The sequence below is a fragment of the Crossiella sp. S99.2 genome (assembly GCF_023094165.1).
In the GTDB taxonomy this organism is placed as follows: domain Bacteria; phylum Actinomycetota; class Actinomycetes; order Mycobacteriales; family Pseudonocardiaceae; genus Crossiella.
Genome location: NZ_JALMDK010000007.1, coordinates 404,527 through 462,197, shown reverse-complemented (window position 1 = coordinate 462,197; position 57,671 = coordinate 404,527). Strand labels below are relative to the sequence as shown.

Here is a 57,671-nt window from a genome sequence, read left to right as displayed (position 1 = left end):
TGGTCATGCAGTTGGTCGATGAGGGCAAGGTGGTGCTGGACGCGCCGATCGAGCGTTACCTGCCCGGTTTGGTGCAGGGCAACGGTTATGACGGGAATCGGATCACTGTTCGGCAGATTTTGCAGCATACGGCGGGGATTCCGGATCTGAACGTGCTGGACTTCGCGCCGAAGGTGGCGGGGCTGCTCAAGCCGGATGGCAGTGTGGAGCCGCGCAGTCTGGTCAAGCTCGCGTTGCAGACCTATCCGCCGGCGTCCGCGCCCGGGGCCCAGGTGCTCTACAGCAATCTGGGGTACATGGTGAATGGGTTGCTGGTCGAGCAGGTGACCGGGGTTTCCATGCGGGAGGCGGTCACCAGCCGGATCATCAACCGGCTGGGGCTGACCCGGACCGTCTACTCGGCGGCGGGCGATCGGACGTTGCCCGCGCCGTTCATCCCCGGCTACCGGGGAGTGCGGTTCGGGCCGGTGCAGTTCTGGACCGAGACCACCACGATGCCGGTGGGGGCCGAGCCTTCGCTGTCCAGTTCCGCGGGCGCGATGGTGTCCAGCTTGGCGGACATGACCAGGTTCTTCCGGGCGTTGCTGGCCGGGCAGGTCGTCTCGCCTGCCGCGCTGACCGAGATGCGCAAGATCGCGACCATCGCCAACCCCGCTGATCCGCGCTGGCTGGGGGTGGGGCTCGGGTTGCAGCTGATCTCGTTGTCCTGCGGCGGACAGGCGTGGTTCCACAACGGGTACGGCTTCTCCGGCTACACCTCGATCACCGCGGCGACCGAGGACGGGCGGTACGCCTCGATGATGACCAACGCCTGGGAGTTCACCTCGATCAAGCCCACGCCGGTGGACGTGATCGAGTCCGCGCTCTGCGGCAGCAGGTAACGCCGCAGGTGGTGGCGGGGTCCTCGCGCTGCTCTGCCACCACGCCGCGGTGCACCGCCGCCCGGATCCGGTGCAGCTCCGGCCCTGGGCGGGCGTCCAGGTCGGTGGCGAGCCGGACGTGGAACCGGTCGAAGACGGACAGGGCGTCGGCGGGGCGGCCGCTGGCCGCGAGGGCCTGCATGAGCAGGGCGGCCAGGGGTTCGTGGTGGGGGTGCACCGCGGTCAGGGACCACAGGTCGTCGAGTACCTCGTGGCCGAGGTGGAGTTGGCAGCGGGCTTTGGCCATGGACAGGGTGAGGCGGCGGTCGGTGAGGCGGAGGCGTTCGGTTTCGGCGAAGGGGCCGGGCAGGCCGGGCAAGGGGTTGCCGCGGAACAGGTTCAGGGCTCGTTGGTACGCGCGGGCCGCGGTGGGCAGGTCGCCGGTGTGCTCGGCGGACTCGGCCTGGGTGGTCAGCTCGGTGAGGGTAGTCAGGTCGAGGTCTGCTTCGGAGCTGGGCAGGCGGTAGCCGCGGCGGTTGTGTTCGATGACGGGGTTTGCGTTGTGGCGCAGGGCTTTGCGGAGTTTGTAGACATAGACCTGGATCACGTTGGCTAGGGGTGGTTCCAGGCCCCAGACCCGGTCGCGCAGCTCGGACTGGCTGACGGTGGTGTCGGGGCGCAGGACCAGGGCGGCGAGCAGGCTTTGCTGGCGGATTGGGCCCAGGTCAAGGGATTGGGCGCCGCGCCAGGCGCGCAGGGGGCCGAGGACGGAGATCCGCAGGCGGGCTTCGGGGGCCGGGGTGGGTTGGGGGGTGGTGATGCCGTGGTCGAAGGCGTAGACGATGAGGGCGGCTCGGTCGCGGAGGTGGAGTTTGGTCTGGAGGTGCTGGATGTGGCCGGCCACCGCGTCCTCGGTGAGGGCCAGCTCGGTGCCGATCTCGGCGTTGGTCCGGCCGCGGCCGACCGCGTGCAGCAGCCGGTGTTCGGTGCCGGTGAGCTGGTCTGTTGTGGTGGCTGGCACTGCGGCTCCTCGGTTCCTGGGCGGACCCGCTGAGCGTGCTGGCCGGGGCGAGGGGCGGACCAGGGCGGCAATCGGCCATTTGTGGCCGGTTACTTCGCCAGGGTGGCCAGCTGCTGCCGGATGCGGTCGGCGTCGGGGCTGCGGCCCTGTTGCCGGTACAGCCGCAGGGCCTGCCGCCAGCAGTCACCGGCCTGGTCGTCCGCGCCGAGGGAGTGCTGGGCGGCGGCCAGTTTGGCCAGGGTGTTGGCCTCCTCGTAGGTGTTGCCGAGGTCGCGGAAGACAGTGAGGGCCTGCTGGTAGTAGTCGCGGGCGTCGGGGTGCCTGCCGGTGTGGTGGGCGATGTAGCCGAGGCTGTCCAGGGTGTAGCCCAGGGCGTCCAGGGTCGCGGTGCCGTCCTGGTGGCCGCGGTGCAGGGTCAGCGCGGTCTCGCAGTGCACGCGGGCCTGCTCGTACTCGCCGAGCAGGGCGTGGTACCAGCCGACCGCGTTGAGCGCCTGGGCTTCCCGCCGGGTCAGGGTGAGTTTCCGGTACAGGTGCAGGGCTTGGGTGGCGTGGTCGAGCGCGACCTGGTTGTCCCCTTGGCGTTCGCTGGCCCAGGCGAGGGTGTGCTGGGTGTGGGCCTGGGCGAGCAGGTCGCCGGTGTGTTCGGCCAGGTCCAGGGCTTGGCGGAGGTGCCGCACGGCTTCGTCGTGGTGGCCGAGGCGGGCGTGGGCGTGGCCGAGCAGCCGGTGGGCCCGCGATCGGGCGGCGGGCTCGTTGAGGGCTTCGGCGGCGGTCAGGCCCGCTTGCCACACCGTGAGTGCGCCGTGCAGCTGGCCGCGCCGCCGGTGGAAGACGTCCAGGGCGCAGGCCAGTTGCCAGACCTGGCGGTGCAGGCCGTGGGTGCTGGCCAGCTGGTGGATCGCGGCCAGGTTGGCCTGTTCGGCGTCGAACCAGGCGGCGGGGTTGACGGGCGAGCGGCCGGTGGCGGTGGGTTCGAGGGGGAACGGTTCGCGGTGGGGTTCCAGGAGGCGGTCGGCGGCGTGCGCGGTGTGCAGGTAGTACTCGACCAGGCGGGTCAGCGCGGGCTGCCGGTCCGGGTCGGTGGCCACGGCGGTGGCGGCGTAGCTGCGGACCAGGTCGTGGAAGCGGTAGCGGCCGGACACGCACTGCTGCAACAAATGCGCGTCGACAAGGTCCTCCAGCAGCCGTTCGGTGGCGTGCGAGGCGCGGCAGGCGAGTGCGGCGGCGGCCTGCGCGTCGAAGTCCGGTCCGGGATGCAGGCCCAGCAATCGGAACAAGCGCTGCTGTTCGGGCGTGAGGTGTTGGTAGGACAGGGAAAACGCGGCGGCCACGCTGCGATCGCCGGTGCTCAGGTCGGTCAGGCCGTCGCGCAGCCGCCCGGCCAGATAGGCCACTGTCCACACTGGACGGCTGCGCAACCGGGCGGCGGCAATGCGGATGGCCAGTGGCAGATAGCCGCACAGCCGGACCAGTTCGGCGACGGATTCCTGTTGTCCGGCAACCCGTTCCGCCCCGGCAACACTGGCGAACAACTCGATCGCCTCCGCCTCGGGCAGCACGTCCAGGGACAGCACCTGCGCGCCGTCCAGATCGGCCAGGCTGCCGCGGCTGGTCACCAGGGCCAGACAGCCGGCCGAGCCCGGTAGCAGCGGGCGGACCTGGGCCGCACCGGCGGCGTTGTCCAGTAGCACCAGCACTTTCCGCTCGGCCAGCTCGGCCCGCCACAGTGCGGACCGCTCAGCGAGCCCGGCCGGAATCCGGTCCCCTGGCACGCCCAGCGCCCGCAGCAACACCTCCAGCGCCGCAACGGGATCAGTGGCCTGCTCGGCGCTGGCGTGTCCGTGCAGGTCGAGGAACAATCGGCCGTCGGGATAGCGGTCGGCCAGCCGGTGCGCGAGGTGCACGGCGAGGGTGGTCTTGCCCACGCCCGCCATCCCGTCGATGGCCTCGATCACCACCGCCCTGCCGTCGCCCACGGCCAGCAGCCGGTCGATTTCCGCGGTCCGGCCGGTGAAATCGGCGAGGTCGCCGGGCAGGTCGTCCCGACCGACCGGTTGGGCCGGGTCGTCCACGGCGGCGGCCAGCAACCGGCCGCGTTCCTGCGGATCCAGTTCGAGGGCGTCGGCCAGTCGCCGGGCGGTGGACGGGCGTGGGTCGCCGCGGGTGCCGGTCTCCAGGCCGCCGATGGTGCGCACGCCGACGCCGGACCGTTCCGCCAGCTGTTCCTGGGTCAGCCCGGCCAGCGTCCTGGCCTGCCGCAACGCCAAGCCGAACCGACCGATCACCGGTCGAGGTTAGCGCGCCCGGATCCGCCGCCACAGCACTGCCAGCACCAGCACTGCCACCGGCAGGACCAGCAGCAGATCGGGCACCCGGGCGCTGATTCCGCTGAGCCAGACCTGCAGCGAGAACTGGCTGTCCACGTCGGCGAGTCCGCCCAGGTTGGCGGTGCCGTCGGTGAGCAGGAACAGCACGCCGATGCCGATGAACAGCGCTCCGGACAGCAGGCTGGTGCTGTGCGTTGACCAGGATCCGATGGTGATCGTCCGGCCGCGCAGCCAGCCGCGGTTGCCCAGGTCGAACCGGTCCCACAGCAGTGCGAGCAGGAACAGCGGCGCGGCCATGCCGAAGGCGTAGACGGCCATCAGCAGGCCGCCGTAGACCGGGTCGCCGCCGGCCGCGGACACGGTGAGCACCGCGCCGAGCAGCGGTCCGGCGCAGAACCCGGCCAGCCCGTACACCGCGCCGAGCGCGAACACCGAGGCGGTGGAGGAGATCCGGATCCGGGCCGCCGCGCGTTGCGCCGCGCCGACGGCGAAACCCTTGCCCAGGATGGTGATCACGCCCAACACCACCAGCACGATCCCGCCGACCAGGGTGACGGTGTCGCGGTAGCGGGTGACCAGCGAGCCGATCGCGCCGACCCCGGCACCCAGGGGCACCAGCACCAGCGCGAGCCCGGCGTAGAACACCGCGGTGCGGCCGAGCAACGCGGCGGTGCGGTCGAAGGCGTAGGCGAAAAACGACGGCAGCAGCAACGCCGAACAGGGGCTGACCAGCGACAACACCCCGCCAAACAGCGCGCCGAGCAGGCCGATGTCGGTCACGACCGGGACTTCGCCGCGTCGATGATCTCCTGGAACCGCTGCACCGGCTGGGCGCCGACGATCGGGCGGCCGTTGATCATGAACGCGGGGGTGCCGGTGAAGCCGAGGGACTGGGCCTCGGCAGCGTCCCGGCCGATCTGCTCGTCAAAGGCGGTGCCACCCAGGTCCGTGGCGAAACGGCCCAGATCGGGCACGCCCGCCTTGCGCGCGAACTCGCGCAGCACCTCCGGGGTCAGGTCGGGATGGCCCTTGGCCGGGGCCTCGGCGTACACCGCGTGGTTGAACGCCCAGAACTTGCCCTGTGCCGCGGCCGCCCGCCCGGCCCTGGCCGCCAGCATGGATGGTTCGCCGAAGATCGGCAGATCCCGCCACTCGATGCGCAGCGTCCCGTCCCCGACGTACTGCTTGACCAGCGCGGGCTCGTGCTCGCGGCTGAACTTGGCGCAGAACGGGCAGCGGTAGTCGGAGTAGATGACCAGCACCACCGGCGCGCCGACCTCGCCCTGGGCGAGTGGATCACCCGAGGTCCGGCGGGCGAGGTTGGCGAGTGGGCTGGTCGTGCTCTGACCCGCCGTGGAGGTGGCGGCCGGGCTTGAGGTCTCCCCCGCCGGGCGCACGATGAGGTACACCACCAGGCCGATCGCGGCCACCGCGACCACGATGGCCAGCCAGCCATCCCGTCCTACCGGGTTCCGCCGCATGCTCGTCCGCACCGTCCTTCCGGGACACATACTACTAACCTACTTAGTAGCTTAGTAGTTCGTCCGCGGTCAGTAACCGGCGGCCCCGAAGCAGTAGGCCAGCACGGCGCAGGCGACGAGTGCGCCGGCGGCCACGGCCGGGGCCAGCGCGAACAGCATGGCCACCGGGTAGTCCCAGCGCACCGGCAACCAGCGCAGCCCACCGCTCTGCTGGTCCAGCCAGCACAACCGGGCGTCCACGGCGTCCCTGGACATGGCCAGCGCCGCGGCCGGCGTGCCGTGCTCGCGCACCGCCAGCAACGCGGCCCGCACCGGCCCCGGCCCGTGTTCCCGGGCGGCGGCGGCATCCGCGGCCAGCTCCACCAGCACCGGGATCGCGCCCGCGGCCTTGCGGCACAACGGGATGAACGGCAGCGCCGCGCCCATGATCCCGGCGAGCAGCACCAGCAGGTGGTGCCGACCGCGCAGGTGCGCGTACTCGTGGGCCAGCACCGCGTCCCGCTGCGGCGCGCTCAACGCGGCCACCCCACGCGTGGCGACCACGCAACCGGACCGGCCGCCAACGCTGTAGGCGACCGGCTGGTCCTCCTCCAGCCACAGCACCCGGTCCCGCCCGGCCCGGCACACCGACCGCAGCAGCGACACGTGCTCGTCCCGCCACCGGCGTTGCGCCCGCACCATCCGCGTCGCGACCAGTCCGACCCAGCCGAGCAGCCCGAACAACCCCAGCGCGGCGCCGAGCCGGACTAGGTCCAGCCAGTCCACCGCACCCTCGGCGCGCACCAGGTTGACGCAGCTGTCCGCCATCCCGATCACCCCGTCCACCTCGCCGCCCCAGGGCAGCAGGAGCAGGGTCGCCGAGGTCACCGCGCACAACGGCACCAGCACCAGCGAACTGATCCACCCGGCCAGCGCCAGCCCCGGCCGCACACTCGGCCGCACCGCGCCGAGCAGGTACACCGGCCCGACCGTAGCGACCAGCACCGCCGCCAGCAGCAGTCCGAGCGCCAGGGTCATGACGGGTCCCGCCGCTTGCGTAGCGCCCGCCGCAGGATGTCGGTCTCGGCGGGTGAGGCCGAGCGGGCGAAGTGCAGCAGCACGCTTTCGGCGTGGCCACTGGAGTCGAGCACATCCCGCAGCAACCGCGCGCCGACCTCGGCCCGGGTCTGGGCGGGGAGGTACTCGTAGGCCCGGCCGGCGCGCTCGCGGCGGACGAGGCCCTTGCCGTGCAGGTTGTCCAGGATGGTCATGATGGTGGTGTAGGCGAGTGGCCGGGGGTCGGCGAGGCGGTCGAGGACCTGACGGACGCGCAGGGGTTCGGTGGCGGCCCAGAGGACGTCCATGACCTTGCTTTCCAGCTCACCCAGACCGCGCATCACACCTCCCAAGTACTAACCGACTTAGTATATGGGGTATGCGTCCGCTGCTCTTCCTCGACGTCGACGGACCGCTCATCCCCTTCGGCGGCGAGCCGCGGCTGTACGCGAATCCCGAGTCCGACGGGAACCCACTGCTGGCCAGGATCAACCCCCGACACGGCCCCCGGTTGACGGCACTGGACTGCGAGTTGGTCTGGGCGACGACCTGGATGGACGAGGCGAACGAGTGCGTCGCGCCCCGGCTCGGGCTGCCGCGACTGGCGGTCGTCGAGTGGCCGGAAACCTCCGAGTTCGAGGAGCAGGACGAGCGCGCCGGGCTGCATTAGAAGACGCGGGCTCTGGTCGACTGGGCGGCGGGGCGGGCGTTCCTCTGGGTTGACGATGAGATCACCGACGCTGATCGGGCCTGGGTGTCAGCACACCATCCGGAGCCTGCGCTGTTGCATCGGGTTGATCCCCGGCTGGGACTCACCGACGCCGACTACGCCGCGCTCGGCGAGTGGCTGCGGCCTTGACTCGGACGCAACCGTAAGTCAATACTTACCGTTCGTGGGCACTAACCAAGTTGGGGACGGATGGGACGCGCTGGGTGATCGCACCAGGCGCGCCATCGTCGAATGCCTGGCCGAGAGGCCGCGTGCGGTCGGCGAGCTGGCCGAGGAGTTACCGGTCAGCAGGCCTGCGGTGTCCCAGCACCTCAAAGTGCTGAAGGACGCCGGTCTGGTCACCGATCGGATGGCGGGCACGCGGCGGATCTATCGGCTCAACCCGGCCGGGATGGCCGCGTTGCGCGATCAGCTGGACACGTTCTGGAACCGAGCGCTGAGCGGCTATGCGGAAGTAGTCGAACAACCGACAGAGGAGAGTTCATGACCCAGGCAACCGCGGTGGTCCGCAAACAGATCGTCGTCGAGGCGCCGGTCGAGCGGGCCTTCGACGTGTTCACCCAGCGGTTCGGGGATTTCAAGCCCGCCGAGCACAATTTGCTCGGTGCGGAGATCGCCGAAACCGTCTTCGAACCGCGGGTCGGCGGGCACATCTACGATCGCGGCGTGGACGGCAGCGAATGCCGCTGGGCCCGCGTGCTGACCTATGAGCCGCCGGATCGGGTGGTGTTCAGCTGGGACATCAGTCCGCAGTGGCAGGTCGAGACCGAGCCGGAGAACACCAGCGAGGTCGAGATCCGGTTCATCGCCGAGACGCCGCAACGCACCCGGGTCGAGCTGGAACACCGCAACATCGACCGCCACGGCCCTGGCTGGCAGTCCCTGGCCGACGGTATCGCCGGCGATGCCGGCTGGCCGCTGTACCTGGACCGCTACCTCGCGCTGTGCACTGAGGTCGGCTAGTTGTGCGGCAATAACCTCAGCCCTGGAACGGCCTGCCTTCGGCGTCCAGGTCGGCGACCAGCTCGACCACGCTGATCCGCAGGTGGTACTTGCTGGTCATGCCCTCCAGCACCACGAACAGGACGTCCTCGGTCTGCCGGAACACCGTCCGCCGCCGCAGTCGCCGTGGGTGCGTCGGGCGGTAGTTGCGGGCCAGCTCGGCCGCGACGGCCCTGGCGTGTTCGCGGCTGGTGGCGGGCTGGATTGGGCCCAGTGCCCAGACGTAGGCCTCCTGGCCGTGCTGGCTCTGTTCCACCATCGCGGCCCACCGGCCCTGGGTCTCGTGCACGGCGGAATCCTAGTGCGCGGCACCAACATCCGACGCCGGAAGGCGCCCGTGCACCGTGTGGTGCGCGGGCGCCTCGGCGTTGGACTCCCGGGCCGGTCGGCGAACCTGACCCGGCAGGGCTCAGGAGCAGGGAGCGATGGCGTCCCAGTGGACGTCCATGGCCTTGCTCTCCAACTCGCCCAGACCGCACACGTCCCAAGTACTATCTAGGTCAGTAGATGAGTTGTGCGGGAAGCGGATTCACGACTCCCACGGCTGCGCTCGGCCATACGGCGGCGCGGCGCAGTAGAGCAGGTGGCTGCTCAACCACGTCAGAACCTCCTCAGGAAGGTTCGACGGACTCGTCCGAAGCACCGCGGCAAGCTGGTCAACAGGCGGCATCCGCTGTGGAATCCCCGCCAGGGCTGCTGCTCCGGTACCCGGATCTCCCCATGCCGGATGGTCGGGATTCGCAAGCAGGATCCGGATCCGGTCGACGATCACCGTCCAGCCGGGCATCCCCTTGTGATCGCGCCCGTAACCCAACGCCCTGTTCACCAGGTACACCGGAAGTGGCTCAGCCACACACGTGTGATCGGCGAGATTCATCAACGTGTTCGTCCGGTTCTTCACGTGCTTGGCATATCGCCCAAGGGCACCGTGGCCTAGGTCCTTGAGATTCCTGCCGCCAGTGCCTGCCCAGGGGCGGGTACGATCCAGTAGATGCTGCTCGAAGTCGAGCAATCCGCTTGCCAGGTTCCGGGCTGTCAACGCTTTGACCGCCTCACCGTGCAGCGCAGTGGACTCGGCGAACATGGCCGCGTCGCTTGGGCCTCGTCGACTGGCGTGCATGTCCTCAACGGGACTGTTCCTCCAGACCTCGAGGACCAGTCCGACGGCCATCGCGTTCACGATGGCCTCGGCACCAAGGATGCCTTGCTCTGCACAGCGTTCAGCGTGAAAACCCGCAAGACTGGTCAGCACCTCGCAGTTGGCCGCAGCGCCGGCACACCTCACACCAGCAGCCTCCGTTTCCGGCATATCCCCACCCCTCGCACGGAACGATCCAGGAAGCAGTCCCACCGGTCCATCTCGTTGGCTCAGTGGTCACAGCTCCGAATCACGTTCCAGTGGCCGCGAAGCTGTTGTCAAGGGATCGGGTCCAGTCCGGCCGAACAGGGCTTTACAGTTCTGCGGGCAATCCCGGGACACGCTCTCGCCACAGGAAGAACACGACGAAGGTGGCAATCATTGCCAGGACACCAAGGCCAAGAGCCACGATGTCGCTCGCGGACCACTGAATTATCCCCAGTGTGGAGAGCACCGTGGCCACTGAGCCACCCAAGAATGTTCCCCGAACGCCCCAGTAGCCGAGCGCGTCGTAGCGGAGCGGATTGCGCCGGATGTAGTGTTCCCAGCCAATGTGGCCTGCTGGCATGCGTGGTTCGAGGTAGGTCTTGATGTAGGTGCCGCACCGCATGATCGCGTGTGCCAGGTTCAGCCAGTAGAGGCCGAGGATCATGGCGAGTACCGGGTAGAGACTCATGATCGCGGCGTTCTTCGTCTGGTAGCCGACGGATAGGATTGTGCCGAGGGCAACCACCGAGACACCGACGAGTTGGAACTGAAGCTCGATGTGTTTCAACAGTTCGGCGCGCAGCGCGGTGAACTCCGCGATTGCCAACTGGTTTCTGTGGTCGTTTGTATTCTGGTCTGACAAGGTACCGCCTTGGCCCGTCGAGGTCCCGCAGTGTCCTACCTTTCGGCTCGGTGCGGGCGAACGTTACTGCGTGGGATCACGGCAGGCAGACAGGTTGACGAGCCGAGGCGCCCGTGCACCGTGTGGTGTGCGGGCGCCTCGGCGTTGATCCCCGGGCCGGTCGGCGAACACGACCCGGGAAATCTCAGGAGCGGTCCCGCCGCCCCAGCTCGTTGTCGATGAACGCGAGCAGATCATCCGCACTCGCCGAAGAAATCCGGTCGGCCACCTGCGGCTGCTCCTCCGCCGGACCGGACCACCGGTTCAGCAGTTGCCGCAACCGCGAGGTGACCCCGGCCTTGGTGACCTCGTCCGCCTCGGCCGCCGCCATCGCGGCCTCCAGGCGATCAAGCTCGTTCAGCACGGTTGGGCCGGACTCGGCTGCCGCACTCGAATCCAGTTGTTCGGTCAGGTGTTCGGCGAGGCGGGCGGGGGTGGCGTAGTCGAAGGCCAGTGCGGCGGGCATCCGCAGGCCGGTAAGCGCCGACAACCGGTTGCGGAGTTCGACGGCGGTCAGGGAGTCCAGGCCGAGTTCGGCGAACTTCTGTTCGGGTTCGATGGCTTCGCTGGACTGGTGGCCGAGGACTGCCGCCAACTCGGTGACGACCATGGTGGTGACCGCGCGCAGGCGTTCCTGCGGGTTGAGGCCACGCAGGGTGTCGGCGGTTCCTGCGCCGTTGCTGCGGACGGCGGCGCGGCGGCGGGTGCGGATCAGGCCGCGCAGCAGGTGCGGGACCTCGGTGGTGACGACGGTGCCCGCGCCGGTGGTGACCAGGGGGACCAGCAGGGAGGCTGGGCTGGTCAGGGACTGGTCGAAGAGGGTCATGCCCAACTCGGCGGTCATCCTGCTGGCGCCCAGGGCGGCGGCTCGGCGGCCGCCGGTGTCCTGTTCGGCGGCGGCCATGCCGACCGTCCAGGGGCCCCAGGCCAGGGACAGTGCTGCCTGGCCGTGGTGGCGGCGGTGCGCGGCCAGGGCGTCCAGGTAGGCGTTGGCGGCGGCGTAGTTGGCCTGGCCGGGGGAACCCATGATGCCCGCCTGCGAGGAGTACAGGACGAAGCTGGCCAGGTCGCGGTCCTTGCTGGCCTGGTGCAGGTGCCAGGCGGCTTCGGACTTGGCGGCCAGCACGGCGGCGAGTCGTTGCGGGGTAAGGCTTTCCACCACGCCGTCGTCGAGCACACCGGCGGCGTGCACGATCGCGGTGAGGTCGGGGATGCCGTGGACGAGATCCCGGACCGCGGTGGCGTCGGCGACGTCGCAGGCGACGATCGAGACGGTCGCGCCCAACTCGGTGAGTTCGGTGGTCAGCTCGGTGGCGCCGGGGGCGTCGGGGCCGCGGCGGCTGGTCAGGATCAGGTTGCGCTGGCCCGAGTTCGTGACCAGGTGGCGGGCCAGGATGGCGCCCAGGCCGCCGGTGCCGCCGGTGATCAGCACGGTGCCGTCGGGGTTCCAGGGGCGGTCGGTGCTGCTGTGGTCGGTGGGGGCGGCGAGGCGGGCCACCCTGGCGACGCCGGCGCGGACCGCGACCTGGGGTTCGTCGGCGAGGGCCGCGGTGGCCAGTTCGATTTCCTGGGTGGATTCGACGTCGAGCAGGGCGAAGCGCCCGGGGTGTTCGGCGCCTGCGGAGCGGGTCAGGCCCCAGACCGCGGCACCGGCCAGGTCGGTCACGTCCTCGCCCGCGCAGGCCACCGCACCGCTGGTGACCAGCACCAGCTTCGCGGTGGCGAAGCGCTCGTCGGCGATCCAGCGCTGCACCAGGTCCAGCGCCCAGACCGTGGCCCGGCGGACCTCCGCCGGTTCACCGCCACCGGCGGGCACCCGGACCAGCACGCGCTCCGGCACCGGTCCGGCGGCCAGTTCGTCCAGGGTGTCGGCCTGGCGGAGGTGGGTGAGGTCCAGGCCGCCGCCGAGCACGGCGGTGCTGACCGGGGTCTGGTCGGTGTCCTGGCCCTGCGGCCAGTCCACCACGAGCAGGGAGCCGGGGCTGGACTCGCGGGTGGATCGGTTATGCGCGCGGCCCTCGATTTCCCGGTGCCGCAACACATCCACGTTCAGCACCGGTCGACCGGCCGGGTCGGCGGCTTCGACGGTGAGGCCGTCCTCGCCGATGGCGGCGAACCGGACGCGGAGGGTGGTCGCGCCGCTGGCGAGCAGCGAAACCCCTTCCCAGGCAACGGGTTCGCGCCAAGTCTGGCCTGCCCAGCTGGTGAGTGGCAGGGCCAGCAGGGCGGCGCTGAGCAGGGCCGGGTGCAGCCCGAACGCCTCGGCGCCGTCGGCTTCCTCGGGCAGGCTGACCTCGGCGAAAACTTCTTCGCCGCGTACCCAGACCGCTTCCAGGCCCTGGAAGGCGGGCCCGTGCTCGAAGCCGGAGTCGGCGAACTGTTCGTAGCAGTCGGTCAGGTCGATCGGTTGGGCCTGGGCGGGCGGCCAGGTCGCGGCGAATTCCATGGCCGGATCGGGCTGGTCCTCGCCGAGTTTGCCGAGCGCGTGCTGGGTCCAGGAGCCGGTGTTCTCCCGGCGGGAGTGCACGGTGACCCGGCGGCAGCCGCTGCTGCCCGGGTCGACCCGCACCTGCACCTGCACACTGCCATCAGCGGGAATCACCAACGGCGACAACACCGCCAGCCGCTTCACCAGTGGGCAGCCGACCTCGTCCCCGGCTCGCACCACGAGTTCGAGCAGTGCGGCGGCGGGCAGCACGATGGTCTCGCCGTCGCGATGTTCGCGCAGCCACGGGTGGTCGGTGGGCGAGAGCCGCCCGGTGAGCACCACGCCGCCGCCGTCGGCCAGTGCGACCGCGGCGCCGAGCAGCGGGTGCGCGGTGTCGGCCAGGCCGAGTCCGGCGGCGTCGGCCATCCTGGTGGTGATGGTCGGCCAGAACCGCTGGTGCTGGAACGGGTAGGTGGGCAGCGGCAGGGTGGCCGGGGCCGGGGCGCCGGGACTGGTCCACAGCGCGGTCCAGTCCACCTTGCCACCGGCCACGTACAGCGTGCCGAGGCCACGCAGCAGGGCCTCGTCCTCGGCGACGTCCTTGCGCAGCGTGGGTGCGGTGATCACCCCGGATTCGAGGGAGCTTTGCACTGCGGCGCAAAGGGATCCGTCAGGTCCGAGTTCCAGGAACCGGCTGACCTTGGCCGCGGACAGCACGGTGATCGCGTCGGCGAAGCGCACGGTGTCGCGCACCTGCGCGGCCCAGTACCCGGGGGTGCGCAGGTCCTCGCCACCGGCGCGGCGGCCGGTGCGGGTGGACACCACCGGGATAGCCGGTTCGGCGAAGGAGATCCCGGCGATGGCGGCGGTGAACTCGGCCAGCATCGGGTCCATCAGCGGCGAGTGGAAGGCGTGACTGACGGCGAGCCGCTTGGTCTTGTGGCCTTGGGCGGCAAGCACTTCGGCGAGGGCGAGCACCGCAGCCTCGTCGCCGGAGAGCACCACGCCCTCGGGCGAGTTGATCGCCGCGATCGCGACCCCTTCGGTGAGCTGTGGCTCGACCTCGGCCTCGGTGGCCTGCACGGCCACCATCGCGCCACCGGTGGGCAGTGCCTGCATGAGCCGGGCGCGTGCGGTGACCAGCGCGCAGGCGTCGGACAGCGAGAACACCCCGGCCACGTGCGCCGCGGCCACCTCGCCAATCGAGTGGCCGACCAGGAAGTCCGGCCGCACACCCCAGGACTCCAGCAGCCGGAACAGGGCCACCTCCAGCGCGAACAGCGCGGGCTGGGCCCAGCCGGTCTGCGCCAGCAGCTCGGCGTCCTCGCCCCACATCACCTCGCGCACCTCGTCCCACTTGGGCAAACTCGTACGCCCACTTGGGCCAACCGGGCGTACCAGTTGGGCCAACTCGGCGAGGACCGAGTCAAAAGCCTGGGCGAACGCCGGGAACCGGTCGTACAGCTCGCGGCCCATGCCGAGACGTTGCGAGCCCTGGCCGGAGAAGACAAAAGCGGTGCGGCCCTCGGTGACCCGGCCCTTGGCGATCACCGCGCCGTCGCGCAGCACGGCCCGGTGGTCGAAGGCGACCCGGGTGGTGGCCAGCGCGTGCGCCAGTTCCACCGCCGGGACCTCGTCCCGCAGCGTGTTGACCTGGTCGATGCGGGCGAGCAGCGCGGCATCGGACTTGCCGGAGACCACCAGGGGAAGCGGGGTTTCCGGGGCGATCCAGGCTGCCGCGGGCGCGGTCACGGGGGGCTGTTCCAGGATCACGTGTGCGTTGGTGCCGCTGATGCCGAAGGAGGAGACACCTGCCCGGCGCGGGCGGTTGACCGTGGGCCAGTCCCGGCGCTGCGGCAGCAGTTGCACCGCGCCCTCGGTCCAGTCCACGTGCCCGCTCGGGTTCTCCGCGTGCAGGGTGCGCGGCGCGATTCCGTTACGCAGCGCGTAAATCATCTTGATGATGCCGGCGGCGCCCGCGGCGGCCTGGGAGTGGCCGAAGTTGGACTTGATCGAGCCGAGCAGCAGTGGCTGTTCCCGGTCCTGGCCGTAGGTGGCCAGCAGGGCCTGGACTTCGATCGGGTCGCCGAGGCGGGTGCCGGTGCCGTGGCCCTCGACCAGGTCGACGTCCGAAGTGGACAGTCCGGCGTCGGCGAGGGCGGTGCGGATGACGCGTTGCTGGGACGGGCCATTCGGGGCGGTGAGGCCGTTGGAGGCGCCGTCGGAGTTGACCGCGGTGCCCTTGACGACGGCGAGGACCTGGTGGCCGTTGCGCTGGGCGTCGGAAAGTCGTTCCAGCACAAGGACTCCGGCGCCTTCGGACCAGCCGGTGCCGTCGGCGTCGTCGGAGTAGGAGCGGCAACGGCCGTCGGAGGCCAGGCCGCCCTGCTTGTCGAATTCGGAGAACGGGGACAGCGAGGACAGCACGGTCACGCCACCGGCCAGGGCGAGCGAGACCTCCCCGGAACGCAGGGCGCGCACCGCGAGGTGCACCGCGACCAGCGAGGACGAGCACGCCGTGTCGACGGTGACCGAGGGGCCTTCCAGGCCGAGGGTGTAGGAGATCCGGCCGGAGATCACGCTGGAGACCGCGCCGGTCATGGCGAAGCCTTCCAGGCGCGGGTCGCGGGCGACGATGCTGGCGTAGGCCGGGTCGGAGGAGCCGAGGTAGACGCCGGTCGCGCTACCTACCAAGCGGTCGGCGGCGATGCCGGCGTGTTCCACGGCCTCCCAGGCGGTTTCCAGGACCAGGCGCTGCTGCGGGTCCATCGCGGTGGCCTCACGCGGTGAGATGCCGAAGAAGGCGGCGTCGAATCCGGCTACGTCGTCCAGGAACCCGCCGCTGGGCGGCTGTGCTCCGGCTGGCAGGCCGAGGTCACCGGCGCGGGCGGCGGGCATATCGGCCACCGCGTCGGTGCCGTTGAGCACCAGCTGCCACAGGTCTTCCGGCGAGGCGACCCCGCCCGGGTACCGGCAGCCCGCGCCGACGATGACGATCGGGTCGTCGTCGGTGGCGATGGTCCTGGCGACGGTCGGAGTAGCCGCGGCGGCGGTGCCCTCGATGGCGTCGAGCAGGTAGGCGGCGACCTGGTCCGGGTTCGGGTAGTCGAAGGCCAGGGTGGCGGGCAGGCGCAGCCCAGTGGCCTCGGTGAGGCGGTTGCGCAGTTCGACCGCGGTCAGCGAGCTGAAGCCCTGCTGCCGGAAGTCCAGCCGCGCGTCCACCTCGTCGGCACCGGCGTGTCCAAGCACCGCGGCGGCCTGCACCCGGACCAGTTCCGTGAGGTAGTCCAGGCGTTCGTCCGCGGCCAGCCCGGCCAGCTTGGCGGCCAGTCCGGAGCCCGGTTGCTGTTGCGCGCCAACGGCCTTGCGCCGCCCGGTCTTGACCAGCTCACGCAGCAGGTGCGGCACCTCGGCCTCGCCGGGCACGGCACTGCCGCCGAGCAGCAGCGGCACGATCAGCGCGCGGTCGGTGGCCAGGGCCGCGTCGAACAAGGCCATGCCCTGGGCGGCGGAGATCCGGCGGGCGCCGGTCGCGTTCACCCGGCGCAGGTCGTCCTCGCCGAGTTCGCCCGCCATACCGGTTTCCCAGGCGCCCCAAGCCAGTGAGGTCGCGGGCAGGCCGCGCTGGCGGCGGTACTCGGCGAGTGCGTCCAGGTAGGTGTTGGCGGCGGCGTAGTTGGCCTGTCCCGGCGAGCCCATCACGCCCGCGGAGGAGGAGTAGAGCACAAACCCGGCCAGCTCGCGGTCCTGGGTGGCCTGGTGGAGTTGCCAGGCGGCCTCAGCCTTGGGGGCGAGCACCGCGGCGAGTCGTTCGGGGGTGAGGCGGTCGACGATGCCGTCGTCCAGCACGCCCGCGAGGTGCACGACCGCGGTGAGGTCCGGGATTCCGGTGACGAGTCCGCGCACGGCCTCGGGGTTGGTGAGATCGCTGGCCACCAGCGAAACCCGGTCGCCGAACTCGGCCAGGATGTCCCCCGCGCCGGGGGCATCCGGACCGCGGCGGCTGGCCAGCACCAGGTGCCGCTGGCCGTGCGCGGAGATCAGGTGACGGGCCAGGGTGAGCCCCAGCGCGCCGGTGCCACCGGTCAGCAACACGGAACCGTCGCGGTCCCAGGTGCTGTCGGTGTCCTGCGTGACGATCTTGCGCAGGCGGGCGACCAGGGCCGCTCCCCCGCGCACCGCGACCTGCGGTTCGCCGGAAGCCAGCACCGGCAGGGCAATCGGCAGGTCGGCGTCGGTCTCGATGTCCAGGAGGCCGAAGCGGCCGGGGTGTTCGGTCTGGGCCGAGCGCACCAGGCCCCACAGGGCGGAAGTGGCCAGGCCGGTGTCCTCGGTGATCTCGCCGACCGCGCCCTGGGTGACGAACACCAGGCGGGCGTGGGCGTGGCGGTCCTCGGCGATCCAGTTCTGCACCAGGCCGAGCACCCGGGTGGTGAGGGTGGACATGTCGGCGTCGGCGTTGATCCGGGCCAGCACCAGGCCGGGAATCTCCTCGCCCAGCGTGTCCAGCTCGGCCACGTCGACCTGCGCCGCGGGCACCTCGGGGGCCGCGACCCAGTCGACGCCGAAGAGGATCTGACCGTCCACAGTGGATGAATCAGCGATCTCCTGGCCGCGCACCGCGGCTACGGACAGCACCGGCAGGCCGGCGCCGTCGGTCGCCTCGATCGCCACCCGGTCGTCGTCCAGCTGGGTCAGCCGGACGCGCAGGTCCGAGGCGCCAAAGGCGTGCAGGGTCACGCTTTCCCAGTCCACCGGGACGCGTTCGTCCGGCCAGGCGGCGGAAAGGACCGCGCCGAGCAGCACCGGGTGCAGGCCGTACTCGCCGCCGTCGCGCACCGTCTCTGGCAACTCGACCTCGACGAACGGTTCCGTGTCCGCGGCGGCGACCGGCTGGTACCCGCCCGGGTTGAGTTCACCGGCGGCGTGGCGCACCCACGTTGCCTCCGGGTCACCGTCCGGGCGGGAGTACATGGTGATGGTGTGCGCGGCGTCCACCCGCACCTGGACCTGCAGGCCACCACGCGCGGGCAGGGCCAGCGGGACCTCGGTGGTCAGCCGCCGCACTCCCCCGCAGCCCACCTGGTCGGCGGCGCGGATGGCCATTTCCAGCAGCGCGGACTGCGCCTGCTCGGCCAGCCAGGGTTGGGTGGCAAGGGAAATCCGGCCGGTCAGGGTGACGCCGGAGTCGTCGGCCATCGGCACGGAGGCGCCGAGCAGCGGGTGCCCAGTTGGGGACTGGCCGAGTCCGGCCGGGTCGCCGGGGCGAGCAGAGGCGCCGGGCCAGTAGCGCTGGTGCTGGAAGGCATAGGTGGGCAGGTCGATGACGGAGCCGCCGTCGATCAGGTCCGGCCAGTGCACGCCGACCCCGGCCACGTGGGCCGTCGCCAGGCCGCGGAGCAGCGCGGTCTCCTCATCGGCCTGGTCGGCGCGCAGCAGGCTGGTGGAGATCGCCTCGCTGGGCAGGATCTCGGTCGCGGCGGCGGCCAGCAGGCCGTCCGGGCCGATCTCGATCACCGCGGTGACATCGTGCGCGGCCAGCTCGGTGAGTGCGTCGGCGAAGAGCACGCTGCCGCGGACCTGGTTGACCCAGTACTCCGGGGTGCGCAACTCCTCCGCGGTGGCGAGCTTGCCGGTCAGTGTGGAGACCACCGGAATGGTGGCTTCAGCAAAGGAGATCCCGGCCAGCGCGTCGGCGAACTCGGCCAGCATCGGGTCCATCAGCGGCGAGTGGAAGGCGTGGCTGACGGTGAGCCGCTTGGTCTTGTGGCCGCGGTCGGCGAGGGTCTGAGCGAGCGCGGTGACCGCGTCCTCGGCCCCGGAGAGCACCACGCTGGTGGGTCCGTTGACCGCGGCGATGGACACCTCGGACTGGCCCGACAGCAGGGGTTCGACCTCGGCGGCGGTGGCCCGGACCGCGATCATCGCGCCACCGGTGGGCAACGCCTGCATCAGCCGGGCCCGCGCGGTGACCAGCGCACAGGCGTCGGTCAGCGTGAGCACCCCGGCCACGTGTGCCGCGGCCACCTCGCCAATGGAGTGGCCGACCAGGTAGTCGGGGCGCACACCCCAGGAGTCGATCAGCCGGAAGAGGGCCACTTCCAGCGCGAACAGCGCGGGCTGGGCCCAGCCGGTCTGCGCGAGCTGCGCGGGGTCTTCGCCCCACATCACGTCGAGCAGTTCGTCCCACTTGGGCAAACTCGTACGCCCACTTGGGCCAACCGGGCGTACCAGTTGGGCCAACTCGGCGAGTACGGCGTCAAAGGCTTGGGCGAAGACCGGGAACCGGTCGTGCAGCTGGCGGCCCATGCCGAGGCGCTGGGAGCCTTGGCCGGAGAACAGGAAGGCGGTCCGGCCCTCGGTGACCACGCCTCGAGCGAGGGGGGTGCCGTTGAGCAGGACGGCGCGGTGGTCGAGGGTGGCGCGGGTGGTGGCCAGGGAGTAGGCGAGGTCCACAAGGGACGGTGTGGAGGCCAGAACGGCTTGCACGCGGTCGATCTGGGCGTCCAGGGCGGCGGCGGAGCGGGCGGAGACCAGGAGTGGGACCGGGGAACCTTCGCGCACCGCAGTGGCGGCGACGGGGGTGGTGGCCGGGGGCTGTTCGATGATCAGGTGGGCGTTGGTGCCGCTGACGCCGAAGGCGGAGACTGCCGCGCGGCGGGGGCGGTCGACGGAGGGCCAGTCGGTCTGGTCGATGGTGAGCTGGATGTCGCCGGCGGTCCAGTCGATGTGGGTGGACGGGGTGCCCACGTGCAGCGTGCGCGGCACCACGCCGTGCCGGATGGCCTGCACCATCTTGATAATGCTGGCGACACCGGCGGCGGCCTGGGTGTGGCCCAGGTTGGACTTGATCGAGCCGAGCAGCAGCGGCTGGTCCCGGTCCTGGCCGTAGGTGGCCAGCAGGGCCTGGACTTCGATCGGGTCGCCGAGGCGGGTGCCGGTGCCGTGGCCCTCGACCACATCGACGTCCACTGTGGACAGACCGGCGTCGGCGAGGGCGGCGCGGATGACGCGTTGCTGGGACGGGCCATTCGGGGCGGTCAGGCCGTTGGAGGCGCCGTCGGAGTTGACCGCGGAGCCCTTGACCACGGCCAGGATGTGGTGGCCGTTGCGCTGGGCGTCGGAAAGACGTTCCAGGACAAGGACTCCGGCGCCCTCGGCCCAGCCGGTCCCGGCGGCGTCATCGGAGTAGGAGCGGCAGCGACCGTCCGAGGACAGCCCGCCCTGCTTGGCGAATTCGGCGAACGGGCCGGGGGTGGACAGGATCGCGACGCCACCGGCCAGGGCCAGGGTGCACTCGCCGGACTGCAGCGCCCGCGCCGCCAGGTGGATGGCCACCAGCGAGGAGGAGCAGGCGGTGTCCACGGTGAGCGTGGGGCCTTCCAGGCCGAGCACGTAGGAGACCCGGCCGGAGAGCACGCTGGAGGTGGTGCCGGTCATGATGAATCCGGCCACCGAGCTGCCCTCGCTGGCCAGCAGCGAGACGTAGTTGGCATCGCCCGCGCCGACGTAGACGCCGGTCGGGCTGCCGGACAGGCTGGTCGGGTCGATGCCCGCGCGTTCCAGAGCCTCCCAGGAGACCTCCAGAAGCACCCGCTGCTGCGGGTCCATCGCGATGGCCTCGCGCGGGGAGATGCCGAAGAATCCGGCGTCGAACCCGGCCGCGTCGGCCAGGAACCCGCCGCGCAGCGACTCCGCGCCTTCGATGTCCCAGCCGCGGTCGGGCGGGCAGCCGCCGATGGCGTCGCCGCCGTCTAGCACCAGTTGCCACAGATCCTCTGGTGAGGCGATGCCCTCGGCGTAGCGGCAGCTCATGCCGACGATCACGATCGGGTCGTCGTGTGCCGAGGTGCCACGGATGGCCGGGGTGGTGGTGTCCTCGGCCGCGCCTTCCAGGCGGGTGAGCAGGAAGGCGGCGACCTGGACCGGGGTCGGGTAGTCGAAGACTAGGGTGGCGGGCAGGTTCAGGCCGGTGACCGCGGTGAGGCGGTTGCGGAGTTCGACCGCGGACAGCGAGTCGAAGCCCTGCTCGCGGAACTCTTGCTTGGGACCGACCAGCTTGATCGAGGGGTGGCCGAGTACGGCGGCCACCTCGGTGCGCACGATCTCGGTGAGGAAATCCGACCGATCGGTTGGCCGCAGTGCGGCGAGCCGGGTGCTGAGCGTGGTGGTGCCGGGGGTGCTGCCGGTGGCGGCGGCACTGCGGCGGCCGGTGCGGACCAGGTTGCGCAGGATGGCCGGGACGGGTCCGGTCGCGGTACCGCCGCCCACGGCGGTGGCGGCGACCACGATGGCCCGGTCGGCGGACGCGGCCACGTCGAACATGGCGTTGCCACGGGCCGCGTCGATCAGGGCCAGGCCCTTGGCGGCCAGGCGGCGGCTGTGCTCGGTGCCCAGGCCGGTGGTGAGCCCGGCTTCCCAAGGGCCCCAGGCGATCGAGCTGCCGGGCAGGCCGAGGTCGCGGCGATAGGCCGAGAGGGAGTCGAGGAAGCTGTTGGCCGCGGCGTAGCTGCCCTGGCCGGGGCTGCCGAGCACGCCGGCGGCCGAGGAGTACAGGACGAACGCGGCCAGCTCCTGACCGAGGGTGGCCTGGTGCAGGTGCCAGGCGGCGGAAGCCTTGGGGCGCAACACAGTCGCGAGGCGGTCGGCGGTGAGGGATTCGACCACGCCGTCGTCGATGACCGCGGCGGTGTGCACCACGGCGGTGAGCGGGCTGATCCGGGCGACGAGTTCTTGCACCGCAACGGGATCGGTCACATCGCAGGCCGCGAACTCGACCCGGTCGCCGAGGGCTTCGCGGAGTTCGGCCACGCCGGGGGCGTCCGCGCCGCGGCGGCTGGCCAGGACGATCCGCTGCTGGCCTCGCTCGACGAGATGCCGGGCCAGGACGCCGGCGAGTTCGCCGCTGCCGCCGGTGATCAGGACGGCCTTGTCCGGGTCCCAGGCGGTGGGTTCGGACTGGGTGGGCAGGCGGGTGAGGCGGGCGGCACGCAGCACGCCGTCGCGCAGCAGGAGTTGGGGTTCGTCGCCGGTGAGGCCGGGCAGGGCGAGTTCGAGGGCATCCAGGGAGTCAACGTCGAGCAGTACGAAGCGGCCCGGGTGTTCGGAGGCCGCGGAGCGGACTAGGCCCCAGACCGCAGACGCGCCGAGGTCGGTGACGGTCTCGACCGCGCCGCTGGTCACCACGACCAGGCGCGAGTTGGCGAAGCGTTCTTCGGTAAGCCAGCGCTGCACCAGTTCGAGGGCCTGTCCGGCCAGTTCCCCAGTCTGTTCCGCACCCTCGCTGTGCAGGGGCGCGAAGACGACCTCGGGCACCGGACCATCGCCCAGCGAGTCGAGCATCGCCCAGGTCGGTGCGACGCCATTCGCTTGCAGCGCAACCCAATCCAGCGCGAATAGCGAGTCGGTCACGCCGGGCCGGGCGACCTGTTCGGCGTCCCGGGTGCGGAGTGCGTCCACCGAGAACACCGGGCCACCGGCCGGATCCACGGCCGACAGCTCAAGCCCGTCCGGACCCTCGCTCCAGCGCACCCGCAGCACCGCGGCACCGGCCGCGTGCAGCGTGACGCCCTGCCATTCACCGATCGTCCCGGGTGCGAGTGCCGCACGGCCGGGCAGGAAGGCGGTGGCCTGCAGGGCGGCGTCCAGCAGGGCCGGGTGCAACGCGAAGGCGGCGGCTTCCTGGCTGCGGCTGTTCAGGCTTTCCGGCAGGGCGACCTCGGCGTGGATCTCCTCGCCGAGTCGCCAGACCTCGCGCAGGCCGTGGAACATCGGGCCGCGGTCGAGGACCTCGTGGTGGTTGTCCAGGCTCACCGGTTCCGCGCCGGGCGGCGGCCAGGGCAGGGCCTCGGCCGGGGCGGGGTCGCCGGGGGTGAGGGTGGCGGTGCCGTGTTCGGTCCACTCGCGGTCACTGCGGGCCGGACGGGAGTGCACGCTGACCGGGCGGCGGCCCAGGTCGTCGGCCGGACCGACCCGGACCTGGAGGGCGAGCTGCTCGTTGACGATCAGCGGGCGGGACACCCGGAGTTCGCCGATCCGGTCGCAGCCAACCTGATCGGCCGCGGTGAGCACGAGTTCCATCAGTCCGGCGTCGGGGAACCACACCTCGCCGCCGACCAGGTGGTCGGCCAGCCAGGGCTGGTCACCCACGGACAACCGGCCGCTAACGAGGAGGCTGCCGTCCTCGGCGGAGGCGGTGACCGCGCCGAGCATCGGGTGGAAGATCGGGATCAGGCCGAGGCCGGCCGCGTTGTTGGTGCGCTGTTCGCCGACCGGCCAGTAGCGCTCGCGCTGGAAGGCATAGGTGGGCAGGTCGACCACGGCGGCGCCGGAGTCGCGGAAGAACTCGGCCCAGTCCACGGTGCCACCGGCCACGTGCAGCCGGGACAGGCCGCGCAGCAGCACGATCTCCTCGGCGCTGTCGTCGCGTTCCTCGCGGTCGTCCCGCAACAGCGCGATGACCGCGCGTTCGCCCTCGGTCTCGGCCAGGGTCTCGTGCACCATCGAGGACAGCGCGCCGCCGGGGCCGACCTCGACGAACCGGGCGACGGCCGCGGCGGCCAGTGTGCGCACGCCGTCGGCGAAGCGGACGGTGCGGTGCACCTGGGCGACCCAGTAGTCGGCGTCGAGCTGTTCGCCCTGGACGAGTTCGCCGGTGACCGTGGAGCAGATCGGGATGCGGGCGCGCTCGGGGGTGAGCGCGGCGACCGCGGTGCGGAACTCGGCCAGCATCGGTTCCATCAACGGCGAATGGAAGGCATGGCTGACCGGCAGGGTTTTGGTGCGGTGCCCGCGGTTCGCCAGGATCTCGGCCAGCTCGCCGACTGCGGTCAAAACCCCGGAGAGCACCACCGAGCGCGGCCCGTTGACGGCGGCGATGGCCACCTCGGGGTACTCGGCGAGCAGCGGGGTGATCTCGGCCTCGGTGGCGTCCACCGCGACCATCGAGCCACCGGCGGGCAGCGCGGACATCAGCCGGGATCGGGCCGCGACCAGCGCGCAGGCGTCGGCGGCGGAGTACACCCCGGACACGTGTGCGGCGGCGATCTCGCCGACCGAGTGGCCGATCAGCAGATCCGGTCGCACACCCCAGGATTCGAGCAGCCGGAACAACGCGACCTCGATGGCGAACAACGCGGGCTGCGTCCAGCCGGTGTTCTCCAGCCGCTTCGGATCCGCACCCCACAGCACCTCGCGCAGGGAGCCGCCGAGGTGGCCCTCGAAGGCGTCCGCGAGCTGGTCGAAAGCCGTGGCGAAGGCCGGGAAACGCGCGTACAGCGCCTGTCCCATGCCGAGTCGTTGCGCGCCCTGGCCGGGGAAGAGGAAGGCGGTCTTGCCCGCTACCGGCGAGCCTTCGATCACGCCGGAGTCGCGCTCGCCGTTGGCCAGTGCGCTCAGCCCGGCGGGGTCCAGCACCACGGCCCGGCTGGTGAAGGTGGATCGGGTGGTGGCCAGCGAGAAACCCAGGTCGACCGGTCGACTGTCCACAGTAGACAGGAGCGCGGCGGCCTGAGCGCGCAGGGCGGCGTCGGTGCGACCGGAGAGCACCCAGGGCACCACCCCGGGCGGGTGCGCCACCGCGGGCGGTTCGGCGGCTTCCGGGGCCTGTTCGACGATGACGTGTGTGTTGGTGCCGCTGGCGCCGAAGGAGGACACGCCGGCCCGGCGCGGACGGTCCACCTCGGGCCAGGCGGTGGTTTTGGTGACCAGGTCGATGGCGCCCGCGGTCCAGTCGATGTGCGAGCTGGGGCGGTCCACGTGCAGGGTCTTGGGCACCGCGCCGTGCCGGATCGCCTGTACCACCTTGATGATGCCCGCGACGCCGGCGGCGGCCTGGGTGTGCCCGATGTTGGACTTGATGGAGCCCAGCAGCAGCGGGGTTTCCCGGTCCTTGCCGTAGGTGGCCAGGAGGGCCTGGGCTTCGATCGGGTCGCCGAGTTTGGTGCCGGTGCCGTGCGCCTCGACGATGTCGACCTCGGCCGGGGTGAGCCGGGCGTTGCGCAGCGCGGCCCGGATGACCCGGCGCTGGGCCGGTCCGCTGGGCGCGGTCATGCCGTTGGAGGCGCCGTCGGAGTTCATCGCGGTGCCGCGGATGACCGCCAGGATGCGCCGGTTCTGCGCCTGCGCCTCGGAAAGTCGTTGCAGCACCAGCACACCGGCGCCCTCGGCCCAGCCGGTGCCGTCGGCAGCCTCGGCGAAAGCCTTGCAGCGCCCGTCCGAGGACAGCGCGCCCTGGGCGGCGAATTCGACGAATCCGGCGGTGCTGGAGAGCACGCTGACGCCGCCGACGAGCGCGATCGAGCACTCCCCCGCCCGCAGTGCCCTGGCCGCCAGGTGCAGTGCGACCAGGGATGAGGAGCAGCCGGTGTCCACGGTGAGGGTGGGGCCGCGGAAGCCGAAGATGTAGGAGACGCGGCCGGAGAGCAGGCTGCTGGACTGGGCGGTCTGCCATTCGATCGCGCCCATCGGCACCCGGTAGTCGCCGGTGCCGCCGCCGACGAACACGCCGGTGTCGCCGCCGCGCAGGCCGACCGGGTCGATGCCCGCGCGTTCCAGGGCTTCCCAGCCGACTTCCAGCAGCAGCCGCTGTTGCGGGTCCAGGATGAGCGCCTCGCGCGGGGAAATCCGGAAGAAGGTCGGATCGAACCCGGCCACGTCTTCGACGAATCCACCGAACCGGGGCACCTCGGGACCGCCCTGGCCGGGCAGTGCGTCCAAGGCGGCGAAGTCCCAGCCGCGGTCGGTGGGCATGTCGCCGATGGCGTCCACGCCGTTCTCCGCGAGTTGCCACAGGTCCTCAGGTGAGGCGATGCCGCCGGGGTAGCGGCAGGCCATGCCGAGGATGGCGATCGGCTCGACAGCCGCGGATTCCAGCTTCGCGTTCTGCTGACGCAGCGTCTCGGCCTGCTTGAGCGCCGCGCGCAGCGCGTCGACGACCTTGTTGTTCTGGGCTGCCATGTCGTTCACGCCCTCGGCCCCTCTTCGTCCGCGCTAGCGCCCAGCGCCAGCCGCACCAGATCGTCGACGTCCAACCCGTCGATCTCCCCGGCCTCGTGGTGCTCGCCTGCTTCGGCGGGCGGTGGGTACTCGTCCGGATCCTCATCCGGATCGCCGAGCAGTTCGGCCAGCAGGTGTTCGGCCAGTTCCACCGGGGTGGGGTGGTCGAAGGCCAGGGTCACCGGCAGTTCCAGGCCGGTGGCCGCGCCGAGCTGGTTGCGCAGGTCGACCGCGGTCAGCGACTCGAAGCCGAGTTCGCGGAAGGCCCGGTCCGCCTCCACCAGGTGCGCCCCGGCCAGGCCGAGCACGTTCGCGGCCCGTTCCCGGACCAGTTCGACCAGCACCGCCAGTCGTTCCTCGGCTGGGAGTTCGGCCAGGCGGTCGCGTAGTTCGGCCGCGGCGGAGGCGGTGTCCCGGCTTTCCCGTTCGGCCTCGGCCAGCGCGGTGCGGGCCTCGGGCACGCCGGTGAGCAATCGGCTGGCGCGCTTGGCGGTGAAGGCCGGGGCGAACTTGCTCCAGTCGACCTCGGCGACGACCACCGAGGGCCGGTCCGCGGCAACAAGTCCGCGCAGGGCGGTCACCGCGGCCAGTGGGTCGACTGCCAGGAGGCCGTTGGCTTCCAGGTGGCGCAGCAGGTCGCTGTCCTCGCCGCCGCGCCAGGCGCCCCAGGTGACCGCGGTGGCAGCGAGTCCACGGTGACGGCGGCGGGCGGCCAGTGCCTCCAGGTGCGCGCCGGCGGCGGCTTCCACCGCGCGTCCGGCGGCGCCCCAGGTGGCCGAGATGGGGGCGGAGAACACGAGTGCGTCGAGTTCGGTGTCCCGCAACAGTTCGTCGAGTGCGGCGGCCGGGGCGACCGCATCGTCCACAGTGGACGCGGTGGCGGCGACCGAGACTACGGCGGCGGTCAGCGGCTGGTCGGCTGGCACGGATTCCAGTGCCACCTCAAGGGTTTCCCGGTTGCCCGGGTTGCCGGCGAGCTGGGTCAGGCCGACTCCGCGTCCTGCCAGGTCGGCGGAGAGTTGGGCGTCGATCTCCGCGCCGACCAGCACCACGTGTGCGGCTCCGGCCTCGGCGAGTTGCCGGGCCAGTGCGCCGCCGTGCGCGTCGACCACGAGCACGGTGCCGCTGGGTGTCCACACCCCGTCGCCGAGCTGGGCCCGGGTCAGTCGCCGGGCGTGTGCGCCGGTGGACCGGATGGCGATCTGGTCCTCGGCGCCGGTGAGGGCGGCGAGCAGGGGTTCGGTCAGGTTCGGGGTGAACGGCTCGGGCAGGTCGATCAGCCCGCCCCAGTGTTCCGGCTGTTCCAGTGCGGCGACTCGGCCCGCGCCCCAGCGAGCTGCCTGGGCCGCAACGGGTTCCGCGTCGTTGTCGGTCACGGTGACCGCCTGCCGGGTGAGCCACCACAGCGGGGCCTGGACCTCGGCGGCCACGGCCTCGGGCCACTGCTCGGTGAGCAGGGACACGATGCCGGAGACACCGGCGGGCAGGCTGTCCGGACCGGTGTACTCCACCGGGGTGACGGCCTCGCCGAGTGCGGTGATCACCGCGGTGGTCCACTCGTCCTGGGCCCAGTCGGCGGGCACCAGCGCGGCCCACTTGCCTTGCAGCGCAACGCCCGCAGCCGCGGGGAGCGGAGTCCAGCCGATCTGGTAGGTCCAAGACTTCGCGGCCTGCTGTTCGCGTTGCTTGCGCCGCCAGGTGGACAGTGCGGGCAGCACCGCGGCCAGGGCCTGCTCGTCCAGCTCCAGCGAACTGGCCAGGGAAGCGAGGTCGCCCTGTTCCACCGCGGACCAGAAGTCGCCGTCCGCCTGGGATTGCGCTGCTGGGGCGGGCGCGGCCAATTCGGGCCAGTAGCGCTCGTGCTGGAAGGCGTAGGTGGGCAGGTTGACGGTGGCCGTGCGCGGGCCGAAGAAGGCTGGCCAGTCCACGGACGCGCCGTGGGCGTGCAGGCGGCCGAGGGCGGTGAGCAGGGTCTGCTGCTCGTCGCGGTCGCCGCGCAGCACCGGGGTGACCAGGGCGGCACGCTGCGGCAGGGACTGTTCGGCCATCGGGGTGAGCACGCCGTGCGGGCCGACCTCGACGAAGGTGCGCGTGCCCAGGTCGTGCAGGGTGCGTACCGCGTCGGCGAACCGGACTGCCTCGCGGGCCTGCCGGACCCAGTAGTCCGGCGAGCACAACTGTTCGGTGCTGGCGAGCTGGCCGGTGAGTCCGGAGATCACCGGGATCGACGGTTCCTGGTAGCTGACCTTGGCCGCGACCGCGCGCAGGTCGTCGAGCATCGGGTCCATCAGCGCGGAGTGGAAGGCGTGGCTGACCTGCATGGTGGTGGTGCGGCGGCCCATCCCGGCGAGTTTGGCCGCGACGTTGTGCACCGCGTCCGCCTCACCGGAGAGCACCACCGAACCGGGGCTGTTGACCGCGGCGACGGAGACCCGGCCGTTGACCAGGTCGGTGACCTCGTCCTCGGCGGCCTCCACCGCGACCATCGCGCCACCGGCAGGCAGCGCGGCCATCAGGCGACCGCGAGCCGCGACGAGTGCGCAGGCGTCGGACAGGGAGAACACCCCGGCGACGTGCGCGGCGGCCAGTTCGCCAATGGAGTGGCCGGTGACGAAGGCCGGGCTGACGCCCCAGGATTCGAGCAGCCGGAACAGCGCGACTTCGATGGCGAACAGCGCGGGCTGGGCCATGTCGGTGCTGGTGAGTGCGGCAGGATCGGTGCCCCACAACACTTCGCGCAGCGGCTGGTCCAGCACGGTGTCGAACTCGGCGAGCACCTCATCGAGGGCGGCGGCGAAGACCGGGTAGCGCTGGTGCAGGGTCTGGCCCATGCCGAGTCGCTGGGAACCCTGGCCGGTGAACAGGAACGCGGTCTCACCCGGTGCCGCCGCGGTGTCCCTGGCGACCTCGATCAGGCCGTCGGGCGTGCTGAGCAGCACCGCGCGATGCCGCAGCGCGGCCCGCTGGGTGGCGAGGGCGAGTCCGATGTCCGCGCGGGACTGTTCGGGGTTTCCGTTGGCGTAGGCGGTGATCCGGTCGATCTGGGCGGTGATCGCGGCTGCCGAGCCCGCGCCGATCAGCCAGGGCACCACGGTGGGTTCCGGCTGTGACGGGACTTCCGGCTCGGCCGGGATACCCTCGATGATCACGTGCGCGTTGGTGCCGCTGATACCGAAGGCCGAGACACCAGCACGGCGCGGCCGGTCGATGACAGGCCACTCGGTGTTCTCGGTGTTCAGGGCGAGGGAACCCGCGGACCAGTCCACGTGCGGCGAGGGTTCGTCCGCGCCCAGGGTCTTGGGCAGCACCCCGTTGCGTACCGCGAGCACCATCTTGATCACGCCCGCGACGCCGGCCGCGCCCTGGGTGTGGCCCAGGTTGGACTTGACCGAGCCGAGCAGCAGTGGCTCGGGGCGGTCCTGGCCGTAGGCGGCGAGCAGGGCCTGGGCCTCGATCGGGTCGCCGAGCGTGGTGCCGGTGCCGTGTGCCTCGACGGCGTCCACTTCGGACGGTCGCAGTCCGGCGTCGGCGAGCGCGGCCCGGATGACCCGTTGCTGGGCCGGTCCGTTGGGTGCGGTGAGGCCGTTGGACGCGCCGTCGGAGTTGATCGCCGAGCCCTTGATCACGGCGAGGACCTGGCGGCCGTTACGCCGGGCATCCGAAAGCCGTTCCAGGACAAGCATTCCGGCGCCTTCGGACCAGCTGGTGCCGTCGGCGCCCGCGCCGAAGGGCTTGCAGCGGCCGTCGGCGGCGAGCCCGCCTGACTTGCTGAACTCGATGAACGAGCCCGGTGTGGACATCACCGACACGCCACCGACCAGCGCCAGTGAGCATTCGCCGTCCCGCAGCGCACGCCCGGCCCAGTGCAGGGCGACCAGCGAGGCGGAGCAGGCGGTGTCGATGGTGATGGCCGGGCCTTCGAGGCCGAAGGTGTAGGCGAGCCGGCCGGACATGACGCTGGCGGTGTTGCCGGTGGCCACGTGCCCGCCGAGCCGTTCCATGTCCGCGGCCTGACCGAGCAGGGTCAGGTAGTCCTGGCCGTTGGTGCCGACGAACACCCCGGCGTTGCTGCCACGCAAGGAGTTCGGGTCGACTCCGGCGCGTTCCAGGGCTTCCCAGGCGGTTTCCAGCAGCAGGCGCTGCTGGGGGTCCATGGCCATGGCTTCGCGCGGGGAGATGCCGAAGAACGGGGCGTCGAAGTCGGCCACGCCGGGCAGGAAGCCACCGCGGGTGGTGGCGGATCCGGCCGCGGCCAGGAGTTCCAGGTCCCAGCCTCGGTCGGCCGGGAAGTCCACGATGCCGTCCCTGCCTTGTACCAGCAGGTCCCAGAGTTCCTCTGGCGAGCTGATGCCGCCGGGGAAGCGGCAGCCGATGCCGACCACCGCGATCGGCTCGTCGTTGCGCGCGGCCACCTGGACCGGTGCGGCCGTCGCGGACCCGAGCAGTTCGCTGATCAGGAAGGCGGCCAGCTCGCGCGGGGTCGGGTGGTCGTAGACCAGGGAGGCGGTGAGTTTGAGCCCGGTCGCGGTGGCCAGGCCGTTGCGCAGTTCCAGGGTGGTCAGCGAGTCGAAGCCGAGGTCGCGGAACGGGAGTTCCACGTCCACGGTGTCGATTCCGCTGTGCCCCAGCACCATCGCGACCTGGCCGCGGACCAGTTCGGCCATCCGCCGCGCCCGGGCCGGGCCGGACAGACCCTCCAACTCGGTGCGCAGCTTGGATCCGTGCTGGGCCTCGGGTTCGGCCGTTGCCACGGGGGCCACGTGCAGTTCGGCCAGTAGTGGCATCGGGCGGGCGGCGGCCAGGGCCGGGGCGAACCGGGACCAGTCCACATCGGCCACGGTGAGGGTGGCCTCGCCGCCGATCGCCTTGGCCAGCGCGCCGATCCCCCGGCTCGCGGCCAGCGGGAACAGGCCCGCCCGGCGCATCCGCTCGGTGCCCGCCTCTGCTGCCATGCCCGCGCCTGCCCATGGTCCCCAGGCCACCGCTGTCGCCGGGATTCCGGCGTTGCGGCGGGTTTGGGCGAGGGCGTCCAGGTAGGCGTTGGCGGCGGCGTAGTTGGCCTGGCCCGCGCCGCCGATGACGCCGGCGGTGGAGGTGAACAGGACAAACGCGTCGAGGTCGGTGGTGAGTTCGTGCAGGTGTCTGGCGGACAACGCCTTCGCGGCCAGTACGCGGTCGAAGGCGTCCGGGCCGAGGCTGTCGATCACCCCGTCCTCGACCACCCCGGCAGCGTGGAAGACCGCGTTCGGCGGGTGTTCGGCGAGCAGTGCGGCCAGGGCGTCCCGGTCGGCCACATCGCAGGCAGCCACGGTGACCTGGACACCCAGCTCGGTCAGCTCGGCGACCAGTTCCTGGGCACCGGGGGCTTCGCCGCCACGGCGGCTGGCGAGCACCAGGTGCGCCGCGCCCTCGCGGGCCAGCCAGCGGGCCAGGTGCCCGCCGATGCCGCCGGTCGCGCCGGTGACCAGCACGGTGCCGCTGGGCTGGTACTGGCCCTCGGCGGCGTTGGCGGCGCGGACCAGCCTGCGGCCGAGCACGCCCTCGGGGCGCACCGCGACCTGGTCCTCAGCGCCGAATCCGCTGGTGACCACGGCGGCCAGCCGGGCCAGCACATCCGCGTCAACCTCTGCGGGCAGGTCGGCCAGACCGCCCCAGGTGTCGGGGTATTCGAGCGCGGCGACCCGGCCGAAGCCCCAGACCGCGGCCTGTTCCGGATCGGTGTCCGCGTCATGGGTCAGGCACCACACCGGCGCGGTGATGCCCGCGTCAGTCAGTGCCTGCAAGGAAAGCGCGGTCTGCGGCAGGGACGGCACGGTGAGCAGCAGCACGCCGCGCACCGGGCTGTCCGCCAGTCCGGCCAGGTCTGCCCGGTCCGACACGGTGACCCGCTCAGCGGATTCGGCGACCAGGTCCAGGAGGCCGGGCAGCCACTCCGGCTCACCCTCGCCTGCCAGTACCAGCCAGCGGCCTTCCGGCGCGGGTGCGGGCACCTCGGCCAGCTTGCGCCAGTCCACCCGGTAACGCAGATCGTCCACAGTGGACTGCCGGGTGACCGCGGGCGCGCTCGGCCAGTACCGCTCGCGCTGGAACGCGTAGGTGGGCAGCTCGACCCGCCGCGCGCCGGAGCCGGTGAAGAACGCGGCCCAGTCCACGGAAACGCCGTGCACGTGCAGGGCCGAGATCGCGCTCAGGGTGGCCGGGACCTCGGGCCTTCCCTTGCGCAGCAACGGGATGCGCAGGGCGTCGAAGTCCTCGGGCAGGCAGCCCTCGGCCAGGCCGGACAGCACGCCGTCCGGGCCCAGTTCGACGAAGTTGGCCACGCCCTGCTCGGCCAGGTACGCGATGCCGTCAGCGAACCTGACGGCCTGGCGGGCGTGCTGCACCCAGTATTCGGGCGAGCACAGCTGTTCCGCGGTGGCCAGGGTGCCGGTCAGGTTGGACACCACGGCCAGGCGCGGAGCCCGGTAGGTCAGCGTCCGGGCGACCGCGGCGAACTCGGCCAGCATCGGATCCAGGTGCGGCGAGTGGAACGCGTGGCTGACCTTCAGCCGCGAGATCCGGCGACCAAGGCCCTTGAAGTGTTCGGCGACCTCGTCGACCGCGTCCGCGTCGCCGGAGACGACCAGCGAGCGCGGGCCGTTGATCGAGGCAATGGAGACTCGATCCCGTTCCAGGGCAAGGAATTCCGCCTCGGTGGCTTCCACCGCGGTCATCGCGCCGCCGTCGGGCAGTGCGTCCATCAGCCGGGCGCGGGCCGCGACCAGGGTGCAGGCGTCGGCGAGGGAGAGCACTTCGGCGACGTGTGCGGCGACCAGTTCGCCGATGGAGTGGCCGGTGACGTAGTCCGGGGTGATGCCCCAGGAGGTGAGCAGCCGGTACAGCGCCACCTCGACCGCGAACAGCGCGGGCTGAGCGAACCCGGTGCGGTGCAACAACTCCGCCTCGGGGCTGTCCGGTGCGGCGAAGAGCACCTCGCGCAGCGGGCGGTCGAGTTCGGTGTCCAGGTGCGCGGCGACCTCGTCGAGCGCGTCGGCGAAGACCTCGAACCGCTGGTACAGCTCGGCGCCCATGCCGGCGCGCTGGCTGCCCTGTCCGGTGAACAGGAACGCGGTGCGGTCCCGCCGCGCGCGGCCGGTGACCAGCCCGGGAGCCGGTCGCCCCTCGCTCAGTTCGATCAGGCCCTGTCGCAGCTCGTCGAGGTCGGCGGCGACCAGGGCGGCCCGGTGCTCGAACACCGCGCGGCCGGTGGCGGTGGCGGCGGCCAGATCGGTCACCGTCAGCGCCGGGTCACCGTCCACAGTGGACAGTAGTCGGGCAGCCTGAGCCTGGAGCGCACGCGGGTTGCGGGCCGAGACCAGCACGGGCAGCGGACCATCGAGCTGATCGGCGGCGGCTTCCTCGGGCTGCGCGGGGGCCTGTTCCAGGACCATGTGCACGTTGGTGCCGCTGAGCCCGAAGGAGGACACGCCCGCGCGGCGCGGCCTGCCGGTCTCCGGCCAGTCGGTCTGCTCGTGCAGCAGGTCGATCGACCCGGCGGTCCAGTCCACGTGCGTGGACGGGGTGTCCGCGTGCAGGGTCCTGGGCAGCACCCCGTGTTGCAGGGCCTGGACCATCTTGATGACGCTGGCCACGCCGGAGGCCATCTGGGTGTGCCCGATGTTGGACTTGACCGAGCCGAGCAGCAGCGGCCGCTCCCGGTCCTGCCCGTAGGTGGCCAGCAGGGCGCGGGCCTCGATCGGGTCGCCGAGCGCGGTGCCGGTGCCGTGGCCCTCCACCGCGTCCACCTCGGCCGGACTGATCTGGGCGGCGGCGAGCGCGTCCACGATGACCTGTTGCTGGGCCGCGCCACTGGGGGCGGTGAGGCCGTTGGAGGCGCCGTCGGAGTTGGCCGCCGAACCGCGCAGCACAGCAAGGACCTGGTGCCCGTTGCGCTGGGCGTCGGAGAGCCGTTCCAGCAGCACCAGGCCAACGCCCTCGGCGAGGGTCATGCCGTCGGCGGAATCCGCGTATGCCTTGCACCGGCCGTCGTGCGCCAGGACCTGCTGTCGGCTGAAGCCGATGAACGAGTTGGGCGTGGACATGATCGCCACGCCGCCGGCCAGGGCCAGGCTGCTCTCGCCGGTCTTGAGCGAGCGAGCGGCCAGGTGGATGGCCATCAGCGAGGAGGAGCAGGCGGTGTCCAGGGTCAGCGAGGGACCCTCGAAGCCGAACAGGTAGTTGATCCGGCCGGAGATGATGCTCGGCAGCGCGCCGGTGACCAGGTGCCCGGCCACGTCGGCGGCGTCGGACTCGCTCTGCACGGCGGCGGCCGCGGCCACGTTGTAGTCGGTGTAGCTGGCCCCGATGAAGGTGCCGGTGCGGCTGCCGCGCAGGCCGTGCGGGTCCAGCCCGGAGCGCTCGAAGGCTTCCCAGGCGGTTTCCAGCAGCAGGCGTTGCTGCGGGTCCATGGCCACGGCTTCCCGTGGTGAGACACCGAAGAAGCCGGGGTCGAAGTCGGCGGCCTCGTGCAGGAATCCGCCCTGGGCGTCGGCGAATCCGTCGGTGATCCAGCCGCGGTCGGTGGGCAGGCCGGAGATGGCGTCCACACCGTCCACGGCCAGCTGCCACAGGCCCTCGGGGGTGTTGGCGCCGCCGGGGTAGCGGCAGGCCATGCCGACGATCGCGATCGGCTCGTCGTCCACCGCGACCGAAGTTGTTGCGGTGGAAGGAGTTGCCGGTGCGTTGCCGAGGAGTTCGCCGAGCAGGAAGGCGACCAGCGCGGTCGGGTTGGTGTGCTCGAAGACCAGGGTGGCGGGCAGGGTGAGCCCGGTGGCCCTGGCCAGGCGGTTGCGCAGGTCGACCGCCATCACCGAGTCGAACCCGGCTTCGCGGAAGGCCCGGTGGTCGGGCAGTGCGTCGCCGGACTTGTGGCCCAGCACGGTCGCGGCCTCGGCCCGCACCAGTTCGAGGAGCTTCTGCTCCCGCTGGGACGGGGCCAGCGCGAGCAGCGTGGTAGCCAGTTCGCCACCGGCGGCGGGACCGGCGGTGACCGTTTCCGCTTGGGGCTGCTGGATTGCCGGGATTTCGTCGAAGAGGGTGGTGGCCCTGGCGGCGGTGTAGACCGGGTAGTAGGTGGCCCAGTCCACATCGGCCACCGCCACTGCGGTCTCATCAGCGTCCAGCGCGGCACGCAGGCCAGTAAGGGCGAGCGCGGGTTCCATGAAGGTCAGGCCGCTGCGCACGATCTGGCTCGGGTCGACCCGGCCCAGTTCCTTGTCATCGGCCCAGATGCCCCAGAACACGGCGGTGGCCGCGCGGCCCTGGGCGCGGCGGCGTTCGGCGAGGGCGTGCAGGTAGGCGTTGCCCGCGACGTAGGCCGCGTGCCTGCCGGTGCCCCAGAGCCCGGCCACCGAGGAGAACAGCACGAACCGATCGAGGTCGGTCTGTGCAAAGACCTCGTCCAGGTTGGCCGCGCCGGTGACCTTGGCGGCCAGCACCCGGTCGAAGTCGACCGGGTTGGTCTCCTCGATCGAGGCCAGTTCGATGATCGCGGCCGCGTGGATCACGGTGCGGATCGAGCGGCCCTGGCTGATCAGGCGGTCGCGCAAGGCGATCAGCGCGGCCTTGTCGGTGACGTCGCAGGCGGCGGCCTCGGCCTCGATGCCCAGTTCGGCGAGTTCGTTCAGCAGCGCGATCGAGCGCGGATGTTCCGCGCCGCCACGGCTGAGCAGCACCAGGTGTTCCAGGCCCTGCTCGACGGCCCAGCGGGCCACGTGTGGGGCCAGGGTGCCGGAGCCGCCGGTGATGATCGCGGTGCCGCGCGGGGTCCAGCGGTGCTGGCCGTTCGCGGGGGCCGCAGGCACGACCCGGCGGGCGTAGAGGCTGCCGCCGCGCACGGCGAGCTGGTCCTCGGCGAGTTCGCCGGAAAGTGCGGCCACCACGGCGTTGTGGTCGGTGCTGGCGAGTTCGGCGGGCAGGTCGAGGACGCCGCCGAAGCGGTCGGCGTGTTCCAGGGCCGCGGTCCAGCCGAAGCCGCTGACCATGGCCTGCACGGGGTTGCTCACCTGGTCGGAGCCGCCGATGGCGAGTGCGCCTCGGGTGAGCAGCCAGAGCGGGGCCTCGACGCCTGCCGCGCCGAGGGCCTGGGTGAGCGCCAGGGTGGCGGACAAGCCCTGCGGCAGCGCGGAAAGCTCGGGGACCAGGGTTTCGTCGAGGGCGAGGGTCGACAGGACACCGGCGACGGGATCGGTGCCCAGGCGAGCCGCGATCTCGTCGCGGTTGGTGCCGGGGTTGTCCAGTCGCTGGACCTCGACACCTTGTCCAGCAAGGACTTCGGCGATCTGAGCGGCTAGCGGGTCCTCGGCGCCGGTTGTCACCAGCAGCCAGGTTCCGCTCAGCTCGTTCTTGCGGCCGATCTTCTGCGGCACCCAGCGGGCCCGGTAGCGCCAGGAGTCCACCGTGGCTGCCTGGCCGCGTCGCCGCCGCCAGTCGGTCAGCGCGGGGAGCACACTGGCCAGCGAGGCCGGGTCCACCCCGAAGTCCGCGGCCAGCTCGGCCGGGTCGGCGGCTTCCAGCGCGGCCCAGGCCGCGTCGTCGGAGGCGCCGGCCTCGGTGGTCGGCATGATCGGGGCGAGCCAGAAGCTGTCGTGCTGGAAGGCGTAGGTGGGCAGGTCGACCCGCCGCGCGCCGGTTCCGGCGAAGGCCGCGGTCCAGTCCACCTCGACGCCGCGTACGAACGCCTCGGCCACGGAGGTCAGTGCCCGGTCCAGGCCGCCGTCCTCGCGGCGCAAGGTGCCGGTGACCACAATCTGCTTGCCCAGCTCGTCGGCGGTTTCCTGCACGGCCATGGTGAGCACCGGGTGACTGCTGGCCTCGATGAACCGCCGGTACCCGGCCTCGATCAGGGCGCGCACCGCCGGGGCGAAGCCGACCTGTTCGCGCAGGTTGGTGTACCAGTACTCGGCGTCCATGCCGGTGGTGTCCAGCCAGTCGCCGGTCACCGTGGAGTAGAAGGGAATCTCCGACTCACGCGGCTGAATCGGCGCGAGGTCGGTGAGCAGGTCGGCGCTCAGGTTGGCCACGTGCGGGGAGTGCGAGGCGTAGTCCACCGCGACCCGGCGGAACCGGATCTCCTCAGCGGCCAGCTGTTCGCCGAGTGCGTCCAGAGCTGCCGGGATGCCACAGACAACGACCGAGCGCGGGCTGTTCAACGCGGCCAGGTGCAGGTGCTCGCCCAGTCGCGGCAGGATCTCCTCGGCGGACAGGGCCACCGACATCATGCCGCCGGAGCCACCCATCCGCCGCCGGATCGCCTGGCTGCGCAAGGCAACCACGCGGGCGCCATCGGGCAGCGAGAGCGCGCCGGAGACGACCGCGGCGGCGATCTCGCCCTGGGAGTGGCCGAGCACCGCGTCCGGCCGCACGCCGTAGGACTGCCACAGCGCGGCGAGGGAGACCATCACCGCGAACGAGGCGGGTTGCACCACGTCCACGAGTTCCAGGCTGGGCGCGTCCGGCGCGCCGCGGACCAGGTCGAGCAGGGAGAAGTCAATGAACGGGTCGAGCGCGGCGGCGCATTCGGCCATCCGGGCGGCGAAAACCGGTGACTCGTCGAGCAGTTTCGCGCCCATGCCGAGCCATTGCGCGCCCTGGCCGGGGAAGACGAACAGGGTGCGGCCGTCGATATCGGCCACCCCGCTGACCACCCCGGGTGCGGACTCGCCGTCAGCGAGCGAGCGCACCAGGTCTTCGTGCCCGTCCGCGCCGGTGATCAGCACCGCGCGGTGGTCGAAGGTGGAGCGGCTGGTCACCAGCGAGTAACCCAGATCCAGCGCGGATGCGTCCACTGTGGACAGTTGTTCGGCCTGGCCACGCAAGGCGTTCTCGCTCTTGGCTGCCAGCGCCAGCGGCACGGCGGCCGGCGGTGTCACCGGAACCGTGGCGGGGGCGGACGGGGTGTCGTCCTGTTCCAGGATGACGTGCGCGTTGGTGCCGCTGATGCCGAAGGAGGACACCGCGGCCCGGCGCGGCCGGTCCCGCCGCTCCCACTCGACCGGTTCGGCCAGCGGGGTGACCGCGCTGGCACTCCAGTCCACGTGCGTGGACAGCGTGTCCACGTGCAGGGTCTTCGGCAGCTGTCCGTACCGCATCGCCATGATCATCTTGATCACACCGGCAACCCCGGCGGCGGACTGGCTGTGCCCGATGTTGGACTTGATCGACCCCAGCCAGAGCGGCTGCTCGGGCGAGCGCTCCAGGCCGTAGGTCCGTTGCAGGGCCTGGGCTTCGATCGGGTCGCCCAGGGCGGTGCCGGTGCCGTGTGCCTCGACCACGTCCACGTCGTCGGCGGTCAGCCGGGCATTGGCCAGGGCCTGCCGGATGACGCGTTCCTGGGACGGGCCGTTGGGGGCGGTGAGTCCGTTGGAGGCGCCGTCAGAGTTGATCGCCGAGCCCTTGAGCACCGCGAGCACCGGACGGCCGTCCCGGCGGGCGTCGGAAAGTCGTTGCAGGACCAGCATGCCGATGCCCTCGGCCAGCACCATGCCGTCGGCCTCGTCGGAGAACGCCTTGGACCGGCCGTCGGCGGCGAGTGCGCGCTGGCGGCTGAAGGCGATCCACGGCCCCGGGTTGGGCATCACGGTGACACCACCGGCGACCGCGAGGGTGGTCTCACCGTTGCGGAGTGCTTGTGCGGCAAGGTGAATCGCGACCAGCGAGGAGGAGCAGGCGGTGTCCACGGTGACCGCGGGGCCTTCCAGGCCGAGCACGTAGGCGACCCGGCCGGAGAGGATGCTCGGGATGGTGCCGGTGACCACCTGGCCGTCAACCTCTTGGCCTGCCCCGTATTCGGTGTAGCTGGAGCCGACGTAGGTGCCGGTGAGCGTGCCGCGCAACGCCTGCGGGTCCAGACCGGCCCGCTCGAACGCCTCCCAGGTGACTTCCAGGAGCAGTCGCTGCTGCGGGTCCATGCCCAGGGCTTCGCGCGGGGAGATGCCGAAGAAGGCGGGGTCGAAGGCGTCCGGGTCGGTGAGGAAACCGCCCTGGGTGGTGTAGGTGGTGGTCGGGTTGTCCGGGTCCGGGTCGTAGATGGCGGCCTCGGGCCAGCCGCGCTCGGGTGGGAAGCCGGAGATGGCGTCCACGCCGTCGGCGACCAGTCGCCAGAGCTGTTCCGGGTCGGTGATGCCACCGGGGTAGCGGCAGCTGAGGCCGACGATGGCGATCGGCTCGTCGGCGGCGATGGCGGCCACCGGGCCGGTCACGCCGTCGCGGGCGCCGGAGATCTCCGCACGCACGTACTTGGCGAGGGCCTCTGGGGTGGGGTGGTCGAAGACCATGGTGTTGGACAGCGGGCGGCCGGTGAGTTTGCCGAGTCGCCTGCGCAGTTCGATCGCGCCGAGGGAGTCGAAGCCGAGGTCGCGGAAGGCGCGGCGCTCGTTCAGCTCGGCCGGGCTGTCGTGGCCGAGCACGGCTGCCGCCTCGGCGCGGACCACGTCCACCAGTACCCGCAACTGGTCCACTTCGGACAGTCGAGCGAGGCGGGCGGTGAGTTCGGTCTGGGTGCCGGACGCGGGTGCGTCGGCGGCGGTCTCGACCAGTCCGGCCAGCAAGGCGCTGGGGCGGCGGGAGGTGAAGACCTGGAGATAGGTGGTCCAGTCGATGTCGGCGATCATCACCGCGGGCTGGTCACCGGCGAGGGCGCGGCGCAGTTCGGCCAGTGCGGGGCCGGTGAGCAGCGGGCGCATGCCGTGCCGGGCCAGGCGTTCGCGGGCGGTGTCGTCGGCGGCCAGCCCGGCCTCGGCCCACGGGCCCCAGCCCAGGCTGGTGGCGTTGAAGCCGCGTGCACGCCGGTTCTCGGCGAGAGCGTCCAGGTAGGCATTCGCCGCGCTGTAGGCGGCCTGGCCGCCGCTGCCCACAACTCCGGCGATGGAGCCGAAGAGCACGAACAGGTCCAGGTCAGCCTCGGCGAGCAGCGCGTCCAGGTTGGCCGCGCCGAGCACCTTGGCCGCCATCGAGGCGGACAGTTCGGCGGGGTCGGTGTCGACGATCGGACGCAGTTCGCTGACCCCGGCCGCGTGCACCACACCGATCAGCGGGTGTTCGGCGGGGACGGCATCCAGCACGGCGGCCAGGGCGTCCCGGTCGGCGGCGTCGCAGGCCCGGAAGTCCACGGTGGCACCAAGTTCGGCCAGTTCGGCGGCCAGGGTGCGGGCACCGGGGGCGTCGGGGCCCTTGCGGCTGGTGAGCACCAGGTGCCGGACGCCGGCGGTGGCCAGCCAGCGGGCGACCTCGCCGCCGAGTCCGCCGGTGCCGCCGGTGATCAGCACGGTGCCCTCGGTGGGCAGTTCCGCGGTCAGCTCGGCGCCTTCGTGGCGGACGAGTCGACGGCCATAGGCTCCGGCGGCACGCAGTGCGAGCTGGTCCTCCCCCGGCCAGGCCGCGCCCAGTGCCCGGACCAGGTCGCCCGGGTTGGCGTCTTCGGCGAGGTCGATCAGACCACCCCAGCCGGCCGGGAATTCCAGCGCGGCAGCGCGGCCGTAGCCCCACACCGTTGCCTGGTCCGGGTTTGGTGGCAGGTCATCGGTTCCGGTACACACAGCCTGTCGAGTGACAGTCCACAGTGGAGCGTCAACGCCAGCGGCCACCAAAGCACGCAACAGGTTGTGCGTGCCGATCAGCGGCTGACCGGAGAGCACCCCGGCGACGTCCTGGTCCAGCTCGGCCAGCCGGGTCGGCAGCGTGGCGTCCAGGGCGAGCTGACGTACCTGCGCGCCATGGCTTTCCAGGGTCGCGGCGAGTTCATCCGCCACGTCCACCAGCAGCCACAGCCCGGAAAGCTGCGGCACGGCAACGGATCCGAGTGCCGCCCAGTCCGCCCGGTACCGCAGTTCCGCAGGACGCGCGACGGGAGTGCTGGCGCGGGGCCAGAAGAGCTGGTGGTCGAAGGCGTAGGTGGGCAGGTCGAGCACGGTGCGACCGGGGCCGAAGAAGGCATCCCAGTCCACGTCCACGCCCTGGATGTGCAAGCGCCCCAAGGCTTCGACCAGTGTGCGTTCCTCTTCCCGCTTGGCTCGCAGGGCGGGCACCGGTTCGATGTCGGCGCTCTCGCCCAGGGTTTCCGCGGCCATCGCGCAGAGCACGCTGTCCGGGCCGATCTCCACGAACGCGCCCACACCGAGGCGGGCGGCGGTGCGGACGGCGTCGGCGAAGCGCACGGTGGCCCGGACCTGGCCGGCCCAGTACTCGGGTGAGCACAGTTCGGTGTCCTCGACCAGCTGGCCGGTCACCGTGGACACGATCGGGATGGTCGGCGGCTGGTAGTCCACTTCCCCCGCTACCGCAAGGAATTCGGTCAGCATGCCGTCCATGTGCGGGGTGTGGAAGGCGTGGCTGGTGTTGAGCCGCCGGGTCCGCCTGCCCTGTTCGGCAAAGTGGGCGGCCACCGCCAGGGTGGCTTCCTCATCGCCGCCGAGCACCACCGAACGCGGCCCGTTGACGGCGCTGATCACCACGCCGTCGGTGAGTTCGGGTCGGACCTCCTCCTCGGTGGCCTGTACCGCGACCATGGCGCCGTCCTGGCGCAGGGCCTGCATCAGCCGACCGCGGGCGACCACCAGTTTGGCGGCGTCTGCCAGGGAGAACACCCCGGCCACGTGTGCGGCGGCGAGTTCGCCGATGGAGTGGCCGATCAGGAAGTCCGGCCGCACGCCCCAGGATTCCAGCAGCCGGTGCAGGGCCACCTCCAGGGCGAACACGGCGGGCTGGGTCCACTCGGTGCGGTCCAGCAGCTCGGCGTCCGCGGCGAACATGACCTCGGCGAGCGGGCGGTCCAGGTGCGGGTCGACCGCGGCGAAGACCTCTTCGAGTGCCGTGGCGAAGACCGGGAACCGTTGGCGCAGTTCGGCTCCCATGCCGGGACGCTGGCTGCCCTGGCCGGTGAACAACGCGGTCAGCCGCAGGTTCGGGCTGGCCTCGCCGGTGGCCACGGCTGGGCTGGGTCCGCCGTCGGCGAGCGCGGCCAGCGCCTTGCGCAGGGCGGCGGGGTCGGCGGCGGTGAGCACCGCGCGGTGCTCGAACCGGGACCGGGTGGCGGCCAGGGAGTAGGCCAGGTCGGTGAGCCGGGTGGTCTCGGTGACCTGCGGCGCGAGCCGGGATGCCTGACGCCGCAACGCGGTGGCGCTACGCGCGGACAGCAGCACCGGCGCGATGATCTCCGGTTCGGCCGTGATCTCCCGTGCGGCGGGCGCGGGCGGGGCCTCCAGGATGACGTGCGCGTTGGTGCCGCTGAAACCGAAGGAGGACACCGCCGCACGGCGCGGGCGATCGGCTTCCGGCCACACGGTGGGTTCGGCCAGCAGGGACAGTGCGCCCTCGGCCCAGTCCACGTGCGAGGACGGGGTGTCCACGTGCAGCGTCTTGGGCACCTGGCCGTGCCGCATCGCCAGGACCATCTTGATGATCCCGGCGACACCGGCGGCGGCCTGAGTGTGCCCGATGTTGGACTTCACCGAGCCGAGCAGCACGGGCTCGGTGCGGTCCTGGCCGTAGGTGGCCAGCAGTGCACGCGCCTCCACCGGGTCACCCAAAGCGGTGCCGGTGCCGTGGCCCTCGATCACGTCAACGTCCGAAGTGGACAGTCCAGCCCCGGCGAGCGCATCCCGGATGACCCGTTGCTGCGCACCGCCGTTGGGGGCGGTGAGTCCGTTGGAGGAACCGTCGGAGTTGACCGCACTGCCGCGCACCACGGCCAGGATCTGGTGCCCGTTGCGGATGGCGTCGGACTGGCGTTCCAGCACCACGACGCCGACGCCCTCGGCCCAGCTCACGCCGTCTGCGGAGTCGGAATATGCCTTGCAGCGCCCGTCCTTGGCCAAGCCGCGCTGCCGGGAGAACTCGATGAACGCGCCCGGCGTGGCCATCACGGTCACCCCACCGGCCAGCGCCAGGGTGCACTCGCCGGAGCGCAATGCCTGCATGGCCCAGTGCATGGCGACCAGGGAGGAAGAACACGCGGTGTCCACGGTGACCGCGGGGCCTTCCAGGCCGAGCGCGTAGGACACCCGGCCGGAGACGATGCTGCCGGAGGTGCCGGTGCCCGCGTGGCCCTCGAAGTCCGCGCCAGCCAGCAGTGCGCCATAGTCGCCGTACATGACCCCGGCGAACACACCGGTCCGGCTGCCGCGCAACCGCCGCGGGTCGATGCCCGCGCGTTCGATGGCCTCCCAAGAGACCTCAAGCAGCAGCCGCTGCTGAGCGTCGGTGGCCAGGGCTTCGCGCGGGCCCATGCCGAAGAAGGCCGGGTCGAACTGGCCGGCGTCACGCAGGAAGCCGCCGGAGCGGGTGTAGGCGGTGCCGGGGTGGTCGGGGTCCGGGTGGTACAGCGTGGCCAGGTCCCAGCCGCGGTTGTCCGGGAAACCGGTGATGGCGTCCCGGCCCTCGGCGAGCAGGCCCCACAGGTCGTCCGGGGAGCTGACGCCGCCGGGGTAGCGGCAGCCCATGCCGACGATGACGATCGGGTCGTCGCTGACCGCGCCGTAGGGCACGGCCGAGACGGCGACCGGTCCAGAAACCGAGCCGCTTTCGCGGAGGATGTGTTCGACGAGTTCGCCCAGGTTGGGGTGGTCGAACACCAGGGTCGGGGACAGCCGCAGGCCGGTGGCGGCGCTGAGCCGGTTGCGCAGTTCGACCGCGGTGAGCGAGTCGAAGCCGAGTTCGGCCAGTGGCCGGCCGGGGTCGATGGTGGCGCTGTCGGTGTGGCCGAGGACAGCGGCGATCTGCTGGGACACCAGGTCGGTGGCCTCGCGTTTGCCGAGTACGGCGTGCTGTTTGGGCCGTTGGCCGCCGAGCGGTCCGGCGGTGACCCGGCGGCGGGTCTGGCCGAGCAGGCCGCGCAGCACCGAGGGCACCTCGGGGGCCGAGCGCAGCACGCCGAAGTCCAGGCGCACCGGCGCGAGCACCGGTTCCCCTGCGGTGCGGGCGAGGTCGAACAGGGCCAGGCCGTCGGACTCGGACAGCGGCGGGGTGCCGAGTCGGCGCAGGCGCTGGACCTGGGCGCCGCCGAGTTCGGCGGTCATGCCCGCGGTCTCCGCCCACGGTCCCCAGGCGAGCGAGACGCCGGGCAGGCCGAGGGTGCGGCGGTGCGCGGTGAGCGCGTCCAGGAAGGCGTTGCCCGCGGCGTAGTTTCCCTGTCCTGGCGCGCCGAGCAGGCCGGCGAGGGAGGAGAACAGCACCAGGGCGGCGGTGTCGCCGATCAGGTCATGGAGGTGCCAGGCGCCGTCGACCTTAGGCCGCAGCGCGGCGGTGAGCTGCTCGGCGGTGAGGGTGGAGATCACGCCGTCGGCGAGCACTCCGGCGGAGTGGCAGACGGCAGTGATCGGGTGCTCGGCCGGAACCTGGTGCAGTGCCTGGGAAAGTGAGTCGCGGTCGGCGACATCGCAAGCCGCCACGGTGACCAGTGCGCCGAGTTCGGTCAGCTCAGCAACGAGGTTTTCGGCACCGGCGGTGGCCAGGCCGCTGCGGCTGAGCAGCAGCAGGGAACGCACCCCCCGGGCGGTGACCAGGTGGCGGGCGAGCACCGAGCCGAGGCCGCTGAGGCCGCCGGTGATGACCACGGTGCCGTTCTCGTCCCAGGCCGCCGGAGCCTCTTCGGCCGGGATCGCCCGCGCCAGTCGGGCGGCCAGGATCTTGTTGTCCTGCAAGGCGAGTTGCGGTTCCGAACCGGCCAGCGCGGTGCGCACCAGCTCGGCGGTGACAGTGGCGGCCGGGTCGAGGTCGAGCAGCCGGAACCGGCCCGGGTGCTCGGCCTGTGCGGTGCGCACCAGGCCCCACACCGCGGCGGCGGCCGGGTCGGTGACCGCGCCGGTCGCGCCGCGAGTGACAAAAATCAGTTCGGTGCCAGGGAATCGGCTGTCTTCCAGCCAGTCCCGCAACCGAGCCAGGGCCGAGGCGGTCAGTTCGTGCGCGCCGGGTCGCGGGGATTCTTCGGTCCAGGTCTGGTGCAGCACCACCGTGGGCATCTCGCCCTCGGCCAGGGTGTCCAGGTCCGCCGCCACCGGGAGTTCGAGCAGTGCGGCCAAGCCGAAGTGGTCCGGCCCGAGCAGGCCGATCCGGGCCGGGGTGATGGGCGCCTCGCCGGATTCGGTCCAGGCCAGGCGGTACAGGTTGCCGGTGGCCACCGGCGCGCTGCCACTCGGCGTGCGCAGCACCACCGCGCCGACCGCGGCGATCAGCGCGCCGGTGTGGTCGGAGATGGTCAGCGAGATCCTGTCCCCGGCAGGCGTCAGCCGCACTCGCGCGGCAGAAGCACCCGCGGCGTGCAGGCGCACGTCCTCCCAGTGGAACGGCAGGCCGCCCCGCACACTCGCGTCGAGTTCGGCCAGGTGTGCGGCGTGCAGTGCGGAGTCCAGGAGAACCGGGTGCAGCCCGAACTCGGCCGCGTCGCCCGCAACCTCGGCGGGCAGTTCGACCTCGGCGAAGACCTCGGTGCCCAGCTTCCAGGCGGCCCGCAGGCCCTGGAAACTTGGTCCATAGTGGACTCCGCCGTCACCCATGCCCACATACAGTCCGGACACATCAACAGGTTCCGCGCCCGCAGGTGGCCACTCGGCCTCGCCCGCGATCGCTTCTACCGCACCGCGTTCCAGGATGGCGGTGGCGTGTTTGGTCCAGGGCAGGTCGTCCTGGTCGTCCGGGCGGGAGTAGACGGCGACCTCGCGCCGCCCGTCCTCGTCCGGGCCGATCTGCAGCTGGAGCTGCACGCCGCCGTCGCCGGGCAGGCGCAGGGCGGTGGTGGTGGTCAGTTCGCGGATGCTGTCGCAGCCAACCTCATCGGCCGCGCGGGTGACCAGTTCGATCAGGGCCGCGCCGGGCAGCACCACGTCCGTGCCGACCCGGTGTCCGGCCAGCCAAGGGTGATCGCGTACGGCCAGCCGCCCGGTGAGCAGCGTGCCCTCCGAGCCGGCCAGCGATACGGTGGCGGCCAGCAGTGGGTGCCGGGCCGCGCTGAGCCCGGCCGAGCGCACGCTGCCGACATCGGCGCGGTAGCCGTCCCGCGGCCAGAACCGCCTGCGCTGGAACGGATAGGTCGGCAGGTCCACCTCGGTGGCGGCGAGGCCGTCGAAGTAGGCGGCCCAGCGCAGGGCCACGCCGCTGCCGTGCAGCACGGTGAGCGCGGTGGTGATCGCCTCGACCTCGCCGCGGTCCGGCCGCAGCACCGAGGTGATCGCGGGCGCGGGGTCGGCGGTGGCCAGACTGCTCTCGGTGAGGGTGCCGAGGGTGGTGTCCGGGCCGAGTTCCAGGAAGGCGCGCACACCGTGTTCGTGCAGCCAGGACACCGCGTCGGCGAAGCGCACGGTGGCCCGGATCTGCCCGGCCCAGTATTCGGCGCTGGTCAACTCGGCCACGGTGGCCTGCGCGCCGGTGACCGTGGAGACCACCGGAATTCGGGGCGGCTGCGGGGAAAGGCCCTCGACCACGCGCTGGAACTCCGCCACGGCGGGGTCCATGTGCGGGGAGTGGAAGGCGTGCGAGACGTGCAGCCGCCGGGTGCGCCTGCCCTGTTCGGCAAAGCCGGCAGCGATCTCGGTGACCGCGTCCTCGTCGCCGGAGAGCACCACGTGCCGCGGCCCGTTCACCGCGGCCAGGGTCACCTGCGCTTCGCGTCCGGTCAGCAGCGGGCGGATCTCGGCCTCGGTGGCGTCCACCGCGACCATCGCGCCACCGGTGGGCAGCGCCTGCATCAACCGCGCGCGAGCGGCGACCAGCGTGGCGGCCTCGGTCAGGGTGAACACCCCGGCCAGGTGCGCGGCGGCGATCTCGCCGACGGAGTGCCCGGCCAGGAAATCCGGGCTGACGCCCCAAGACTCCAGGAGCCGGAACAGGGCCACCTCGACCGCGAAGATCGCGGGCTGGGCGAATCCGGTGCGCGCCAAGGCTTCCGCGTCTTCGCCCCAGACGATCTCGCGCAGCGGGGTGTCCAGCAGCGGGTCGAACTCGGCCAGCACCGCGTCAAAAGTCTCGGCGAAGACAGGGAAACGGCCGTGCAGTTCGCGGCCCATGGCCAGTCGCTGCGAACCCTGCCCGGCGAAGAGCACGGCCAGTTTCGGCCGCTCGTGCACCACACTGCCGACCGCGGCGCCCTCGGCCAGCTCGGCCAGTGCGGCGCGGGCTGCGTCGAGATCGGCCACCACCAGCGCGGCGCGGTGCTCGAACGGCGAGCGCGCCACCGCAAGGGAGTAGGCCAGGTCGGTGGTGTTCAGGCCCGGTTCGGTGTCCAGGCGGGCCACCAGGTTCGTGGCCTGCGCGCGCAGCGCGTCCGCGGTGCGACCGGCCACCAGCAGTGGCACCGGCCAGGTCTTGGGATCCGGTTTGGGTTCGGGCTTGGGCTCGGTGGCCTGCTCCTCCTCCGGCTCCAGCTCCAGGATCACGTGCGCGTTGGTGCCGCTGAGCCCGAAGGAGGACACGCCGGCGCGGCGCGGTTCCCCGGTCTCCGGCCACGGGGTGGCCTCGGTGAGCAGCTCGACCCGGCCGACGGTCCAGTCGACCTGATCGGTGGGCCTGCGCACGTGGAGTGTCTGCGGGGCAAGGCCGTGCCGCATGGCCTGCACCATCTTGATCACACCGGCCACGCCCGCGGCGGACTGGGTGTGCCCCAGGTTCGACTTGATCGACCCCAGCAGCAGCGGCCGCTCGCGGTCCCGGCCGTAGACGGCCAGCAGCGCCTCGGCCTCCACCGGGTCGCCGAGTGCGGTGCCGGTGCCGTGCGCCTCCACCACGTCCACCTGACGCGGGGCCAGCCGGGCGTCCTGCAGGGCCGCTTCGATGACGCGTTGCTGGGACGGGCCGTTCGGGGCGGTCAGCCCGTTGGACGCGCCATCGGAGTTCACCGCCGAACCGCTGACCACCGCGAGGATCCGGTGGCCGTTGCGGCGGGCGTCGGAAAGGCGTTCCAGCATGAGCACGCCGACGCCCTCGGACCAGCCGGTGCCGTCGGCGTCGTCGGAGAAGGACCGGCAGTAGCCGTCCGCGGCCAGCCCGCCCTGCTTGTTGAACTCGGTGATGGTGCCCGGACTGGACATCACCGTGACCCCGCCGGCCAGTGCCAGCGAGCACTCCCCCGCGCGCAGTGCCCTGGCCGCCAGGTGCAGCGTGACCAGGGAGGTCGAACACGCGGTGTCCACGGTCAGCGTCGGGCCGACCAGTCCGAAGACGTAGGCCAACCGTCCACTGAGGACACTGGAGGTGGTGCCGGTGAGCGCGTACCCGCCGACGTTGTCCCGCGGGCCGAGCCGGTAGTCCTGCGGGATGGCGCCGACGAACACCCCGGTGCTGGAACCCTTGAGGGTGAGCGGATCCAGCCCGGAGCGTTCCATCGCCTCCCAGGAGACCTCCAGCAGCAGCCGCTGCTGGGGGTCCATGGCGAGGGCTTCGCGCGGAGAGATGCCGAAGAACTCCGGATCGAACATCGGTGCGTCGTAAAGGAAGCCGCCGGAGATGGGCGAGGCGGAACCGCCTTCGTCCAGGTACCAGCCGCGATCGGCCGGGAGGCTGCCGACCCCGTCGGACGCTGACTCGACCAGTCGCCACAGATCCTCGGGAGAGGTGATGTCGCCGGGGTAGCGACACGCCATCCCGATGATGGCGATCGGTTCGTGGGAGGCCGCCTCAAGCTCGTGCAGGCGGCGCCGGGTCCGTTGCAGGTCGGCGCTGGCACGCTTGAGGTAGTCGCGGAGTTTCTGTTCGTTGTCCATCGGCACCTGGTGTTGTCGGGGACTCGGTGAGCTACCAGGCCACAGGCAGCGAATCGACGCTCACGGCGAACCGATCGTCGTCCGCGCCCACGCCCAGCACCTCTTGTAGCTCCGCGTCGAGTCGCAAGGTCGGAATCCGGGTGAACAAGGTGGTGAAGATGACGTCCAGCTCCATCCGCACCAGCGGAGCCCCGACGCAGTGCCACGCCCCGTGCGCGAACGTCAGGTGCTGATTGGGATTTCGCCGGAGGTCGATCCGCTCGGCGTCCGGGAACGCGCTCGGGTCGAAGTTGCCGACACCGAAGTCCGGCAACACGAGGTCGCCGCCGCGAATGGTCTCCCCGGCGATCTCGATGTCCTCCTGCGCGTAGTGCGGCAGCCAGAGACCGCCGACGTTGTTGGTGCGCAGTAGTTCCTCGATGGCGGTGGCCATCAGCTCCGGCTTGCTCATCAGTTCCTCGCGGAGGTCCGGACGAGTCAGCAGGCGCAGTGTTCCGTTCACCACGGCGGCCGAGGTGCTGCCGTGACCGGCGAAGATCAGCATGATCGCCAGCGAAGCGAGGTTCCAGTCGTCCACCCGGTCGCTGAGCGCCGAGAGGAAGTCATCGCCCGGATTTCGGCGCTTCTCCGCGGCCAGTTCGGCCAGGAAGGACAACGCCGCCATCCGGTCCTCTTCGGTGGCGTCCATGCGGTGCATGACATCGAGCAGTTCGAGCAGTTTCGTCCTGGCGTCCACGGGCACGCCGATCAGCTCGAACAGCACCAGACCTGGCACCGGCATGGCGAACTCAGCGCGCAGGTCCACCGGGTGACCCTGGCTGAGCATCCGATCGATCGCCTCATCGACCACGGCCTGCACCCGGGGCCGCAGCGTCACCATTCGCTTGCGCGAGAAGTAGGGCGCCACCAGCCCGCGGACCTCGGCGTGGACCTCCCTCGGGTCCATGTCACCGACTTCGGTCGCGGCCATTTCCAGCATGGAGTTGTCGTAAACCCGGGGCGCGTTGCGCGGATCCGGGTGCGTGCGGCCAATCCTTCTGTCCACGAGCAGCGCGCGGATTTCCTCGAACCCCAGCACCAGCCAGGCGTGATCGCCGGTGGACGTGCGAACCCGCCACAGCGGCTTCTCCGCCAGCATGGCGAGCATGACCGGGTTGTCGGTCAGTGCGGGGACACGGAGGGATTCCAGGTCAACTGGCTGCTTTGACAAGGTGAAACCTTTCTTCCCGGGGCGGTTGCTCTGGGACCGGTACACCGAGTCTCACGTAGCTGCGAAGCGGAAATCCTTAGTGTCGGGACGGAGAAGCTAGAACCCACCGGCGTGTTGGCCGTTGTCGTACCCAGTCTTGGCCGAACTGGTACGCCCAGGCTGGTCCTGGGCGTACCAGTTCGGCCAACACACCGTCCAGAACGGCCAACACGCCGTACGACAACGGCCAACACGGTGTGGGGCTTCAGGGGGTGGGGACCGGGGTTAGGGCGGCCACGCTGGCCTGCACCGAGGCCACTACCTGGGCGACGTCCTCGTCGGTGATGGACTGGTGCAGGGGTAGCAGGATGGTGGTCTCCGCGGCCAGTTCGGTGCCGGGCAGGTCGGCGTCCACCGCGCCGTAGATGGGCACCCGGTGCAGCGGCGGGTAGCGGAAAGTGGTGTACACGCCGGCCGCGAGGAGGTCGGCGGCGATGCGGTCGCGTAGCGCGGTCTCGCACTGGATCCAGTAGAAGTAGCCCGAACTGCGGTGTCCGGTGGGCAGCGGCGGCGGGGTGGTCACGCCCGGCACGTCGGCCAGCAGCCGGTCGTAGGCCGCGGCGATCTCCAGCCTGCGCCCGACGAACCCCGGCAGTTTGGCCAGCTGCACGCTGCCGATCGCGCCGGTGATGTCGTTGCCCATGATCCGGCGGCCGAACTCCTCGATCTCCAGGTCCCACCAGCGCTGGGCGCGGGCCTTGGACTTGACGAAGCCGCTGGCCGATTTGCCCAGCCCGAAGTAGGCCAGCCGCTTGGCCCTGGCCGCCACCTCGGGGTCGCGCGCGTAGAACATGCCGCCGTCGCCGGTGACCAGGATCTTCATCGCGTCGAAGCTCCACACCGCGATATCGCCGAAGGTCCCGCAGGCTCGTCCGTCCACAGTGGAGGCGACCGCGCAGGCGGCGTCCTCGATCAGGGTGATCTCCCGCTCCCGGCACAGCTTGGCGACCGCCTCGATATCGCCGGGCTGGCCGCCGAAGTGCAGGGTGAGCACCGCTTTGGTAGCCGGGGTCAGCGCCGCGGCGATGTGCTCGGCGCTGGGGTTCATCGTGGCCGGGTCCACATCGCAGAACACCGGCCGGGCCCCAGAAGCGGCGACCGCGTTGCCCGCGGCGACGAAGTGGGCCGAGGGCAGCACCACGTCGTCACCGGGACCCAGCCCGAGCAGTTCGATGGCCAGGAACAGCCCGGAGGTAGCGCTGTTGATGTGGAAGACCTGCTCAGCGGGCACGTCGAGATGCGCGGCGAACTCGGCTTCGAAGGCCGCCGCCCGCGCCCCGTAGCCGAGCCAGTTGCTCTCGAACACCTCAGCGACCGCCGCCGCCTCCTCCGCCCCAAGCGAAGGCTGGAACACATTGATCTTGGCCATCAGGCCCCTCCTACCTAGACGACGAGTTTGCCCAACTGGTACGCCCACTTTGCCCAACTTGGCGTACGACTTGGGCCAACTCGGGGCGGGGTGGGGTCAGTTCGGCGCGGTGGCGACGAACAGGCCCCGGCCGGTCGGGGGGCCCGGGTGGTACTGGACGGTCAGGCCGGCGGACTCGAAGGCGTCGGTGTACTCGCTGATGTGGAACAGCGACAGCACGTCCAGCTCGGTGAAGCTCTCCACGCCGGTGTGGTCGGCCACCGTGTAGTGGATGGTCATCCGGCTGGTGTTGCCGTCCTTGACGGTGTGCGAAACGCGGGTGATGGCCTGCTCGCTGTCCTGGTAGGCCGAGGCGGCGAAGTAGCCGGGCAGGAAGGTCTCCGGCGTCCACCACGGCTCCACGATGACCACGCCGCCGGGGTTGAGGTGCGCGGCCATCCGGCTCAGCACCGTCTTCAACTCACCCACCGAGGTCGGATACGCGATGCTGTAACACATGCAGGTGATCGCGTCGTAGCGCTTGCCGAGGTCGAACTCGCGCATGTCCGCCTCGACGATGTCCGCCGCGGGCAGCTTGGTCCTGGCCACCTCGCACATCCCGGCGGACAGCTCCACGCCGTCGGCGACCTCGAAGTGCTGGGCCATAGTGACCAGGTGGTTGCCGGTGCCGCAGGCGACATCCAGCACCGAGCTGGCGCCCGGCTTCAACGTCTTGATCCTGGTGGCCAGCATCTCGGCCTCGGCGCCCCAGTCCTTGCCGTTGCGGGTGCCGTAGACCACGTCGTAGATCGCTGCCTGGCGGTGTCCGTACTCGGTGCCCATAGGTCATCTCTCCGTGTCAGGTCGTCCGGGCGCCCCGCCGCCCTGGTGCGCGCGGACGCGCTCGGTCAGCAGTGGGATCAGCTCAGCGGGGAAAGGCAGGGTGTCCAGCTCCCGCCGGAAGCGGGCCGCGCCCGCGCGGAACTCCGGTTCGGTGAGCAGCCGGGACAGCGCGGCCTTGGCCTTCTCCGGGGTGAAGTCCTCGGCGGCGAGCACCAGCCCGTTGCCGGTGGCGGCCACTCCGCGCGCCACGTTGTGCTCACCCCAGTTGGGCACCGGGCAGAGCAGCTGCGGCACCTCGTGCACGCCCGCGGTCATCACCGAGCCCTCGCCCGCGTGGTTGATGATCACCGCGCAGGTCGGCAGGATCTGGCTCAACGGCACGTAGTCGATGATCCGCAGGTTCTCCGGCGGGTTCTCGATCGGCTTGGTCTTGTCCAGGGTGACCACCAGCTCGATGTCCAGCTCGCACAGCGTGCGCACGGTGTCCTCGAAGCTGGATCCGCTGACGTGGAACAACAATCGGCCACGCCCGGAGGTGCCGAAGGTCATCACCACCCGCGGCCGCGGCGGCGGGGTGGTCACCCAGGACTGGGCGACCGCGCCGCCGTTGTAGGGCGCCCAGCGCATGGGCAGGTAGTCGATGCCGGTGGGGATCCGCCAGCCGGCGGGCCGCTGGTCGATGCTGGACTGGCCGAGGATCTGGGTTTCGCTGAACTCCAGGCCGTAGGGCTCCAGCATCGGGGCCATCATCCAGTCCAGCGAGCCCTCGATGATCATGTCGCCGGTGGGCTCGCGGCGGGAGTAGCGCTCCCACAGCCAGCCCACATTGTCCTGGCCCCACAACAGCCGCGCGTGCGGGATGCCGGTGGCCTCGGCGGCCACCGCGGCCTGGATGCACAGCGGGTCCCACAGCACCAGATCCGGTTTCCAGTCCCGGCACAGCGCGACCAGCTCAGGCAGATCGGGCGTGTGCAAGGACAACGCGCCGACCAGGGTCAGCCACGCCTTGTGCCACGGCTCGTCCTCCTCGCCGCGGATGGCCAGATCGTTGTCCAGGTCCTCCAGGTCGTGCAGGTTCGCGTTGAACTCCAGCATGGCCTGCATGCGCTCGTTGTCGCAGGAGCCGAAGGCGATCGCGGGCAGGCCGCTCTGGCCGACCTCGTGCGCCATCGACGGATGCACCGCCACCCGCACCTCGTGGCACTGGGCCTGCAACGACCAGGCCAGCGGCACCATCGGGTAGACGTGCGCCGCAGCCGGGAAGCTGACAAAAAGTACCCGCACAGCCGAACTCCGTCCTAAGTAGACTTACCAGGCCCAGGCTTCGGGCCCGGGTCCGCCGTTGCCGACGGGCGGGAAGATCAGTTCCAGCTCTTCCAGCAACGGCGCCGGGAGTTCCAGCTCCATCGCGTTGAGCGCGCCGATCAACTGCTCGGCGGTGCGCGGTCCGATCACCGGGGCGGTCACCCCCGGCTGGTTCATCACCCAGGCCATGCCGACCTCGGCCGGGTCCAGTCCGTGGCTCTCGCACAGCTTCTCGTAGCTGGCGATCGCGTCGCCGTGCTTGGGCATGGCCACCTGTGCCCGGCCCTGCGCGGTCTTGACCGCCGAGCCCTCGGCCAGCTTGCGCAGCGCGCCGGAGAGCAGCCCGCCGTGCAGTGGCGACCAGGGCAGCACGGCCAGCCCGTACTTCTGCGCGGCCGGGATCAGCTCCAGTTCCACCGCCCTGGTGACCAGGTTGTACACGCAGCTTTCCGCGACCAGGCCGAGGAAATTCCGTTCCCTGGCACTGGCCTGGGCCTCCACCAGGTGCCAGCCGGCGAAGTTGGAGGAGCCGACGTAGCGGATTTTCCCTTGCCCCACCAGGTGTTCCATTGCCTGCCACACCTCCTCCCAGGGCGCGGACCGGTCGATGTGGTGCATGAACAGCACGTCGATCCAATCGGTGCGCAGCCGCTTGAGCGAGGCTTCGCAGGAGGCGATGATGTTGCGCGCGGACAGCCCGGAATCGTTGGGCAGGTCGGTCATCGGGTTGCCGACCTTGGTGGAGAGCACCACCTTCTCCCGGCGCAGCCCGCCGAGGGCGAAGTAGTCGCCGAGCAGTTCCTCGGTGTAGCCCTTGTGTTTCTGCCAGCCGTAGAGGTTGGCGGTGTCGAGGAAGTTGACCCCGCGCTCCAGCGCCAGGTCCAGCAGGTCCACCGCCTCCTGCTCGGTGGTGCGCACGCCGAGATTCAGCGTGCCGAAGCAGATCGGGCTGACCCGCAACGCGGTCCGCCCCAGGGTGGTGTACTCCATCGCTGGTCTCCTCGGCCGGGCGATCAGTGGGGGGACCGCAGGGCCTGCGGCGCCGGTGCCAGTTCGCCGTTGACCAGTTCCATGATCAGGTCCGCGCCGCGTTCCCGGCCACCCGCGGCCTGCTGGATCGCGGCAATGCGTTCCGCGGCCTGCCGGAAGGAGGGCTCGGTGAGCACCCTGGTCAGTTTGGCGGCGATGTCCTCGGGTTCGATCAGGTGCGGCCGGTTGACCGTCAGGCTCAGCCCGAAGGACTCACCGCGCCGGGCGATATCGTGACAGTCGGCGAACATCGGCCGCGTCACCATCGGCTTGCCGAAGTAGAGGCTCTCGTGGAACCCATTGCTGCCGGCGTGCGTGAAGAACACCTTGACACTCGGGTGCGCCAGCACATCAAACTGCGACGGCAACCAAGACTCCACCCGCAGGTTCGGCGGCAACTCAGCCGCCGGCGGCAACAACTCATGCCGCTCCTTGGGCAAGTTCCACAACACATGGTGCCGCCCATTGAGCTTCCGAGCGACCTCCACGATCCCGGCCACCTCAGCCCGATTGAGCCGCTGCAAGGTGCCCAGTCCGATGTAGACCACCGACTCGTGCGCGTCCAGCCACTCGCTCACCGGATTCGCCCCCGGCGCCTCCGGCAACGGCGGCACCATCGCCCCCGTCAACCGCAATCCCGCCGGCCGCGGGAACGGAAAGTCCACCTCAGCGACGGAGAACGCCATCACGAACTTCGACTCGGTGACCTGCCCATCCGCCCGGGTGTCCTCCCGCCGGATCCCCGCCTCCTGCTGAAGCTTCACGTACTCCGTCAGATGCGGCCGCATCTTCTTGCCCATGTACATCGCCAACGTCCGCAACCCAAACAGCATGTTCTTCAGCTTCTGCACCGGGTTCATCGGGAACGGCAACCCGGTGTTGGGCCGCGGGAAGTGCTTCGGCAGGTGCGACTTCGCCATCAACGGCACCCACGAGGCGTAGGAGTGACTGGGCAGGAACGGCAACGTGGCCACAAACGGGATCTTGCGCGCGATGGCAAGAGCATGCGCGAACCCACTCGCACTCTCGATCACCATCAACGCGGGCTTCAGCTCATCCACCGCAGCGGTGAGCCGCCGATACTCCTCAGCCATCAACTTCGGCTGCATGACCATCTGCAACGATTCCCGGTGCGAGACGAACTTCGACCGGCTGGCGAACCGCGCGTACGCCGCATCGTCCATTGTGGACAGCGACAGCTCCGGCGGCCCCGCCCCGAGCGAGACGAACTTCAGCCCCCGCTCCTCGATCTGCGCCCGCCGCGACTCGTCCGTGGCGTACCAGACCTCCGGCACCCCCCGGTCGACCAGCTCACCGGCGAGCACCAGCATCGGATTGAGCAGCCCACTCTCCGGCCTGCTCACAAACAGGATCGGCCGCCGGTCGCCCACACTCATCCCCAGCACCTTCCGGAAGACAACACAACTACCTTTCTCACACACCCACCCCCGGGTTTTCCCGAGTCTTCCCCACCCTCATCCGCCGTGTCGGCCGTTCTCGTACGGCGTGTTGGCCGTTCTTGTACGCCGAGTTGGCCCAACTCGTACGCCCCGTTGGCCCAACTCGTACGCCCGGTTGGGCAAACTCGTCCGCCCCGCCGAGTTGGGCAAACTCGCACGCCCACTTGGCCCAAGTTGGCGTCCCACTTGGGCCAACTCGCCGTCCACTTCGGCCAACACGACGTCCACTTCGGCCAACTCGGCGGGTGGGGTTAGCGGAGGCCGCGGAGGCAGGCGAAGAGGCTGCGGGCCTCGACGTTGACGTAGCGGCTGTGCTGGAGCAGGCCGTTGATCTGGTGCAGGGTCAGCCAGCGGTAGTCCGGCAGCTCCTCGCCGCCGAAGTCCGGCGGCACCTCCACGATCACGTACCGGTTGCGCGCGTGGTAGAACCGCCCGCCCTCCTCCGACAGCACCGTGTCGAAGAGCACCCGCCGCGGATCCGCCTTCAGCACATAGTCCAGGAACGGCGGCTGCGCGTGTTCCATCCCTAGTTTCGTGTACGTGTCCGGGCTGCACTGCACGGTGGACGCCAGCTCCACCACATCCAGGTACCCGGGTTCGACCCGCGCGTTCACCAGCGCGTGCAACACCCCGTCCACGTTCTTCACCAGCAGCGCCACCATCCCCAGCCCATGCGGCTGGATCAGCGGCTGCGTCCACCCGGACACCTCGCGGCTGTTCGTCTTGACCCGCACCGCCACCACGCTGAAGTACGCGCCGCTCTCATGCTGGATCTCGTGACTCGTCCGCCGCCAGTGCTCCACCGAACGCAACGGGACCAGCTCAGTGCTCAACTGGGTGTCGGAATGCCGCGAGGTGATCCAGCTCAGCACCTCCGCGGGCGAGAACATGCTGCCCGCATAAGGATCGCAGGAGCGAGCGATCGCCTCGGCCAGTCCGTCGCCGACCGTGTCGTTGCCGCCCTCGAAGCCGGAAGGCATGCAGGACAACACAGTCCGCGCGTCCATGTTCACGAAGTCGTCCACCGCGAGCAGCTGGTTGAGCTGGCCCAGGGTGACCCAGGCGAAGTCGTCGAGCACCTCGACGTCCTCGTCCACCTCCACGATCATGTTCCGGTTCCGCTTGCGGTAGAACCACGATCCCTGCTCAGACTGCAGCACATCGGCCAGCACGCGGTGCCGGGCGAAGTCGCGGAAGTAGTCCAGGTACGGCACCGACGCGCCGCCGTGTGCCTTGGTGTAGTTGCTTCTGGTGGCCTGCACGGTCGGGGACAGCTGCACGCCGTTGACGTTGCCCGGCTCGGCCTTGGCCTGCATCAGGCAGTGCAGCACCCCGTCGATCTCCTTGACCAGGATGCCCAGGATGCCGATCTCGGGCTGGTTGATGATCGGCTGGGTCCAGGTCGGGATCGGGCCGGAATTGGTCTCCACCTTCAGCCCGCACACGCTGAAGAACCGGCCGGTGTCGTGCCCCAGGTCGCCGGTGTCGGGGTTGAAGGCCCAGCGGTCCAGCTCGTCGAAGGCGATCAGTTCGGCCTCGTGGGTCTGCACCAGTCCACGCTCGAACACCCAGTCACGCACATCGGCCGGGGAGGAGGCGGTGCCCGCCACCTCACCGGCCGAGCGCGCCAGCCGATGGCGCAGGATCTGGTCTGGCTTGCGGAGTGCCGGGGTCCCGGTTCCACTGCTCATAACGGCTCCTCGCGCCATCGGCTGCTTCCCTACTGCCGTTGGTACACGTGCGGGTGTAGGGACTTCCCCAGAGTTCCCCGCACGAGCCCGGTGATCAGCTCAGATCAAGCCG

At 71.2% G+C, this 57,671-nt stretch carries 23 protein-coding genes (2 of these 23 only partly in view); 4 read left to right on the top strand and 19 right to left on the bottom strand.

The annotated features are described in order from the left end of the window. Positions 1-881, top strand: the 3' portion of a protein-coding gene (locus MZC64_RS28430) for a serine hydrolase domain-containing protein (RefSeq protein WP_247761694.1). 286 nt of this gene lie to the left of the window's left edge; the window shows 881 of its 1,167 coding nt (coding positions 287-1,167); its start codon lies off the left edge, out of view; its stop codon occupies positions 879-881. Here the strand turns inward: MZC64_RS28430 and MZC64_RS28425 are convergent. The 6 genes from MZC64_RS28425 to MZC64_RS28390 form a co-directional block, all read right to left on the bottom strand. Then, positions 829-1,881, bottom strand: a complete 1,053-nt coding sequence (locus MZC64_RS28425) for a BTAD domain-containing putative transcriptional regulator (protein WP_247761695.1) — start codon at positions 1,879-1,881, stop codon at positions 829-831. The genes MZC64_RS28430 and MZC64_RS28425 overlap by 53 nt on opposite strands. A gap of 89 nt (positions 1,882-1,970) precedes the next feature. Next, the gene (locus tag MZC64_RS48095) at positions 1,971-4,169 is read right to left on the bottom strand and encodes a tetratricopeptide repeat protein (protein ID WP_308301081.1); all 2,199 of its coding nucleotides are present in this window, start codon (positions 4,167-4,169) and stop codon (positions 1,971-1,973) included. Between the two features lie 9 nt (positions 4,170-4,178). Next, positions 4,179-4,991 (bottom strand): cytochrome c biogenesis CcdA family protein, encoded by an 813-nt coding sequence (locus MZC64_RS28405; protein ID WP_247761697.1) that lies wholly within the window; start codon positions 4,989-4,991, stop codon positions 4,179-4,181. After that, a complete protein-coding gene (locus MZC64_RS28400) occupies positions 4,988-5,692 on the bottom strand; it encodes a thioredoxin domain-containing protein (protein ID WP_247761698.1) in 705 nt (234 codons plus the stop codon). The genes MZC64_RS28405 and MZC64_RS28400 overlap by 4 nt, the downstream gene beginning before the upstream one ends. A 69-nt stretch (positions 5,693-5,761) precedes the next feature. Next, on the bottom strand, positions 5,762-6,709 hold the full coding sequence (locus MZC64_RS28395; RefSeq protein WP_247761699.1) for a M56 family metallopeptidase: 948 nt from the start codon (positions 6,707-6,709) through the stop codon (positions 5,762-5,764). Beyond that, complete coding sequence (locus MZC64_RS28390; protein WP_247761700.1) at positions 6,706-7,068, bottom strand: BlaI/MecI/CopY family transcriptional regulator; 363 nt, start codon at positions 7,066-7,068, stop codon at positions 6,706-6,708. Before MZC64_RS28390 ends, MZC64_RS28395 begins: the two co-directional genes overlap by 4 nt. A 38-nt stretch (positions 7,069-7,106) precedes the next feature. Between MZC64_RS28390 and MZC64_RS28385 the strand changes: the two genes are divergently transcribed. The 3 genes from MZC64_RS28385 (at position 7,107) to MZC64_RS28375 (ending at position 8,420) form a co-directional block, all read left to right on the top strand. After that, positions 7,107-7,397: a hypothetical protein gene (locus MZC64_RS28385; protein ID WP_247761701.1), complete on the top strand. Its 291-nt coding sequence runs from the start codon at positions 7,107-7,109 to the stop codon at positions 7,395-7,397. Between the two features lie 223 nt (positions 7,398-7,620). Then, a complete protein-coding gene (locus tag MZC64_RS28380; protein WP_247761702.1) occupies positions 7,621-7,944 on the top strand; it encodes a metalloregulator ArsR/SmtB family transcription factor in 324 nt (107 codons plus the stop codon). Next, positions 7,941-8,420, top strand: a complete 480-nt coding sequence (locus tag MZC64_RS28375; RefSeq protein WP_247761703.1) for an SRPBCC family protein — start codon at positions 7,941-7,943, stop codon at positions 8,418-8,420. Before MZC64_RS28380 ends, MZC64_RS28375 begins: the two co-directional genes overlap by 4 nt. 16 nt (positions 8,421-8,436) lie before the next feature. Here the strand turns inward: MZC64_RS28375 and MZC64_RS28370 are convergent, their stop codons facing one another. From MZC64_RS28370 to asnB, 13 genes are all read right to left on the bottom strand, one after another. Continuing rightward, on the bottom strand, positions 8,437-8,748 hold the full coding sequence (locus tag MZC64_RS28370) for a hypothetical protein (RefSeq protein WP_247761704.1): 312 nt from the start codon (positions 8,746-8,748) through the stop codon (positions 8,437-8,439). Between the two features lie 240 nt (positions 8,749-8,988). Next, positions 8,989-9,768 (bottom strand): hypothetical protein, encoded by a 780-nt coding sequence (locus MZC64_RS28365; RefSeq protein WP_247761705.1) that lies wholly within the window; start codon positions 9,766-9,768, stop codon positions 8,989-8,991. Between the two features lie 142 nt (positions 9,769-9,910). Next, positions 9,911-10,411, bottom strand: a complete 501-nt coding sequence (locus MZC64_RS28360) for a hypothetical protein (protein ID WP_247761706.1) — start codon at positions 10,409-10,411, stop codon at positions 9,911-9,913. Between the two features lie 220 nt (positions 10,412-10,631). Continuing rightward, positions 10,632-25,871 (bottom strand): type I polyketide synthase, encoded by a 15,240-nt coding sequence (locus MZC64_RS28355; protein ID WP_247762139.1) that lies wholly within the window; start codon positions 25,869-25,871, stop codon positions 10,632-10,634. 5 nt (positions 25,872-25,876) lie between these two features. After that, positions 25,877-48,634 (bottom strand): type I polyketide synthase, encoded by a 22,758-nt coding sequence (locus MZC64_RS28350; RefSeq protein ID WP_247761707.1) that lies wholly within the window; start codon positions 48,632-48,634, stop codon positions 25,877-25,879. A gap of 31 nt (positions 48,635-48,665) precedes the next feature. Next, positions 48,666-49,844, bottom strand: coding sequence for a cytochrome P450 (locus tag MZC64_RS28345; protein ID WP_247761708.1), 1,179 nt, complete (start codon positions 49,842-49,844; stop codon positions 48,666-48,668). Between the two features lie 244 nt (positions 49,845-50,088). Next, the gene (locus MZC64_RS28340) at positions 50,089-51,252 is read right to left on the bottom strand and encodes a DegT/DnrJ/EryC1/StrS family aminotransferase (RefSeq protein ID WP_247761709.1); all 1,164 of its coding nucleotides are present in this window, start codon (positions 51,250-51,252) and stop codon (positions 50,089-50,091) included. Positions 51,253-51,348: 96 nt separating this feature from the next. Continuing rightward, positions 51,349-52,074 carry a trans-aconitate 2-methyltransferase gene (locus MZC64_RS28335; protein ID WP_247761710.1) on the bottom strand — a complete coding sequence of 242 codons (726 nt, stop codon included), beginning with the start codon at positions 52,072-52,074 and terminating at the stop codon, positions 51,349-51,351. A 3-nt stretch (positions 52,075-52,077) separates the two neighbouring features. Then, positions 52,078-53,358 (bottom strand): nucleotide disphospho-sugar-binding domain-containing protein, encoded by a 1,281-nt coding sequence (locus MZC64_RS48850; RefSeq protein WP_247761711.1) that lies wholly within the window; start codon positions 53,356-53,358, stop codon positions 52,078-52,080. A gap of 24 nt (positions 53,359-53,382) precedes the next feature. Then, complete coding sequence (locus tag MZC64_RS28325; protein WP_247761712.1) at positions 53,383-54,369, bottom strand: aldo/keto reductase; 987 nt, start codon at positions 54,367-54,369, stop codon at positions 53,383-53,385. A 23-nt stretch (positions 54,370-54,392) separates the two neighbouring features. Continuing rightward, positions 54,393-55,805 carry a glycosyltransferase gene (locus MZC64_RS28320; protein ID WP_247761713.1) on the bottom strand — a complete coding sequence of 471 codons (1,413 nt, stop codon included), beginning with the start codon at positions 55,803-55,805 and terminating at the stop codon, positions 54,393-54,395. Between the two features lie 314 nt (positions 55,806-56,119). Continuing rightward, complete coding sequence (locus MZC64_RS28315; RefSeq protein WP_247761714.1) at positions 56,120-57,559, bottom strand: NDP-hexose 2,3-dehydratase family protein; 1,440 nt, start codon at positions 57,557-57,559, stop codon at positions 56,120-56,122. Between the two features lie 94 nt (positions 57,560-57,653). Next, positions 57,654-57,671 carry the 3' portion of an asparagine synthase (glutamine-hydrolyzing) gene (gene asnB / locus MZC64_RS28310; RefSeq protein WP_247761715.1) on the bottom strand. 1,830 nt of this gene lie beyond the right edge of the window, so 18 of the gene's 1,848 nt are visible here — the last part of the coding sequence; its start codon lies off the right edge, out of view — the gene reads right to left on this strand; it ends in the stop codon at positions 57,654-57,656.

Excerpts from the sequence above, each read along its gene's own strand:
- MZC64_RS28400 (WP_247761698.1), bottom strand. The coding sequence starts at position 5,692 with ATGCGGCGGAACCCGGTAGGACGGGATGGCTGGCTGGCCATCGTGGTC.
- MZC64_RS28340 (WP_247761709.1), bottom strand. The coding sequence starts at position 51,252 with ATGGCCAAGATCAATGTGTTCCAGCCTTCGCTTGGGGCGGAGGAGGCG.
- MZC64_RS28395 (WP_247761699.1), bottom strand. The coding sequence starts at position 6,709 with ATGACCCTGGCGCTCGGACTGCTGCTGGCGGCGGTGCTGGTCGCTACG.
- MZC64_RS28355 (WP_247762139.1), bottom strand. The coding sequence starts at position 25,871 with ATGGCAGCCCAGAACAACAAGGTCGTCGACGCGCTGCGCGCGGCGCTC.
- MZC64_RS28390 (WP_247761700.1), bottom strand. The coding sequence starts at position 7,068 with ATGCGCGGTCTGGGTGAGCTGGAAAGCAAGGTCATGGACGTCCTCTGG.
- MZC64_RS28325 (WP_247761712.1), bottom strand. The coding sequence starts at position 54,369 with ATGGAGTACACCACCCTGGGGCGGACCGCGTTGCGGGTCAGCCCGATC.
- MZC64_RS28365 (WP_247761705.1), bottom strand. The coding sequence starts at position 9,768 with ATGCCGGAAACGGAGGCTGCTGGTGTGAGGTGTGCCGGCGCTGCGGCC.
- MZC64_RS28315 (WP_247761714.1), bottom strand. The coding sequence starts at position 57,559 with ATGAGCAGTGGAACCGGGACCCCGGCACTCCGCAAGCCAGACCAGATC.
- MZC64_RS28385 (WP_247761701.1), top strand. The coding sequence starts at position 7,107 with ATGCGTCCGCTGCTCTTCCTCGACGTCGACGGACCGCTCATCCCCTTC.
- MZC64_RS28350 (WP_247761707.1), bottom strand. The coding sequence starts at position 48,634 with ATGGACAACGAACAGAAACTCCGCGACTACCTCAAGCGTGCCAGCGCC.
- MZC64_RS28335 (WP_247761710.1), bottom strand. The coding sequence starts at position 52,074 with ATGGGCACCGAGTACGGACACCGCCAGGCAGCGATCTACGACGTGGTC.
- MZC64_RS28375 (WP_247761703.1), top strand. The coding sequence starts at position 7,941 with ATGACCCAGGCAACCGCGGTGGTCCGCAAACAGATCGTCGTCGAGGCG.
- MZC64_RS28320 (WP_247761713.1), bottom strand. The coding sequence starts at position 55,805 with ATGAGTGTGGGCGACCGGCGGCCGATCCTGTTTGTGAGCAGGCCGGAG.